A 56,443-nucleotide genomic window follows, 5' to 3' on the forward strand; every position below is an offset into this window, starting at 1 on the left:
GTCTCCCCGCTCCTCCCGGAGCGCGGTTCCGTGGTCCTTGACGACCTGGGAGTCCTCGATCTCGCCGCGCCAGCCCTCGACCGCGTCCGGGTCGAGCACGGTCCGGGTCATCACGTGCCGGACGAAGTGCTTCAGCTCCAGCCGGACCCGCCGGCCCTGCGCCCGCCACAGGTTGCCGGTGTGCTCGAAGAAGCCCTGCGGGTGGTACTCCAGCACGACCAGGATCCGGGTCAGCTCCGGGGCGACCTCGTGGAAGCTGACGGTGCCGTCGACCGAGCCCTTCTCGCCCTTCGACCGCCAGTGGACGAGCCGGTCCGGGATCTGCCGGACGATCGTCGACTCCCAGCTCCGGTGCGACCAGAGCACCTGCGCCTTCCAGGTCATCTTCTCGTCGGCGTCGCAGTCGGCCTGCTCGACCTTCTTCATGAAGCTCGGGAAGTCGCCGAACGTCGTCCACTGGTTGTAGGCGACCCGGACCGGCACGCCGACCTCGACGGTCTCGACGATGTTGGTGACCTTGAGCTTCTGGCCGCCGTCCCGGCCACCCTTGCGACCGAACGCCGCCATCAGCTTCTCCTTACCGCCGGCCAGGCCGGCATGGAACATCGCCCTCACCGGGGAGGCACCCTCGGCGAGCCGTTGCGCGCCGGTGGCGGCGGCGACCAGGCCAGGATCGCCGCCCTGCTTCGCGTACTCGCTCAGCCGCCCGGTGGCGTCGGTGACCCGTTCGGTGACCACCTGCACGGCCCGCTCACCGAGCGCGGAGGCGAGGTTGCGCAGCTCGCCGCCGATCTGGTCGCGGGCCCGGTCGGCCAGGCTGCCCGTCGCCACGGCTCACCGCCCCCGATCGGCTCGGGCCGGCACCGGCGCGCCGGGCTGGTCGTCCAGTTCCTGCTCCTCGTCCGGCGCGGAACGCTCGGCGCCCGGCCCGGAACGGTCCTCGTCCGACGCGGAACGCCCGGCGTCCGGCCGGCCCGTACCCGCCTTGCGGCGCAACGCACCGGCGCCCTCACGCAGTCGTCCGCCGATGGCGTCGATGCCGTTGCCGGCGGCGGCGGTCGCGGCCGCGCGGCCCGCGGCCACCAGCGGCGGTGCCAGCCCGCCGAGGTTGCGCAGCTGCGGGTTCGCGGCCATCAGGTCCGCGCCGAGCTGCTTCAGGCCGCCCGGGCGCCGACTGGCCCGCCCGGCGGCGACCGCCGCGGCGAGCGTCAGCGCGGTACGCATCTTCTTCCGGCGACCCAGCAGGTAGCCGAGACCGACGGCGAACGCCACCCGTGTTCCGCTCTTCATCCGCTCTCCTCCGCGCTCCCCGGGAAAGTCAGGGCCCGGAGACGCGGGCAGTACCCGTCACCCCCTCGGCAAAACACTTCCGTGCAAGCACGAAACCACCCACCGAGGCGACTCTGAGCAGGAGAAACGTGATCGGGGAAGGAAGCGGGGTCAGCGGATCGGCAGGGCCGAATCCAGGGACATCCGGGCGTGCAGCACTCCATCTTCCTCACGCAGTTCCGCGCCGCACTTACGCAGCACCGAGATCGCCCCCGCGTTGTCCGGCGTGGTGTTCGCGACCACCGTGTGCATCCCGGCCCCGGCGGCGACGTGCAGCAACTGCCGCAGCGCCGCGGCGCCCAGGCCCCGGCCCCGCGCGGACCGGCCGAGCCACATGCCGGTCTCCACTGTTCCCGGCTCGTCCCGGCGGGTCATCCGCACCATGCCGACGACCTCACCGCCGGAGACGATCGCGTACATGGCGGTGCCGGTCGGGCCGTTCAGCCCGCCGAGGCTGGCGCGGTGAAACTCGCGGAACGCGTCGCGGCGGGCCAGCGACCAGCCCGCGGGGGCGTCCACCGGAGGCATGACGTCCTCCGGTTCCGCCTCGGCCGCCGCTACGGAGAGCAACGGTTCCAGGTTCCGTTCGTCCACCGGCTCCAGCCGTACAGCACCCGTCACGTCGCGCAGTCTGCCGCGCGTGGTCCGGGTCGTCCACCCCTTTGGGGAGGGATTGCCGCTATGGCCGACCGCCTCGTCCGGTCGTACCCCCGGGGTGTTCCCGCCTCACGCTGCGTTGTCATCCGACCGGTCGTTCCGACGTGAGCGTGCTCACGCCGAAGGGCCGAACTCGCAGAGCACAGCCGAGGCGTCGTCGGTGCGCTTGTGCCGCCGCAGCCGGTCCGGGTGGTCCCGCTCGGCAGCGCGGACCCGGTCGATCAGCCCTTCCGGACCCTCCACGGTCAGCACCTCCAGCAACCCGGCCCAGTCGAACAGGCCGAACTGGTCGACAGCGCAGGAGGCGCCGTCACTGAGCAGCGCGGCCCGCCGCAGCGCACCCGGACCGCGCAGCGGAAGCGTCCCGGTGAGCGCGTGGTACGCCGCGTCCGGGTCGCTCGCCGCCGCCCAGTAGCCGTGGGTGCGGTTCATCCGGGTCCGCTGCACGGTCGTCGCGTGCCGGAACCGGGTCACCGGGTCGGTCTCGCCGTCCGGCAGTGCGGCGACGCTGCGGCGCAGGTCCGCCACCGCGTCGGCCAGCCGGTCGTCGGTGACCACCTCGATCCCCTGGTCGGTGTCGAGCACCAGTGGGCTGTCGCAGAGCACCAGGTAGTCGACCCGGTCGCCGCTGTGCCGGAGCAGGCAGACGGTGGAGGACGGGGTGCCGGGATGGTCGAGGTCACACGTTCCGCCGTGATCGGCCCGCACCGCGAGGATCGCCGCCGCGAGGCTGCTCATCAGCGTGGCGGCGGGGCGGGCCGCGATCGCCAGGCCGATCCGGGCGGCCAGGTGCCGGACGTACCAGGCGGGACCGTGCACGCAGCCGGTGTCGAAACCCTCGGGCACCGTCGCGCCGTCGAGGACGCCGACGAGCGGGCCGAACCGGAAGACCGCGTCCTCGTTCTCCGGTCGGCCGGGCGCCGGGTCGGAGGCGGAACGCACCCGCATCACCGGCGCCTCCGCGACCGGGCGGGCCGGCCTGCTGCCGATCGCGTACCGGCGGTCTGGTGCCCCCATCGTCGGCCTCCGTTCGTCGTCGCGGGCCGCCTACCCGGACCGCGGCCGGTCATCCGCCGGCCGACCCGATCGAGGTAACCGTGCGTCATCTTCTCCGGACTTTCGGTAGCGTCGGACGCGACCGGGTCGGTCCCGGCGACAGGGGGTTCGAGATGTTGGAGCGGTTGCACGAGGGCGGCATCCGGGCGGAGCACGCCTACCTCGCCGGGTTCGTCAGCATCGGCCTCTCGGTGACCAGCTGGTTCCTCTCCAAGCACATGGAGCGCGCCGGGGTGGCGCGGGCGGACCGCTGGGGCATCTTCATCGGCGAGTGGGCCCCGACGTTCTTCGCCATCGGCAACGGGTTGCGCACGTACGAGAAGTGACGCCGGTCAGCGGCGCCGGTTACGGGCACGCGACGAGCGCAGCCGACGCAGCCGGCCGATCAGCACGGGCTCGGCGGCGAGCGCGGCCGGCTGGTCGAGCAGGGCGTTGAGCAGCTGGTAGTAGCGGGTCGCGGAGAGCCCGAACGTGTCCCGGATGGCTTGTTCCTTGGCGCCGGCGTGCTTCCACCACTGCGCCTCGAACGCGAGGATCCGCTGCTCCCGCTCGGTCAGGCCGGCCGGCGTCGTTCCTACAGCGGCCGCATCTGCCGCGTCTGGACCGGCCTGCTCGACCGGCGCGGCGGACTCGACGGGCGGCGAGGCGGGCCCGGCCGTGGCGGGCTCGGCGGGCCGGGCGGACTCCGACGGCGCGGTGGACTCGACGGGCGGAGCGGTGCGCGGTGGCGGAACCGTCCCGCCCGCGTGGCGCGTACCCGCTGCCGGGCCGGACCGGTCGACGGCGGCCCGCTGCGAGGCGTCGGCGGACATGGCGCTCCTCTCCGACGGCGGGTGACCGGCACGCGGAGCGCGCCGGCCGGGGGAGCCCCAGCGTAACCAGGGCCGCCCCCGGCCGCATCGGACGCGGGGTCCGCGCCGCCGGCACCGGCCGGCGGCGCGGACCAGGTCAGGCGATGTCCCGCCGGCGCATCGTCCAGAACGCGGCCGCCAACGCGCCCACCAGCGCCACGCCGAACACCACAGCCGACTGCTGCCAGGTGACCACGTACGTCGCAGGCTCGCAGGCGCCCTGGGAGAACTGGCAGGTGTCGTAGTCGAACAGTTCCGCCTGCTTCAGAAACCACGACTGGGCGTACGTGGACAGCACGTACCGGTCACCGAACTGGACGCCGAGCACGGCGACCGCGATCCGGATGCCGATCTCGCTCACCGCGAAGATGCCCACCGCCGCGCCGAGCGCCATCGCCGTGTGCCGGCCGAGCGAGGCCAGCGCGAACCCGACCGCCGCCACGAGCAGCGTCATCCCCAGCGCCCGCAGACCGTCCAGCCCGATCGACTGCCACACTCCGGCGGTCATCTTCGCGGTGCTGCCGCGCAGGCTGGCGATCAGCCAGAACGCCGCCGTCCAGAGCGCACCGAGCACCACGGTCAGGCCGAACACGGTGGTGAGCAGGGCGGCCAGCTTCGTGCCCAGCACGGTCAGTCGTTTCGGCCGCCAGAGCAACAGGTTCATCATTCCGCCGGTGTTCCACTCGGCGCCCACGAAGGAGGCGCCGACGATGAAGCCAAACAGCGCCACGGAGGCGGCGAACACGGCGATGAACAGGGGGAACTCGGCCCGGAAGTCGAACTGGTACGGCAGGTACCACTTCGCCTCGAACATGTCGGGCTGCGGCTGGTAGTCCTTGCCGCAGTTCGGGCCGTACCGTTCCTCGGTCTTCTCGCCGCGCGCCTGGGCCGCCTCGCACTCCGCGATGGTGCGCTTCCATTCCGTCATCGCGGACTGGTAGTCGTTGTTCGCCTTGGCCTCGGCCTCGGCCACCACGACGGGCGAGAGCTTCTCGCTGGAGAAGCTGAACGCGGTCGCGACGGTGGCCAGGCCGAGCACCAGCAGCACGAGCATCAGCCGGGTCACCCGGCGCTTGCCGAGCCGGCGCAGCTCGGTGACGAACAGGCTCATGCGCCCCAACCTCCTGCGGTGCCGGTCTGGTCGACCTTGGCGGACTGATCGACCTGACGGTGCTGGCCGGGGACCGGCGCGGTGGCGGTCAGTTCGAGGAAGACGCTCTCCAGGTCGACAGCGACCGGGGTGAGCTCGCTGACGTACAGGCCCTGCTCGGCGAGGAGCCGGCTGACGGTGGCCGGCTTGTCCACGCCGGACAGCATCAGGTGGTCCGGCTCGGCGGCCACGTGGACCCCGGCGCGGGTGAGCGCGTCGGCGGCCTGGGGCAGGTCGCTGACCGCCTCCAGGCGTACCCGCACGGAGCCCTGGGAGTGGGCCGCGAGCACCTGCTCGACCGGCCCGAAGGCGACCCGGCGGCCGAGCGAGATGATGGTGACCGAGTCGCAGATGAGCTGGATCTCGCCCAGGATGTGGCTGGAGAGCACCACAGTCATCCCGGCCTCGGACAGCTCACGCATCAGCCCGCGCATCTCCCGGATGCCGCCCGGGTCGAGGCCGTTCGCGGGCTCGTCGAGGATCAGCAGCTTGGGGTTCTTGAGCAGCGCGGAGGCGACCGCGAGGCGCTGCTTCATGCCGAGCGAGTAGGTCTTCACCCGCTCGCCGGCCCGGTCGCGCAGCCCGACCAGCTCCAGCACCTCGTCCACGCGCTGCTTGGGCAGCTCACCGGCCTGCGCGAGCAGGCCCAGCGTGTCGCGGGCGGAGAAGTGCGGGAAGAACTGCGGACTCTCCACGATGGCGCCGACCTGCCCGGCGACCGCCGGCAGCGCGTGCGGCAGTTCCTGGCCGAGAATGGCCATCCGGCCGCCGTTGGGCCGGATCAGGCCCAGCAGCGTACGCAGCGTGGTGGTCTTGCCCGAGCCGTTCGGGCCGAGGAAGCCGTGCACCTGGCCGGCCTCGACTCGCATGTCGAAGCCGTCGAGCGCGTGGCGGACCCCGCGTTTCCGGCTCCGGTACGTCTTGCGGAGACCTTCGATCTCCAGGACAGCCGACACAGCTGACCTCCCCCGATAAGTAGGCGTCAGCGACACCATACGCGGTATGCAACGGAAGGCAATACCCGGTATGCAGTGTCGGCGTGTTAAAAAGGGGCCCCTCCTCTACCGCAGGCGTTAAGAAGGGGCCCTTCCTTGCACGTCAGGCGCAGACGACGTGGACGCCCGCCTCACGGAACGCCGCCACCACGTCCGGCGACGCGCCGGAGTCGGTCACCAGCGTCTCGACCCGGTCCACCGGGCAGATCCGGGCGAACGCGTGCCCGCCGAGCTTCGACGAGTCAGCTATCACGACGACCCGCTTGGCCCGGGCCACCATGAGGCTGTTCATGGCCGCCTCGCCCTCGTGGTGCGCGGCGGCGCCGAGCTGCGGGTCGATCGCGTCCACGCCGAGCAGCGCCACGTCCAGCGTGACCTCGCGCAGCAGCGCCCCGCCGAGCGGGCCGACCAGCTCGAACGACTTCGGCCGGACCACGCCGCCGGCCACCACCACCTTCATCCGCGAGCGCACCAGCAGCTCGTTGGCGATGTTCAGCGCGTTCGTCACCACTGTGAGCTGGGCACCCTCGGCGCTGGTGTTGAGGTCGGGGCGGACGGCGAGCGCCCGCGCCACCTCGGTGCTCGTGGTGCCGCCGTTGAGACCGACGACGGTGCCCGGCGACACGAGCGCGGCGGCGGCGGTGCCGATCCGCTGCTTCTCGGCCGAGTGCTTCGCGGTCTTGTAGCGCAGCGGCAGGTCGTAGGAGACGCCGTTGGCGACCGCGCCACCCCGGGTACGGGTGATCATCTGCTGCTGGGCGAGCTGGTCGAAGTCGCGCCGGATGGTGGCCTGGGAGACGTCGAGCCGCCCGGCCGCCTCCTCGACGCTGACCCGGCCGCTGTCGGTCAGCATCTCCAGCAGCGCGTTCCAGCGCGCGTAGCGGTCCACCGCGGGGCCCTCCCCAGACTGTGCGTGAACGGTGATCGGTTGCGTGCACACTAGTGCGCGAAACTGGGTCCACGCAAAACCTGCGCTGCGCGAACGGGGAGACGGTTGCCACGGCCACCAGGTTTCACGCAGAATGACGCGCGAAAGGCGGCCGTATCGCGCCGTATTGCGCAAGGTCTCCCCTGGGGAGGAGTTGTCATGGCGTACGTGCACGCGGAGATCGCGAGCCAGCCCGACTGCTGGCGGGAGGCGGCGCGACTCGCCCCGACCGTCGCCGAGCACCTGCCGCGCCCCGGCGAGCGGGTCGCCGTGGTCGGTTGCGGCACGTCGTGGTTCATGGCGATGGCGTACGCCGGGCTGCGCGAGGCCGCCGGCCAGGGCGAGACCGACGCCTTCCAGGCCAGCGAGTTCCCGGCCGGCCGGAACTACGACCGGCTGATCGCGATCACCCGCTCCGGCACCACCACCGAGGTGCTCGACCTGCTCACCGCGCTGCGCGGGCGGATCCCCACCACGGTCCTGGTCGGCGACCCCGACTCGGCCGCCGTCGCGCTCGCCGACGCCACGGTCGCGCTGCCCTTCGCCGACGAGCGGTCGGTGGTGCAGACCCGCTTCGCCACCACCGCGCTGGCGCTGCTGCGCGCCCACCTCGGCGAGGACCTCGGACGGCTGGCTGCCGACGCCGAGGTGGCCGTACGCGCCCCGCTGCCGATCGACCCGGCCGGCATCGAGCAGGTCACCTTCCTCGGTCGCGGCTGGACCGTCGGGCTGGCCCAGGAGGCCGCGCTGAAGTGCCGCGAGGCGGCCACGTTCTGGGCCGAGGCGTACCCGGCCATGGACTACCGGCACGGCCCGATCTCGGTCGCCGCGCCCGGCCGGCTGGTCTGGGCGCTCGGCGAGATCCCGGACGGCCTGCCCGAGGACGTGGCCGCGACCGGCGCCGCTTTCGTGCACAGCCGCACGCACGGCTGGCGCACGGTGCTGACGAGCTGGTCGGCCGGCCGCAACCCGGTCGACCCGATGGCCGACCTGATCCTGGCCCAGCGCTTCGCGGTCGCGCTCGCCACCAGCCGCGGCCTCGACCCGGACGCGCCGCGCCACCTGACCCGGTCCGTGGTCCTGGCATGAGCGAACGCACCGAGCGCAGCGAGGGCCGTGAGCGCATGCGAAGCCGGCACGGCATGAGCGAACGCACCGAGCGCAGCGAGGGCCGTGAGCGCATGCGAAGCCGGCACGGCATGAGCGAACGCACCGAGCGCAGCGAGGGCCGTGAGCGCATGCGAAGCCGGCAGACGGCGTGAGCGCAGGCGACGAGGTCGTCGTCGCGCTGGACGTGGGCGGCACCGGGATGAAGTGCGCCCTGGTCCGGCCGGACGGCACGACTGTGCACACCGAACGGCACGCCACCGAAGCGCAGCGGGGCCCGGAGGCGGTGGTCGGCACCATCCTCGACGTGGCCGAAGGACTCGCCGGCAAGGCCCGCGCCGACGGCCGTACCCCGGTGGCCTGCGGCATCGCCGTACCCGGAGTGGTCGACGAGGCGCGCGGCGTGGCGGTCTGGTCGGCGAACGTGGGCTTCCGGGACGTACCCCTGCGGGAGCTGGCGGGCACGCGGCTGGGACTGCCGGCGGCGCTCGGCCACGACGTGCGGGCGGGCGGTCTGGCCGAGGCCCGGCTCGGCGCCGGGCGGGACGGCGGGCATGTGCTGTTCGTCGCGATCGGCACCGGCATCGCCGCCGCCCACGTGGTCGACGGGTCGGCCGCCACCGGCGCGCACGGCGCCGCCGGGGAGATCGGCCACATCCTGGTACGCCCCGGCGGCCCGCGCTGCGGATGCGGGCGGACCGGCTGCCTGGAGGCGGTGTCGTCGGCCTCGGCGATCGGACGCCGGTACGCCGAGCTGTCAGGTGCGCCCACCACCGCCGCCCAGGTGGCCGACCGGGCGGCCGCCGGTGAGCCGCTCGCCGTGGAGGTGTGGCAGGAGGCGGTAGAGGCCCTCGCCGACGGACTCGCCACCGGGCAGGCGCTCTACGATGTCTCGACAGTGGTGCTCGGCGGCGGGCTGGCCCAGGCCGGTCCCCGGCTGTTCGACCCGCTGCGGACGGCGTTGCGCGAGCGGCTGACGTTCCACCGCGAGCCGCGCCTGGTCGCGGCCGACCTCGGTGACGAGGCCGGCTGCCTGGGCGCCGCCCTGCTGGCCCTGGACACCCTGGCGAAGGAGAGTCGATGACCCGGCGCGTGACCGGCAAGGTGGTGACCCCGACCGGCGTCATCCGGCAGGGTTGCGTGGAGATCGCCGACGGGCGGATCACCGCTGTCGCCGAGTATCCGTCGGTGCGCGACGGCCACTGGATCGTGCCGGGCTTCGTGGACATGCACACCCACGGCGGCGGCGGGCACACGTTCACCACCGGCGACGCGGAGTCGGCCCGGCAGGCCGCCGCGTTCCACAGCGGGCACGGCACCACCACGCTGCTGGCGAGCCTGGTCAGTTCCCCGTTCGAGCTGATGCGCGACGCGACCGCCGCCTACCGTCCGCTGGTGGAGTCCGGCGTGCTCGCCGGCGTCCACTTCGAAGGCCCGTACCTGTCCGCCGACCGCTGCGGCGCGCAGAACCCGGAGTTCCTGCGCGACCCGTCCACCGCGGAGCTGACCGAGCTGATCGAGCTGGGCGGCGGCGCCGTACGCATGGTCACCATCGCTCCCGAGCGGGACGGCGCCACCAAGGCGATCGAGCTGCTGGTGTCGCACGGCGTGGTCGTGGCGGTCGGGCACACCGACGCCACCTGGGAGCAGACCCGGGCGGCGGTGGCCGCGGGCGCGACGGTCGGCACCCACCTGTTCAACGGGATGCGCCCGGTGCACCACCGCGAGCCCGGCCCGGTGGTGGCGCTGCTGGAGGCCCCGAACGTGGTGTGCGAGCTGGTCGCCGACGGGGTGCACCTGCACGACGGCATGCTCGGCTTCGCCACGTCGGTGGCCGGCCCGGAGCGGGCCGCGCTGATCACCGACGCGATGGCCGCCGCCGGGATGCCGGACGGCGAGTACGAGCTGGGCGGCCAGGCGGTCACCGTGTCCGGTGGGGTGGCCCGGCTCAGCCGTGACGGCGCGATCGCCGGCAGCACGCTCACGATGGACGCGGCGCTGCGGCACGCGGTCGGCGCGGGTGTGGCCCTGCCGGACGCCTGCCGGATGGTCGCCACCACCCCGGCCCGCGCGATCGGCCTGGGCGACCGGGTGGGCGCGCTGGTCGCCGGGCTGCGCGCCGACCTGGTGATGTTGGACGACGACCTGAACGTGGTGCGGGTGATGCGCGGCGGTGACTGGGTGGAGTGATCCGCCCCCGCCGTCAGGCGCTCGGCACCTCGACGCCGAGCACCGCCTGCTCGTCCGGCCGGTGCACGAGCACGTCGGCCAGGTACGACTGCACCGCCCGGCGCATCCCGACGTCCCGCCCGGCCTGCTCGGAGAGCAGCCACTTGTGCTCGATGATCTGGGCGAACAGCTCCTGCGGCTCCAGCTTGTTCCGCAGGTGCGCAGGCACGGCCCGGACCACCGGCTCGAAGACCTCGGTCAGCCAGCGGTGCGCCGCTTGCTGCTCGTCGGTCAGGTCGCTCTCCAGCCGGTAGGCGTCGAGGTCGTTGAGGAGCCTGCGGGCCTGGTTCTCCTCGGCATCCAGGCCGGTCAGGCGCAGCAGCCGCCGGGTGTGGTAGCCGGCGTCCACCACCTTCGGCCGAACCAGGTAGCGACCGTTGTCGACTGTCGACATGGCCACCTCGGCCACGTCGAAGCCCAGCTCGTTGAGGCGGCGGATGCGCCCCTCGATGTCGTGCCGGGCGGCGCGCTCGACCTGCTGCTCGTAGGTGATCTCGTGCCAGAGCCGCTCGTAGCGCTGCACGACCTCCTCGCAGACCACCTCCGGGTCGATCGACTCGTGCAGCAGGCCGGCGGCCTGGAGGTCGAGCGCCTCGCCGAAGATGTTGACCCGGGCGATCTCCAGGTCCTCGCCGCGCTGGCCGTTCGACAGCGACGGGTGCAGCGCGCCGGTCTCCGCGTCGACCAGGTACGCGGCGAACGCGCCCGCGTCCCGCCGGAACAGCGTGTTCGACAGCGAGCAGTCGCCCCAGAAGAAGCCGGTCAGGTGCATCCGCACGATCAGCGCGGCCAGCGCGTCGAGCAGCCGGTTCATGGTCTCCGGGCGCAGCGTGTTGGAGAACAGCGCCCGGTAGGGCAGCGAGAACTGGAGGTGCCGGGTGATCAGCACCGGGTCCAGCGGTTCGCCGTCGTCGGTCTGCCGGTCGGCCACGATCGCGATGGCCTCGACCGACGGGAAGTCGATCCGCTCCAGCGCCCGCAGCAGGTCGTACTCGCGCTCGGCGACCCGCTCGCCGGTCTCCTTCACCGCGTAGACGTACCCGCCGAGCCGGACGAACCGCACGATGTGCCGGGAGATGCCCTGCGGCAGCGCCACCAGGTGTTCGGCAGGCCACTGCTCCAGCGGTGTCGACCAGGGGAGGTCGAGCAGCGCCGGGTCGACGAGAGCCGAGGTGATCCGCACGGCAACCAGTGTGACCGCTGACCCCCGCGCCGCGCTTCCCTTCGTGGTTGGGCACACAGCCGCCGATGCCCGCGCCGCCCCGCCGCCGCCGGCGGCCGGTAGCGTGGTCGCGTGCGTCAGACCTCGGGGGTACGCGGTGACCTGCGGCTGCGGCCCGTCCGGCCGACCGGGTGGTGGTTCGACCTGCTGCTGCTCGCAGCAGTGGTGGCGCTGACCGTCGCGCTCGCCTCCGGTCACCTGTTCGGCCTCGACCGGGCGGTGGCCGACTGGTCCGACGAGAACCGCCCGGCCGCCGCCCGCTGGGTGGCGATGACGCTGAACCTGCTCGGCCAGGGCACGCCGCTGACGCTGCTCGCGGCCGGGCTGGGCGTGCTGCTGGCGTGGCGGCTGCGCTCGGTGCGGCCGCTGCTGCCGCCGGTGGCCGGGTTCGTGCTCACGTTCTTCACGATCGGCCCGCTGAAGGTGTGGACGGCCCGCCCGGCGCCGAGCGCCTCGGTCAAGGAGCCGTTCCTGTCGCCCGAGCAGACGCTGCCGCTGTTCCAGCACGACCTGCCGGTACGGTTCGCGCAGTCGTACCCGTCGGGGCACGTCGCCAACGCGATCGTCTGGTACGGCGTCCTGGCCCTGCTGCTGGCCCCGCTCGTGCGCACGCTCGGCCGCACAGTGCCGCCCCGACTGGCCACAGTGGTCCGGGTGGTGCCACCGGCGGTGGTCTTCTGCACCACCGTCTACCTGGGCTGGCACTGGCTGACCGACTCGGTCGCCGGGCTGCTGCTCGGCCTGCTGCTGGACCGCCTGCTGCACCGGGTGCCCTGGAACAGCCTGCCGCTGCCGGCGCGGCTCCACGGCTGGGCCCGGCCGGCGGAGCATCTCGACTAGCAGTCCGCCTCTTGTCTCGGCGTATCGACACCGGTATACATTTAGCAACCTTAACAGTTAAGTTTGTTAAATGTAGGAGGTGCGCGTGCTGGCGAGACGAATCAGCCGCTGGCTGTCGGCCGGCGCCGCCGGTCTGCTGACCGCGATGATGGCGGTGGTCGTGGCCGCCCCGGACGCCCGGTCGGCCGCCGCCGACGACGAGGCGTGCCGACCCGACGGGCTCTACCGCACGCCCGGGGTCTCGGTGCCCTACTGCACCGTCTACGACACCGCGGGCCGGGAGAAGATGGGTGCGGACCACACCCGCCGGATCATCGGCTACTTCACCAGCTGGCGGACCGGCCGCAACGGCGCCCCGGCCTACCTGGTGAACCAGATCCCCTGGCAGAAGGTCACCCACATCAACTACGCGTTCGCCCACGTCGACGGCGGCAACCGCATCTCCGTGGGCGACCCCGGCGCCCCGGACAACCCGGCGACGAACATGACCTGGCCCGGCGTGGCCGGTGCCGAGATGGACCCGGCCCTGCCGTACACCGGGCACTTCAACCTGCTCAACAAGTACAAGAAGCAGAACCCCGGAGTCCGCACGCTGATCAGCGTCGGCGGCTGGGCCGAGACCGGCGGCTTCATCGACGACAGCGGCAACCGCATCGACTCCGGCGGCTTCTACCGGATGACCACCACCGGCACCAACACGGTGAACACCGCCGGCATCAACACGTTCGCCGACTCGGTGGTGACGTTCCTGCGCACGTACGGCTTCGACGGGGTGGACATCGACTACGAGTACCCCACCTCCAACAACAAGGCCGGCAACCCGCTCGACTTCGCCCAGGCCGACGCCAAGCGGGCCGGTCTCAACGCCTCGTACCAGGTGCTGATGCGCACGCTGCGGGAGAAGCTCGACCGGGCCGCCGCCACCGACGGCAGGCACTACCTGCTCACCGTGGCCGCGCCCGCGTCCGGCTGGCTGCTGCGCGGGATGGAGTCCTACCAGGCGTTGCAGTACCTCGACTACGTCAACGCGATGTCCTACGACCTGCACGGCGCGTGGAACCACTTCGTCGGGCCGAACGCGGCGCTCTACGACAACGGCGACGACGCCGAGCTGGCCGCGGGCGGCGTGTACGGCGCCTACTCCGGCATCGGCTACCTGAACACCGACTGGGCGTACCACTACTTCCGGGGCGCGCTGCCCAGCGGCAGGGTGAACATCGGCGTGCCCTACTACACCCGGGGCTGGCAGGGCGTCACCGGCGGCACCAACGGCCTGTGGGGACGGGCGGCGCTGCCCGACCAGACCAAGTGTCCGGCCGGCACCGGCGGCTCGATCGGCTCCACCACCCCCTGCGGCAACGGCGCGGTCGGCATCGACAACCTCTGGCACGACCTCGACGCCGCCGGCAACGAGGTGCCCGGCGGCGCCAACCCGATGTGGCACGCGAAGAACCTCCAGGCCGGCATCACCGGCGACTACCTGGCCGGATACGGCCTCACCCCGGCCACCGACCCGGCCGACCGGATCAGCGGCAGCTACGCCCGTAACTACTCGGCCGCGCTGGTCGCGCCCTGGCTGTGGAACGCGGAGAAGAAGGTCTTCCTCTCCACCGAGGACGACCAGTCGCTCGCCGCCAAGGCCGACTACGTCGCGGCCAAGGGCCTCGGCGGCGTGATGATCTGGGAACTCGCCGGCGACTACGCCTACGACTCCGCCAAGGGCCAGTACGGCATGGGCGACACGCTGACCACGCTGCTCTACGACCGGCTGAAGGCCGCACCGGCGTACGGCGCCCGCAAGGCGGGCATCACCATGCCCACCCGGACGCTGGACGTGGCAGTCGGCATGGGTGGTTTCGCGCTCGGCGACAACAACTACCCGATCAACCCCGAGCTGCGGCTGACCAACAACACCGGCGCGCCGATCCCGGCCGGCGCGCACCTGGAGTTCGACTATCCCACCACCACCCCGGCCACGCTCAGCCAGCAGTCCGGCTGGGCGCTCACCACTGTCACCACCGGCCACACCGGCAGCAACGTGGGCGGCTTGAAGGGCGACCACAACCGGGTACGCCTCACCGTGCCGGCCGCAATCGCGCCCGGCTCGTACGCCGAGGTGACGCTCAACTATCAGCTCCCGATCTCCGGCCCGGCCAACTTCACGCTCGCCTTCGGCGGCCAGACGTACGCGCTGGCCGGGGACTGGGCACGTGGTGGCGAGGTGGTCACGCCGTCGCCCAGCCCGAGCGGTTCCGTCCCACCCGGCGGGGGCACCTGCACCGCGCCGGCCTGGTCGGCGTCCACCGCGTACTCCGGCGGTGCAACCGTCTCGCACGCCGGACGGACCTGGAGCGCGAAGTGGTGGACCCAGGGCGAGACGCCGGGCAGCGCCGCGGTCTGGGCCGACCAGGGTGCCTGCACGGGCTCCCCGACGCCGACCACCTCCCCGACGCCCACCGGCTCGCCGTCACCCACCGGCGGTGCATGTGCCGCGCCGGCCTGGGCCGCGGGCACCGCGTACCCCGGAGGTGCCGTGGTGTCCTACGGCGGACACCGGTGGACCTCCCGGTGGTGGACCCAGGGAGACGTGCCGGGGACCAACAGCCAGGGCGTGTGGACCGACAACGGGCCCTGCTGAACCCGATCCCGGTGCCGCCGGCGGAATCCTGCCGGCGGCACCGGCCGTTCACCCGGGGGACCCGGGCCTCCGGTGGGTGGAACGGCGGGCACGGCGCTCAGCCTGCCGTCCGGATCTCCACGATGCTGATCCGGGTACGGGTGCTGTAGGTCAGCCTGCGGCGGTGGTCGTCGTCCGCCGGCCGCACCGCCACCTGGACGCGGATCTGGGTGCCCTTCGGCAGCTCGACCCGTTCGTCCGGCGTGCTCACCACGAACACCCCGCCGGTGGTCTCCGGGTCGACCGACACCCGCTCCTGCCGCAGCAACGGGGTGTCGTTCTCCGCGTCTCCGGGCCGGGTGTACTCGGCGCGTATCCGGACCAGGTCGTCACGCCGCAACCCGCGCAGGTCGACTGTCGCCTGGATGCTCACCAGCCCGGCCTCCGGCACCGTCCAGTGGTACAGGCCGGTGGCCCAGCGGATGGCGTGGAACCGGTCGGTGGTGTCGAGCGTGTCGCCGGCGTGCGCGGTGCTGTGGAAGGTGGCGATCACGTCCCGCTTCGTCGTCGTGGACGTCTTCTCGCCGATCAGCTTCGCGAAGTCGTCGGCGGTGCCGCGGAACGCGTCCGCGTCGCAGGTGTGCTGGCGGCCGATGATCGCCGAATCGGTGAACTGCCAGATGCGCGGCGTCTCCGCCGGCTTGCCGTAGCGCGTCCAGCCCGGGCCGGAGTCCCCGCCGGCCCGCGCGTACGCGGCCTTGAAGTCCTCGGCCACCCGGTACGGGTAGTCGGCGTTCCAGCGCGGGAAGTCGCCCAGGTCGTCGTCGCCGTACTGGCCGCGCGACGCGTACATCACCGCCACCTTGCCGGTGCGTTCCTCCAGTTCCCGGCCCACGTCGACGCCGATGTGCGGGGGCACGTCGTCGGTCGGCCAGCGCTCCAGGTCGATCTGCCAGAAGAACCCGTCGTACGTGCGCCACCAGGGGGTGTGCTTGTCGGCGTAGTCGATGGCGGTGGCCGCCTGGTCCTCGATGGAGACGTCGGAGTGCACCACCACGTACATGCCCAGGAACGGGATGCCCGCGTCCTTCGCGGCGGTGAGCATCACCCCGTAGTACTGGCTGTGGAACGTGCCGTCGCGCGACTGTTCCGTGCCCTTGTAGGTCATGAAGTCGATGCCCGCGGCGCGGGCGTCCCGGATCCGGTCGGCCGTCAACCCCCGGTCGACGTCGTAGTCACTGGCGTCCCAGCCGAAAAGCGTCATGTGCGGTACCTCCCGCGTTCGCGGAGAAGACGTTCCCGAAATTGCCGGAGCCGATTCGAGGGCACCATTGCCCGATCGACGCAGAAAGAATCTGATCATCGCCATCGGATAATCGGCACGGAACATTTGCGAACCGCGCTGGCGGGGCGATTCGCTCCCGCTTTGACCTGCGTAAACGACTCTACCGAGGGGTTCGGCGATCGGCCACCGCTGAACGCGATTAATTATGCAAATCATTTTCGTCAATTTCCGGGCGGCGGGCACCTGCCGTTCACCTGAGCGCCCTAGGCTGCCGGTGTGGAACAACTGGCGCGGCGACTCGGCGTACCCGATGCGGTGGTCATCGGTCTGGGCTCGATGCTCGGCGCGGGCGTCTTCGTGGTCTTCGCACCGGCCGCGGCTGCCGCGGGCGGTCCGGGCCTGCTGGTCGCGCTGGCGGTCGCGGGCTTCATCGCCTACTGCAACGCGACCAGCTCGGCCCGGCTCGCCGCCCGCTACCCCGAGTCCGGCGGCACCTACGTCTACGGCCGGGAACGGCTGCACCCGTTCGCCGGTTTCCTCGCCGGCTGGGGATTCGTGGTCGGCAAGACGGCGAGCTGCGCGGCCATGGCGCTGACCGTCGGGGCGTACCTGTGGCCGGGGCGGGCGCGGCTCGTCGCGGTCCTCGCGGTGGTGGCGGTGACAGCGGTGAACCTGCGCGGCATCGGCAAGACCGCCACCGCCACCCGGGTCCTCGTCGCCGTGGTGCTCACGGTGCTCACCGTGGTGGCGGTGACCGGCGCGCCGCAGGTGGCGGCCGACCGGCTCACCGCGCCGGCCGGAATCGGGGCGGCCGGCGTGCTGACCGCCGCCGGCCTGCTGTTCTTCGCCTTCGCCGGGTACGCGCGGATCGCCACGCTGGGCGAGGAGGTCCGCGACCCGGAGCGCACCATCCCCCGGGCGATGCCGCTGGCGCTCGGCGCGGTGCTGGCGATCTACCTGACGCTGGCAGTGGTCGCGCTCGGCGTGCTCGGCGCCGACCGGCTGGCGTCCACCGACGCGCCGCTGGTCGAGGTGGTGACCGCCGCCGGGCACCCGGGCCTGGCCTGGCTGGTCCGGGCCGGCGCCGCAGTCGCGGTCACCGGTGTGCTGCTGTCGCTGCTGGCCGGCGTCGGCCGCACCATGCTGGCGATGGCCCGGCGGCACGATCTGCCGGGCGCGCTGGCGGCGGTCCATCCGCGCCACCGGGTGCCGCACCGCGCCGAGCTGGCGGTGGCCGCCGTGGTCGCCGCCGTGGTGACAGTGGGCGACATCCGGGGCGCGATCGGCTTCTCCAGCTGCACGGTGCTGGTCTACTACGCGATCACCAACGCGTCGGCGCTGACGCTCGGCCCGGACCCGGCCCGGCGCGTCCCGGTACGGCTGCTCGCCGCCCTCGGGCTCGTCGGCTGCCTGGTGCTGGCGGTCAACCTGCCGCTGCCGAGCGTCCTCGCCGGGTTCGGCGTGCTCGCCCTCGGCGCGCTCGGGTACGCGGTCCGCAGCCGTCGTCGACCTGCCTGACGCGGCCCGGCCGCCTTGCCGCGCCCGGCGGCCTTGACGCGCCCGGCGGCCTTGACGCGCCCGGCGGCCTTGACGCGCCCGGCGGCCTTGACCGCTGGCGCGTCCGGTCACTCCTGCGGGCGGCGTGCGGCGGGCGGGCCGGTGGGTGCCGGCGGCGGCGCGGGCGTGGTCTCCCGGAGCAGCGCGGTCAGCCCGGCCCGCCGGGCCACCACAGTCAGCCGGTCACCGGCCTGGATCACCATGCGGGGGTCGGCCGACCAGTCGGCCTTCTGGTTCGGCCGGGTGTGCGCGAGCAGGCGTACCTCGCCGGGCCGGGCCACCGCGCTCAGCGGACTCCCGTCCAGCGGCGAACCGGCCACCACCGGCACCTCGGTGACCAGCAGCGCGTGCCGGTCGACCGGGATGGTGGCGACCACAGCGCGATCCAGCAGGGCCGCCGCGAACGCCGGCGCGGCCAGATAGGACACGCTGCGCGAGATGCCGATGCCGAACGCCTGCTGGATCCGCTCGGCGAAGTCGCCGTCGAACAGCCGCAGCACCACGCGCAGATCCGGGTCGAGAGACCGGGCGATCAGCGCCGCTCGCAGGTTCGTCCCGTCGTCGGTGGACACCACCACGAGCGCCTGGCAGGTGTCCACCGAGGCGGACCGGAGCGTCTCCTCCCGGCCCGCGTCGCCCACGATCAGCGGCACCCCCAGCCGGCGCGCCAGCGGAGCGCCGCGCGCGTCCGGGTTCTTGTCGATCGCCACCACCTCGACACCGAAGTCGTGCAACTGCGCCATCACCCGGGTGCCGATGTTGCCCAGCCCGACCATCACCACGTGCCCGGAACGGTCCGGCTGGACCCGGCCCGCGTGCAACGCCAGCCGGGCGTTGACGATGCCGTCGACCACCGCGGCCGTGATCAGCGGGATCAACGCCAGCCCGGCCAGGTTGAGCACCACCTGCATCACCTGGGCCGCGACCGGCTTGTTGACGTCCGGATCCTGGCCGGTGAGCGTGGTGACCAGCGTCAGGTAGACCGCCTCGCTCCAGCTCACGTCGGCGGCCCGCGCGTTGAGCCAGCCCAGCGCCGCGATCACCCCGAGCAGCACCAGCACCGCGATACCGATCTTGCGGGTGGCGAAGTGACGGACCGCCCGCAGCAGGACGGCGACCGGCTGCCGGCGCCGCCGCGCCCGTACCAGCCGCCGCGCGGCGACCTCGGTGCCCGCCGGCCGCCCGGTCGCCTCGGCCAGCACCACGTCGGCCGCCGCCTCGTCCGCGGGCAGCACCCGGACCAGGTCCGGATCGGTGGTGACGGCAAGGCCGCAGACCACGTCCTGCTGGCGTACGTCGTCGCGGCGGGCCACGTAGAGCGTGCGCCCCGCGTGCCGGAAGTGGGTCGGCGCCACCTCACCCAGCGCGGCGGCCACGAAGGCGGGTGCGGCGATCGAGGCGTCCGAGAGCACCGCCGAGTCGGGGAAGAGCTGCCGCAGCCCGTCCGCCAGGTTGGTGTTGAACATCCGCACCACCAGGCGCAGCCGCGACTCGACCTCCTGCGCGCAGAGCGCGGCGTGCATGTTGCCCACGTCGTCCTGGTGCAGCAGGGCCAGCCCGGCCGCGCCGGCCAGCCCGGCCCGGCGGAACGCGGCCTCGTCGAGGCGCTCCGCCGTGACCACACGTACCCCCGGCACGTCCCGGCCGTCGGGGCCCTCGGACCGGCGGCGGCCCGGCACCACGAGCGTGACCCGCACCCGGCCGTCGGCGCTGTCGGTGGCGAGCAGCGACCGGACCACCCAGTAGGCGAGCGGGTCGGAGCCGCAGACCACGTAGTGGGGGCGTTCGTCACCGTTCATCCGGAGCCGCCAGCCGGTTGCGCGGCGCGCGCGGTCGCGCAGTGGCTCGGCCATGTCCGGATCGTAGTCAGCCGCTCGCGATCGGCGCAGCCCCGGCGATCATGAACGCATGGCAGGGCCGGGTACGGGTAGAGCACCGCCATGCAGACGTTCCTGCCGTATCCGGACTTCCTGGCCAGCGCGCGCACGCTGGACCAGAAGCGGCTGGGCAAGCAGCGCGTGGAGGCGATCCAGGTGCTGCGCGGGCTGACCCGGCCGGACTACGGCTGGCGCAACCACCCCGCGGTGAAGATGTGGGCCGGGTACGAGGAGGCGCTGACCCGGTACGGGCTGGACATGTGCGCGGTGTGGTCCGAGCCGGGCCGGGCCGACACCTGCGCCGGGACGCTCGCCACCGACCTCGCCGCCGCCTGCGGCATCTCGGTGATCCGGACCCAGGACGAGCTGGCCGCCGCCGGTGAGCTGCCGCCCTGGCTGGGCCGCGACGACCTGCACCGCAGCCACCGGTCGTCGCTCCTGCGCAAGGACCCCGCCCACTATGCACGGTTGTTCACCGACGTCTCCCCCGACCTGGAGTACGTCTGGCCCCCGTCGGACCGCCCGCGCCGCTGCCTGGGGTGAAAGGAAGGGCCCCTTATTAACGCCTGCGGTAGAGGAAGGGCCCCTTGTTAACACCTCGCCCCACACACCCACGCGGCGCACCCAGCACGGGGGCGACGCGGCGTTAAGAAGGGGCCCCGCACATCCGTATGCGTTAAAAGGGGCCCCTTCCTTTCACCTCGGGCAGACTGGGGGGACCGCCGACTGGAGGATGCCCCGTGGGTCTGTCGCAAGTGGTAGGTCGCCTGATCGGCGTACGCGAGCACGTGGTGGACCCGGGCGGCGGTGGCGCCGACCGCGTGCCGCGCCCGGTCCCGGCGCTGGTGGTCGGCGGCGGCATCGCCGGCATGTCGGCGGCGGTGGTGCTGGCGGAGCGCGGCGTGGCGGTGACGGTGCTGGAGGCGGCGCCGCACCTCGGCGGGCGGCTCGGCGCCTGGCCGGAGGCGCTGTCCGACGGCGTCCAGCGCAACGAGCACGGCTTCCACGCGTTCTTCCGGCAGTACTGGAACTGGCGGTCGATCCTGCGCCGCGTCGACCCGGCGCTGGGCTTCCTCAAGCCGATCCCGGGCTACCCGATCCTGTCCGAGCAGTGGCCCACGGAGGAGTTCGGCAAGCTGCCGCCCGCGCCGCCGGCGAACCTGCTGGCGCTGCTGCTGCGCAGCCCGAGCCTGCGCCTGACCGACCTGCGCACGATGGACCGGGACGCGGCGCTGCCGCTGCTCACCTACGACCCGGTACGCACCTACGAGGAGTTCGACGAGCGGACCGCCGACGATCTGCTCACCTCGCTGCGGCTGCCGGACCGGGCGCGGGCCATGCTGTTCGAGGTCTTCTCGCACTCGTTCTTCAACCACGAGGCGGAGATGTCGGCCGCCGAGATGATCGCGCAGTTCCACTTCTACCTGCTCGGCAACCCGGAGGGGCTGGCCTTCGACTGCCCGGACCGGGACTACGGCACGGCGATCTGGGAGCCGCTGACCCGGCACGTGGAGAAGCACGGCGGCCGGGTGCTGACCGGCGCGGCGGCGGCCCGGCTGGACCGTACCCCGGCGGGGTGGCGGGTGACCGGCGCGGACGGCGACGTCTGGGAGGCGCCGCACGTGGTGCTCGCGGTGGACCCGCCCGCGCTCGCCGCGCTCGTCGACGCCTCGCCCGGCCTGGCCGCGGCGGCACCCGAGCTGGTGGCGCGGATGCCCGCGTTCGGCAGACCCGGACCGCCGTACGCGGTGGCGCGCTACTGGATGGACGGGGACGTCCGGGCCGACCGCGCGGTGTTCAGCGGCGTCTCCCGGCAGCCCACGCTGGACTCGGTGACGCTCTACCACCGGCTGGAGGACGAGCCCCGCCGCTGGGCCGCGCGCACAGGCGGCTCGGTGGTGGAGCTGCACGCGTACGCCTGCGAGCCGGACGTGCCGGCCGACGAGCTGGCCGCCCGGATGCTGCGGGAGCTGACCGCGCTCTGGCCGGAGGTGGCCGACCTTCGGGTACGCGAGCTGCGGGCCCGCGTCGAGGCGCAGGCGCCCGCGTTCACGCCTGGCAGCCACGCCTGGCGCCCGGGGGTGGAGACCGACGCGCCGGGCCTCTACCTGGCCGGGGACGGCATCCGCACCGACTTCCCGAGTGCGCTGATGGAACGGTCGGCGGCCACCGGGATCATCGCCGCGAACCACATCCTCCGTGCCGAGGGCGCGGCGGCCGAGACGGTCCGGTCGATCCGGCCGCGCGGCCTGCTGGCCGGCAAGGCTGGGCCGAAACGGCCATAAGTACATAAAATCGGCTCTACGCTCGACTGATCCGGCGACACGGGAGGTCGGGCGGTGAGCACCGCGACGCGGGATCGGCGCGACGAGGAGCACGGGACACCTCGGGACGAACGGACCGCGGTGGTCACCGCGCTGCGACTCGGCTGGTCCATGGCGGACGCCTACCACCACGCGCAGACCGCCGACCTGACCGGGGACGGGCACCGGCCAGCGCCCGCGCCGCCGAAACTGTCGAACCTGACCGAGCTGGCCGGGCGGCACCGGCTCGGCATGTATCTCGACGGCGTGGACGTCGCGCTGGCCCAGATCGCGCCGCTGACCACTGCGGGCCGTACGGTGCCGTCCACCGCCGCCGCCCGGGGCGCCACCGAGGCGGGCCGGGAAACGCTGCTGCGCGCGCTCGACGACCTCAACATCGACGTGCTGCGCTGGACGATGGCGACGAACCACCGGGTGGGTGTGGCGTACCGGCTCGGGCGCTCGCTCGCCGACACCGTGCGGCGCGGCGACGCCGGCCAGCTCGCCGCACGCTTCGGCGGCCGGCATCTCCAGATCAGCAGGTGGCTGGACGAGCTGGCGAGCGTGCTGCCGCCGTACTCGGCCGCCGTGGTGCGCCGCTCGCTCGCCGCCTGGGCGACGGCTGTCGGTCGTGCCACTGTGGGCGACCCGGGCGAGGCCGGGCTCGCCGAGCTGGCCCGCGAGCTGCGCAACCAGGGCGACCTGTGGCAGGACGTACTGACCGGCGGCCTGCACCCGCGCGACCTGCTGGACGAGGAGAACTGGGCGGTGATCGCCCGCAACGTCGTCATCCGGGACCGGAAGCTGGTGGCGCAGGCCGCCCGTGGGATCTTCTGGCCGGTGCTGGCACCCCTGCTGGTGGTGCTGCTGGCGGTCGTCGGGGTCAGCGCCGCCGCGGCGGCCGGCTCCCCCACCACCCGGGCGGCGGTGGCGCTCGTCGGTCTGGGCGCGGGGCTCACCGCGATCTGGCGGTCGATCTCCACGCCCACGCTGTCGGTGGCGGCCGAGGTGAACCGCCCGCTGCTGGACAGCGAGCTGGTGGTGCAGATGACCGCCCGCATCGACCGGCCGCTCGCCGCCGCGAGGCGCGCCGGCCGGGCCGGACGGCAGCGGCGGCCCGCCGACGACGGATCGAAATACGTTGCCCACGATTCCCGGATCGATCTACCGTGAGCGCGCAAGGTCAACCACCGCTCCGGGAGCCGTCGATGTCGCTACGACCCGCCACCACGATGACGTCGTGGCTGCTCGGCGACGGCTGCCGGGAACACGGTCCCTGGCCCGGAGGGCACGACTGACGCGCCTCGCGCGTCCCCGTCGTCGCCGTACCGCCGATCGTGAAGGGAGAACCCGGTGGACGCCGTCCTCGTCGTCAACGCCGACCTCGGCCCGCTGCACCGGGTCACCGTCAAGCACGCGATCCGGATGCTCTGCCGCCGGGTCGCCGAGATCCACGAGGCCGAGCCCGACCGGGTCATCGGCGTCTTCCCGCTGCCGCGTGTGGTCCGCCTCGTCCGGTACGTGGTGACCCGCTGGCGGTTCAGCGCCGGCCCGGCCTGGTCCCGGGCCGGGATGCTGGCGCGCGACCGGCGGAAGTGCGCGTACTGCGACGGCGCGGCGAGCACGATCGACCACATCCTGCCCCGCTCGCGCGGTGGCCGGAACACCTGGGGGAACACCACCGCCGCCTGCTACGCGTGCAACCAGCGCAAGGGCGACCGGACCCCGGCCGAGGCGGGCATGCCGCTGCGGCGGGAGCCGGTGACGCCGAGCTGGGCCGCACTGGCGCGGTGACGGACGGCCGGCGGGCACAGGGGGCGGTGCCGGGGGTGAGCCCCGGCGCCGCGCCCGCCGGTCCCACCAAGTCGCCTAGCTGTCGAGACGCCGGGCCAGCCCGTCGAGCAGGAGGTCCAGCCCACCGCCGAACTCGTCCTCCGGTGCGACCGCGCCGGCCTCGCGTGCGGTCTCGGCGAGCAGGGGGAACTCGTCGCGGGGCAGCGCCGCGATGACAGCCGTTCCGGGGCCTGACAGCGCGCCGAGGTGTTCCATCTGGATCGCCCCGACCACGTGGCCGAGCAGGGCGCGGAACGCGATCACCCGTCCGACGCCGGTGAAGCCGGCCCCTGTCAGCACCGCGAGCACCGCCTCGCCCCAGCGCAGGATCGTCGGCGAGCGGTGCCGGTACGCGGGGAGCAACGGCACCACTGCCGGATGGACGCCGACCGCGCGGCGCACCCGGTCGGCCAGGTCCCGGATGCCGTCCGGCCACGGGACGTCGCCCGGCGGACGGGTGTCCACCCGTTCGAGGACCCGCTCGACGACGAGCGCCTCCAGTTCGTCCCGGTCGGCGACGTAGCGGTAGAGGCCCATCGTGCTGGTGCCGAGCTGCGCGCCGACCGCGCGCATGGTGAGGCCGGCGAGGCCGTCCCGGTCGAGCACCGCGAGCGCCGCGTCGGCGAGCCGGGCCGGGGTCAGGGAACGGGGACGGGGCATGGCCTTGACAGCGTACAAGATACGCCTACGGTTGTAGGAGTACGTCGTACGCCTACAACGGGAGCGCGCATGGACGTCGTCACCCCCCGCCACCTGACCAGCGTGACCGGCACCGGGATCGACCTGCCGGATCCGGACCGCCTGATCCACCTCCAGTTCCGGCGCTTCGCCGGCTGCCCGGTCTGCAACCTCCACCTGCGCTCGATCGTCCGCCGGCACGCCGAGATCGAGGCCGCGGGCGTACGCGAGGTGGTCCTCTTCCACTCCCCTGCCGCCGAGCTGCGCGAGCACGTCGCCGACCTGCCGTTCGCCGTGGTGGCCGATCCGGACCGGCGGCTCTACCGGGAGTTCGGCGTGGAGTCGGCGCGGCGGTCGCTGCTCGACCCGCGCGCCTGGCTGCCGATCCTGCGAGCAGTGGTGACCGGCACCTGGCACGTGCTGCGCGGCCGGGAGCGGTTGCCGTCCACCTCCCCGCACGGCGGGCGGCTCGGGCTGCCGGCCGACTTCCTGATCGCACCCGACGGGCGGGTGCTCGCCGAGAAACACGGCGAACACGCCTCCGACCAGTGGTCGGTGGACGAGCTGTTGGCCCACGTCAGCGCGGACCGCGCGTCGCGGTGACGGCGGACCGTGCCGCCGGCCGTTCGCGGCTGACGCCTGCCGGCCGGTCAGACGGCGGGCGGCGTCCAGCCGAAGCGCGGCGGGCGCCGCTCGTTGATCGCGGCCACGCCCTCGCGGGCCTCGCCGCTGTCCCGCACCTGGGCGTGCCACCAGGCGAGCCGGGCGGCGTCGGCGCGCCCGTCGACGATCTCCTTCGCGGCGGTCACTGTGAGCCGGGACCGCTCGGCGACCGTGGCGGTCAGCGCCGCCACCCGCCCGGCCAGCTCACCGGCCGGCAGCACCTCGTCCACCAGGCCGATCCGCAGCGCCCGCTGGGCGTCGACCAGCTCGCTGGTGAACAGCAGGTGCTTGGCCGCCGACGGGCCGACCAGCGCGGCCAGCCGCCGCGTGGTCGGTGCCGGGTAGACCAGGCCGAGCCGGGCCGGGGGTACGCCGAACCGCGCGTCCGCCGCGGCCAGGCGCAGGTCGCAGGCGACGGCGAGCTGACAGCCGCCACCCACGCAGGCGCCCTCGATCGCGGCGACTGTGGGGCGGCCGAACGCGGCGAGCCGTTCCTCGGCGGCCACCGCGATGCTGCCGTCACCGGCTGCCAGCAGCTCGTCCAGGTCGCCCAGGTCGGCGCCGGCGCAGAACGTGCCGCCCGCGCCGGTGAGGACCAGCACCCGTACCGCCGGGTCCGCCTCCAGGCCGTCTAGCAGCACCGGGAGCTGCCGCCACATGGCCGGGGTCATGGCGTTGCGCCGGGCCGGGTTGTGGATGACGACAGTGGCCACCGGGCCGTCCAGGGTGACTGTCAGTTCCGCGTCGGACATGGGTCCGACCGTAACGGCCGGGGCCCGCCGACCACCCGCGTGGGGTGGCCGCCGGGCCCCGGGATCGGCGGTCAGGTCAGGAGACGTTGATCGCGGTGTCGTCGATCACGAACGAGGTCTGCAGCGAGACGTCCTCGGTGCCGGTGAACTTCAGCGTGACGGTCTGCCCGGCGTACGCCGCCAGGGAGAACGACTTCTGGCTGTAGCCGCTGGCCTTGTTCAGGTTCGAGTAGGTCGCCAGCGTGGCCAGCACCGAGCCGGACGAGTTGAGCACCTGCACGTTCAGCTTGTCGTACTGGACGCTGGTGGTGCTCTCGGCCGAGTCGATGTGCAGCCAGAACGAGAGGTTGTACGCGGAGCAGCCGCTCGGCAGGCTCACCGACTGCGACAGCGTGTCGGTGCGGGTGCTGCCGTAGCCGTTCAGCCACGCGTTCCACGTACCGGTGCGGGTCGGCTGGCCCTGCGAGCCGTACTGGCCGATCACGCCGGAGGTGGTGGCCCAGACCGTGTTGCCGGACTCGAAGCCGGGGTTGCCGAGCTTCTGGCCGGCGCCGGTGCAGCCGCCGCCCGTGCCGGTCACCGTCAGCGAGTACGTGGCGGTCTTGGTGCCCGACGCCGCGCTGCCGGTGACGGTCACCGAGGTCGTACTCGTGAAGTCGGGCGGCATCGCCGGGCTGTCCGACACCGTCCGGGTCGAGCCGGACGGCCACTGGACGAGGACCGACCGCGGCGGCGCCTCCCGCGAGGGACAGCTCGCCGCGGAGAAGCTCACCCGGCTGCGGCAGCTCGCGGCCGACCCCCGGCTCGCCGCCGAGGCCGCCGTCACCGTGCCGCCGACGATGTGCGCCGACGCGTTCACCTACCGGCTCACCATCGGGCCGAACCAGGTCGGCTACGTGGACTGCCCCCCGGAGACCACGCCACCGGCCGTCACCGCGCAGGTGGTGGACCTGCTCAACGGCGCCACCGGCTGACCGGCCCGTCAAACCCGTTCCGGCTGTGACATCGGCCTATGGCCGGGGCGGGCCGGCCGCGCCAGCATGGAAGGCATGACTCGCGCACTCATCGCCCTGACCAGTCACTCCGAGCTGGGCCGCACCGGCCGCTCGACCGGCTACTACGTCGGCGAGGCCGCCGAGCCGTGGGAGGTGTTCCGGGCCGCCGGGTACGACGTCGACCTGGTCTCCGTGGCCGGCGGGGAGCCGCCCGTCGACGGGCGGGACGAGAACGACAGCACCCAGAACGACTTCCTCGCCACCGCCGGCGTCACCGACACCCCGAAGGCCGCCGACGTCGACCCGGCCGGGTACGACGTGATCCTTTTCGCCGGTGGTCACGGCACCATGTGGGACTTCCCCGACGACCCCGACCTGGCCCGGATCGCCCGCTCGGTCTACGAGCGCGGCGGCGTGGTGGCCGCCGTCTGCCACGGCCCGTCGGCGCTGGTGAACCTCACCCTCACCGACGGCTCCCGGCTCGTCGCCGGCAAGCGGGTGGCCGGGTTCACCAACAGCGAGGAGGCGGCCGTCGGTCTCACCGACGAGGTGCCGTTCCTGCTCGCCGACAAGCTCGGCGAGGCGGGCGCGCAGCACGTGCCGGCGCCTGATTTCACCGAGCACGTGGTGGTCGACGGGCGGCTGGTGACCGGCCAGAACCCGCAGTCCGCCCGCGCCGTGGCCGACGCCGTGGTGAAGCTGATCGCCTGAGTCAGATCCGGTAGTCGTCGGGCAGGCCGGTGGCACGCAGCTCGGGCGGCAGGTGGGCGACGTCGTTGAACGCGACGAGCGCCGGCGGGCCGCCCGAGCTGTAGCGGATCACGGTCAACCCGCAGTTCTGCTGGTTCAGCCCGATCCACCGGCGCGCCGGCGCGTCCACCGCGTGCAGTACCAGCCACGCGACCAGGAAGTTGTGGGTGACGACCAGCTCGCGTACGTCGCCCTCCGCGGGGGCGGTGGCGAACCGGGCCACCGCCTCCGCGGTCACGCGCGGCCCGTCGCGCCGCTCCCGCTCGGTGAAGCCGGCCAGGAACGCCGCGTACCGCTCGGGCAGGCCGGCCGGGTCGGTGTCGTGCGGCATGTGGTCGCCGGCGCGGTCGTCCTCGCGTACCGGAACACCCGGCAGCGACGCCGCGACCAGCGCGGCGGTCTCCGCGGCCCGCCGGGCCGGCCCATGGTGTACGGCGGTGAGCCCGGCCCCGCGCAGCCGCTCGCCCAGCAGCGTCGCCTGTCGGCGGCCGCGCTCGGACAGTCCGGTGTCCGCCTCCTCCTCCGGCCGATCCTGCTCGCCGTGACGGACCAGGTAGAGCAGGCGGGTGGGCATCGGCACCTCCACGGTCGGGGACCGCGAGACTAGCCCGCCGAGCGCCGCCCGGGTGGCCCGCCGGTCACGGGTGCTGGTGCATCTGCCCGATCCGGATGCGGTTGCCGAACGGGTCACGGATGCCGAAGTCGATGCCGTACGGCCGGTCGGTCGGCTCGTCGGTCACCTCCACGCCCTTCGCGACCAGGTCCGCGTACGTCTTGTGCGCGTCGTCGGTGGTGAAGAACAGGAAACCGCCGGCGGCGCCCTTGGTGAGCAGTTCCCGGACCTGCTCGGCCGTCTTCGGGTCCAGAGCCGGCGGACCCGGCTTCTCCAGCAGGATCTCCCGGCCCGGGTCACCCGGCACGTTCACGGTGAGCCAGCGCATGAAACCGAGGTCCTGGTCGGTGCTGACCTCCAGGCCGAGCTTGCCGACGTAGAAGTCGAGCGCCTCGTCCTGGTCGAGCACGTAGATCTGGGAGCGGGAAGTCGAAGTCATCGTCATGCCGACGACGCTAGAGCAGCGCCCCGACCTGCTGCTTATCCGAAACTGCGCAGTCCCGCCGTCGAGCCACCTCGCCCGAGTTGCGTCTTTTGTCCGCGCGGGGACACCGCCCGGACATCCGCTGTTAACGTCCCCGTGACATACGCCGGGGGTTACACGATGCAGCTGATGGTGGCCTGGGCCGCGACCGGGGCGTTGCCACAACCGCGCCTCGATGCCGCCGTGGCCCGGTTCGACAAGGCCGTGGCCGACCTCGTACCCGAAAGCTGGCACCGCCGGCGCTTCGGCGGCACCGACTGGGGCGTGCTGGTGCTGCACCCGGCCGATCCGGGCGGATACCGGTGGCCGCCCGTCGCCACCGACGGCCCCGTCACCGCCGTCTCCGTGGGCATCCCGGTAGGGGCCGACGGCGACGACCCGGTGACGCTCGCCAACCGCCTGCTCACCGGCGAGGACGTGCACCGGGACGTCGTACCGCCGTTCGCGCTGCTCGCACTCGACCGCGACCGTCTCGCCCTGCAACAGGACTGGCTGGGCATGGCCCGGGTGTTCACCGGCGCGGCCGACGGGATCACCGCCTGGTGCACCCGGCCCGGTCTGCTCGCCGACTTCCTGCACGGCGAGGCCCGCCCCGACCCGGCCGGCTGGACGTCGTACCTGCTCACCGGCCATTTCGGCGGCGACCTCTCACCGCTCGCCGGCATCCGGCTGCTCCAGCCGGGCGAGCGGGTCACCGGCCGCCGCCGCGCCGACGGCGGCTGGCAGCTCACCACCGAGATCCGGTACGCCGCCGACGACGTGGTCCGCAGCGGCCTCGCCGACCGGGACCGGCCGACCGACGAGCGGCTGGACCTGGCCGCTGACGCGTTGACCCGATCCGTCGCCGGCCTGCACCGGCTGCACGACGGCGAGGTCACGCTCGGTCTCTCCGGCGGCAAGGACTCCCGGCTCATCGCCGCGACGCTCGTCGCCGCCGACCGTACGCCGGACCTGGTCACCAACGACGACACCCCCGCCGAGGGCGACGTGGCCCGCGAGCTGGTGCGGCTCCTGCGGGACCGGCGCGGCCTGGAGCTGCCGCACCGCCTCACACCCGCAGCGCCGCCGGAAACCGTCCTCGGCACCGGCCTCCGGGACCGGGCGCGACGGCTCGCCGCGCTGCACGACCACCAGTTCCCCTCGACCTACCTGACGCGCCCGGCGGCGCGGACCCGGCTGCCTGACGAGGTACGCCCGCCGAGCCTCACCGGAGCGGCAGGCGAACTGGTGGTCGGCTTCTGGTATCCCCGCCCCGACGCCGACCCGGCGCCCACGCCCGAGCAGGCGGCCATGAGCAAGCTGCTGGCGGCCGTGCCGCGCGGGACCACGACGCCCGAGGCGCTGGCCGCCGAACGGGACCGCGTCACCGCGCTGACGGCCCACGCCCGAGAGCTGGGCCTACGCGACGAGCACCTGATCGACTACGTCTACCTGGTCGAGCGGATGCGCCGCTGGTGCACAGCCGCGTACACCACGGGCATGGTCACCCCGTTCCTGGCGCCCGGCTTCGTCGCGGCCAGCTTCGCGTTCACCGCGGCCGAGAAGCGGGCGCGACTTCCGCACACCGCGCTGATCGCCCGGCTCGTACCGGAGTGGGCGGACGTGCCGTTCGTCAGCTCCGCCACCGGACCGTCCCGTGCCACCCGGATCTGGGAGGGCGACGGCGTCGCCGCCGTGGCCGACCTGCTGGACACCGTCCACGGGCCGCTCACCGAGCTGATCCGGCGTCCGGCCGTGGAGCGGGAGCTGCGTACCGCCGCCCGGGGCGGCCGGCCCGATCCGCGGGTGCTGGCCCAGTTCACCGCGCTGGCGGTCGCCTCCGAACGGCTGGAACCCGACTTCACCGGGCCGTCGACCGGCGCCACCTACGAGCGGGTCACCGCGCCGCCGCTCCCGCGTACGCCACCGGAGAGCCGGCTGGCCGGACTGCGCTGGCTACGGCGGACCCGGCTCGGTGACCGGCTCTGGGTCATGGTGCGGCGGAGGGTGCGGGGCCGCTGACCGCTGCGGCTTCCCCGGCGGCGGCCGGCTTGCGGGTGGCGACCGGCTGGCTGGCGGTGGCCGGCTGGCCGGCGGTGGCGCTCGGGCGCATCCAGGCCTTGGTGAAGCAGCTCGGGACGTCGGCCGGCGCGGCCTTGCGGCGCCGGTAGGCCGACGGCGACTCACCGACGATGCCGTGGAACGTCCGGCTGAACGTGCCCAGGCTGCCGAAGCCGACCAGGTGGCAGATCTCGGTGACCGGTTCGCCGGTGCACGCCAGCAGGTACATGGCGCGTTCCACCCGTCGGCGTTGCAGGTAGCGGTGCGGCGTCTCGCCGAAGGTGGCCCGGAAGGTGCGGATGAAGTGCGCCTCCGAGACGTGCGCGATCCGGGCCAGGGCGGGGATGTCGAGCGGCTGCGCGTACGCCCGGTCCATCGCGTCGCGGGCGCGCAGCATCGCCCGGTTGGACTCCTCGACCGCGCGACTCATCGCTGGTCAGCCTACTGCGCGTGCCGCGCCCCGCACCGTCTACGGCTGGTCCAGGAGGCTCTTGGCCATGATGTGCTCGCGGCGCACGCCGTCGGGCATCAGGCCGCCGACTTCGCCCGTGTCCCGGAAGCCGTTGCGCAGATACAGGGCCCACGCGGTGGGGTTGCCCTCCGCCACGGCGAGCCGCAGCGTCCGCGCGCCTGCCTGCCGGGCCCACTGCTCGACCTCCTGGACGAGGTGGTCGCCCACGCCCCGGCCGCGTCCGACGGGTGCCACGTACATCGAGATCAGCTCGACCACCCCGTCCTGCTCGGTCGGCATCCCGCTGGCCATCCCGACCGGTTGCCCGTCGAGCATCACCACGACGTTGTACGAGCCGGGGACGGCCAGCCGCCCGCGCCAGCGTTCCTCGCGGTCGCCGTCGCCCTGCCAATCAGCCAGTCGGGCGCCGAAGGCGTACCCGGCCTCGGCGAGCGCGGCGAGCCGCAGTTCCCGCCACACCTTCCAGTCGTCCTCGCCGAGGACGCGCGTTTCGAGCATGCGGAGAGGGTGGCGCAGGCCTGCCGAGCAGGCAACCGGTATCCGGCAACCGTGACGATCGGGTGTTGTCGAATCCCGCCCGAGTCGGGTCTAGCCTGAAGTCGGCAGGCTCAGCCAGGTCGAAGAGGGCACGGACAGTGCCCAGCGGGGAGAAGACATCGTGGAACGTGTGACGGGCATCGGCGGCGTCTTCTTCCGCGCCCACGACCCGGACCGGATCAACCGCTGGTACGCCACCCATCTCGGGGTCGAGCTGGCACCGGAGTCCTACGACGTGTCCTCCTGGTGGCAGAAGCCCGGTCCTACCGTCCTGGCGGCCATGTCGGCGGACTCCGAGCACTTCGGCGGCCCCGAGCACTCCTGGTCGCTCAACTTCCGGGTCGTCGACCTGGACGCGATGGTCGACCAACTGCGCGATGCGGATATCGACGTCGAGGTGGACCCCGAGGAGTACCCGAACGGCAGGTTCGCGAGCCTCAGAGACCCAGAGGGCAACATGATCCAGCTCTGGGAGCCCGCGGGGGCCGACGCCCGTGGGCCCGCCTGACCCCTCGCGGGTGTACCGTCAGGTCGCTGCTGACGGAGCCGGGCGTCCCGCGGCGACATCGGCCCCGGAACGCCTTGTGGAACTGGAGCCCCCGGCCGGGATCGAACCGGCGACATCTCGCTTACAAGGCGAGTGCTCTGGCCAGCTGAGCTACAGGGGCGCGTGCGTCGGGCTCAGCATAGCGACTGAGCCCCGGAATTCCCGCCTCGCAGGGCTCCCGAGCACGGAAAACGTCGGCATCCCGACCGGTACGACCGATGGATCATCGCTCGGCCGCGCTCACAGGTGGGGAGATTGATGCCTCACAGTGCCTTCCTGACCGTTATGCGTATGCCATCCGTCCCACCCGACGTGCCACGTCTTGGCACGATCGCGAAAGCCGTTTACCGTGCAGTGACACGGACGACACTCCGGTCGGCCTCGGCTGCCTGAGCGACGACCCCGTTGGCCGGTGCCTTGGGCGCCGGTCGCTCCTTCACTCGGATCGTCCGGCACGTTCCTGCCGGTGAAAGGAAGCGCTCCATCATGGCTACGGTCACCTACGCGAAGGCGTCCCGGATCTATCCGGGCACCGAGCGCCCCGCCGTCAACCAGCTCGACCTCCAGATCGGCGACGGGGAGTTCCTCGTCCTGGTCGGCCCGTCCGGCTGCGGCAAGTCCACCAGCCTCCGGATGCTCGCCGGCCTGGAGGACGTCGACGACGGCGCGATCTACATCGACGACCGGGACGTCACCCACCTCCCGCCGAAGGCCCGCGACATCGCGATGGTCTTCCAGAACTACGCCCTGTACCCGCACATGACGGTGTACGAGAACATGGCGTTCGCGCTCAAGCTGCGCAAGACCTCGAAGTCGGAGATCGACCGGCGGGTCAAGGAGGCGGCCGGGCTGCTCCAGCTGGAGGAGTTCCTCAGCCGCAAGCCGAAGGCGCTCTCCGGCGGTCAGCGCCAGCGTGTCGCCATGGGTCGCGCGATCGTCCGCGAGCCGCAGGTCTTCCTCATGGACGAGCCGCTGTCGAACCTCGACGCCAAGCTGCGCGTGCAGACCCGTACCCAGATCGCCTCGCTGCAGGCGAAGCTGGGCGTCACCACCGTCTACGTCACCCACGACCAGGTCGAGGCCATGACCATGGGTCACCGGGTGGCGGTCATGCTCGACGGCGTGCTCCAGCAGGTGGACACCCCGCGGGCGCTCTACGACACCCCTTCCAACGTCTTCGTCGCCGGCTTCATGGGCTCCCCGGCCATGAACATCAAGACGGTGAAGCTGACCGAGCAGGGCGGCGCGTTCGCCGAGATGATCGTGCCGCTGACCCGCGAGCAGGTCCAGGCGGCCGGCTCCGAGGGCGGCGACGGCAAGGTCACCGTCGGCTTCCGGCCGGAGGACTGCGACCTGGTCAGCCCGTCCGAGGGCGGCATGCCGGTCGTGGTCGAGCTGGTCGAGGACCTCGGCTCGGACGCCAACGTCTACGGCCACGCCGCGCTGGAGGGCCACAACGAGCGGTTCGTGGTCCGTACCGACCGCCGCAGCATGCCGAACATGGGCGACACCGTGTTCGTCAAGCCGCGTACCGGCCGCAGCCACGTCTTCCACGCCGCCACCGGCCAGCGGATCTGACGTACGCGAGAAAGGGGCGGCCCGCCACGGCGGACCGCCCCTTTTCGTTGCTCTCGATCAGGCCTCGACGGACCGGCGGCGGGCGACCTCGGCGAGCGTGACCGCGGCGGCGACGCTGGCGTTGAGCGACTCCACGTCGGAGACCATCGGGATGCTGACGGTCAGGTCGCAGGTCTCGCCGACCAGGCGGGACAGCCCGCGCCCCTCCGAGCCGACCACCACGACGAGCGGACCGACGGCGGCCTCCAGGTCGTACAGGTCGGTCTGTCCGTCGGCGTCGAGGCCGACCACGACGAAGCCGGCTTCCTTGCACGCCTTGAGCGACCGGGTCAGGTTGGTGACCTGGGCGACGGGCACACGCGCGGCTGCGCCGGCGCTGGTCCGCCAGGCGGTCGCGGTGATCCCGGCGGCACGCCGTTCGGGTACGAAGACACCCTGCGCGCCGAACGCGGCGGCCGACCGGATGACCGCCCCGAGGTTTCGCGGGTCGGTGACGCCGTCCAGCGCGACCAGCAGCGGTGCGGCCTGCTCCAGCGCGGCGGCTACCAGGTCGTCGAACGGCTCGTAGGCGAACGGCGGCACCTGGAGGCCGACGCCCTGGTGCAGCACCCCGCCGGTCATCCGGTCCAGCTCGGCGCGGCTGACCTCGAGGATCGCGATGCCCCGGTCGGCGGCGGTCCGGACGATCTCCTTGACCCGGTCGTCGACGTCGATGCCCTGCGCGGTGTAGAGCGCTGTCGCGGGCACCTGGGTGCGCAGCGACTCCAGCACCGGGTTGCGCCCGACCAGCAGTTCGGGGCTGTCCTTCGCCGGGTTGGCCTTGCGGCCCGGCGCGACCCGGGGACCGCCCCGGCCGCCGGGCTTGCCCTTGCCGCCCTTGAGCGGCACACCGGCCCGGCTGCCCTTGCCCCAGGTGGTGTCCTTGGTGCCGGGCTGGCCGATCTTGGGCGCGCGGCCCTCCTCGGCGGCGGCACGGCGCTCCTTGTCCTGCTTCCAGGCGGTGCGCTGGGGCAGCTTCTCGGTGCCCGAGTACGCCTTGTGCCAGGGCCGCTCGTCGGCGGGCAGCGTGCGACCCCGCCCGGCGAGCGAGTCCTTGTTCTTGCCACCGGTGCCCTTGGGGGCGCCCGCCTTCGGCGTCAGTCGCCGGCCACGGCGCTGCGAGTTGCCGGCCATCAGTCCTGCTCTCCAATAGTCCAACGCGGGCCCTGGGGGGTGTCCTCGACGACCACGCCGGCCTGCTTGAGCTGGTCGCGTACGGCGTCGGCGGCAGCCCAGTCCTTGCGGCTGCGGGCCTGCGCGCGCTGCTCCAGGGCCAGCGCGATCAGGGAGTCCACCACGCCGCGCAGGTCGTCCGTGCGGCCGCCGCCGGTCCAGGCCGGGTCCAGGGGGTCGACGCCGAGGATATCCAGCATCGCCCGGGTGGCGGCCAGCGTCGTGCGGACGGTCACATCGTCCCCGGCGGTGAGCGCGGTGTTGCCGTCGCGGACCACCTCGTGCAGCGCCGCCAGCGCCGCCGACGTGTTGAGGTCGTCGTCCATCGCGGCCACGAACCCGGCCGGCAGGTCGCCGGGCCGGCCCGGGCCGACCCGCTCGGCCGCCCGCTGCACGAAGCCCTCGATCCGCCGGTACGCGACGGCGGCCTCGCGCAGCGCGTCCTCGGAGTAGTCGATGCGGGACCGGTAGTGCGCGGCGACGTAGTAGTAGCGCAACTCCACCGGGCGGACGCCGAGCGCGGCCACGTAGTCGAGGTCGAGCGTGTTGCCGAGCGACTTGCCCATCTTGGTGCCGCCGATGCCGAGCAGGCCGTGGTGCACCCAGTAGCGGGCGAACGGCAGGTCCGCGGCCTGCGACTGGGCGATCTCGTTCTCGTGGTGCGGGAACGTCAGGTCGAGCCCGCCGCCGTGGATGTCGAACTCGGGACCGAGGTAGCGCCAGCACATGGCCGAGCACTCGATGTGCCAGCCCGGCCGGCCGCGGCCCCACGGCGACGGCCAGTAGGCGTCGGCCGGTTCGCCCGGCTTGGCGCCCTTCCAGAGCGCGAAGTCACGCGGGTCGCGCTTGCCCCGGTCGGGGGCGTCGCCGGCGGGCTGCATGTCCGCCGGGGACTGGCCGGACAGCGAGCCGTACGCGGGCCAGGAGGCCACGTCGAAGTAGACGTCGCCGGAGCCGTCGGTGGCCGGGTAGGCGTGACCGGTCTCGATCAGCCGGGCGATCAGCTCGTGCATCTCCGGGACGTGCCCGGTCGCCCGCGGCTCGTACGTCGGCGGGAGCACGTTCAGCGCCCGGTAGGAGGTGGTGAGGATCTGCTCGTTCGCGTACGCGATCGACCAGAACGGCCGGTCCTGCTCCATCGCCTTGGCCAGGACCTTGTCGTCGATGTCGGTCAGGTTGCGGATGAACGTGACCTCGAAGCCCTTGCTGAGCAGCCATCGGCGCAGCACGTCGTAGTTGACGCCGGAGCGAAGGTGACCGATGTGCGGCGGGGCCTGGAGCGTGAGACCACACAGGTAGACCCCCACCTTGCCGGCTTCCCGCGGGACGAAGTCCCGCACCGATCGGGTGGCGGTGTCATACAGGCGTAGCGTCACCTCACAAGGGTAGCCGTCCGCACATTTCCGGGTTGGCCGGAGCCGGGTCGTACGCTGCGTGCTGTGGACACGGCGGCGCGCACGGGAGAGACGGCACAGACCCTGGACCGGGGCCTGCGGCTGCTGCACCTGGTCGCGGACGCGCCGGGCGGGCTCACAGTCACCGAGGCGGCGCACCGGCTGGGCATCGGCCGGGCGGCCGTCTACCGGCTGGTCGGCGCGCTGACCGGCCACGGGATGCTCCGGCGTGACGGCAAGGGCCGCCTGCGCATCGGCGTGGGCGTGCTGCACCTGGCCCGCCGCGCCCAGCCGCTGCTGGCCGAGGGCGCGCTGCCCGCGCTGCGCCGGCTCGCCGAGGGCACCGGGGCGACCGCCCACCTCACGGTGGTCGAGGGCGGCGAGGGGGTGGCGCTCGCGGTGGTCGAGCCGAGCTGGACGTCGTTCCACGTGGCGTACCGGACCGGCACCCGGCACCCGCTGGAACGGGGCGCCGCCGGCCGGGCGGTACTGGCCGGGCGGGCCGGCGATCCGGGGCCGGTGAGTACCAGCGGCGAGCTTCAATCAGGCGCATACGGGGTGGCGGCGCCGGTGCTCGGTGTGCCTGGGCTGGAGGGGAGCGTCGGGGTGGTGTCGCTGACCCCGCTCGACGTGGCGGACGTCGGCGCCCAGGTCACCGCCGCCACCGAGGCGGTCGCCGCCGCGCTCTCCTGACCCCGCATGCCCTCACGCCCTCACGCCCTCACGCCCTCGCGCCCTCGCGCCCTCGCGCCAGCTCGGGGAAGTGGCTGCATCAACGCGGCCCGGACACCGCCACCTCCCCGAGGTGGAGTCGATCAAGCCAGCTCAAGGCACCGGCGGCCATACGGCCCAGCCCACCCCGGAACCCTCACTCCACACACCCTCACGCCAGCTCGGCGACGTGGCTGCATCAACGCGGCCCGGATGCCGCCACCTCCCCGAAGTGGAGTGGATCATGCGCTGATCGAGGGCCATAGCACACGGACAGGGGCGGTCGGGGGTTGTCCACAGGGCGCGGCGGGTGGCACGGCTGCGGCTGTCCACAGGGGTACCGATCTCGACCCGTGCCCCGCCACGCTCGTCACATGCCACCTCATCCTCATCGACCATCGGAGTTGGCCTGGCAGGTCTTCCGGGGCTCGGAAGCGATCCGGCGCGGGCTGCTGTCCCGGCACCATCTGCGGGGCGCGTCCTGGATCCGGCTCCGGCAGGACGTCTACGCCGACGCGCGACTCGACCGCGACCACGCGCTGGCCTGCCGCGCGGCGCTACTACGCATGCCACCCGGTGCGGCGATCGCCGGCCCTTCGGCGGCCTACCTGCACGGGGTCGAGCACGCCGCCGACTTCACCGACGACGTGCACGTCCTGCTGCCGGCCACGGTCCGGGCCGACTCCCAGCCGGGTGTCCGGGTGCACCACGCCCCGATGTCGAGCACCCGCAGCGGCCTCCTGGTCCCCGCCGCCGCCGCAGCCGCGCGAACGAGCCCACCCGCCGGCACCAACCCACCCGCCGACACGAACCCATACGCAGGCACGAACCCATACGCAGGCACGAGGTCGCCCACCGACACGAAGCCACCCGCAAGCACGAGGTCGCCCGCAAGCACGAGCCCACCCGCAAGCACAAGGTCGCCCGCCGGCACGAAGTCGCGCGCCGGCACGAGGTCGCCCGTCGCGGCGTCGTCCGCGGCGGACCGCCCACCGGGCACACCGGGCCGGACCAGATCGCCGAATCCGGCCGACTCCCGCAGGGCGCCCGGACCGCACGGCCCGGCCACCCCGCCGGCTTCAACCGCCGCATTGAACCCGTTCGCGGGGTCGTACCCCGGCGCGGAAATGATCCTGGCCGGGCCGCCGCCCCGCACCGAGCCGGCCGCCTGTGCCTGGGAGACAGCGGTCTGGGCCGATCCCGTCAAGGCGGTCGGCATCATCGACGGGCTGCTGCGTACCGGTTCGGTGAACCGGTCGGCGCTGGCGAGCGAGGCGGCCCGGAACGCCTGCCGCCCCGGTGGGCGGCGAGCCGCGTGGGTGTTCGGCCTGACCGACGGGCTGGCCCAGTCCCCGCCCGAGTCCCACCTGCGGGTCCGCCTCGTCCTCGCCGGCCTGCCCCGCCCGGTGGCCCAGTATCCGGTGCGGGTGCCGACCGGCCTGATCCTGCACCCCGATCTGGCCTGGCCGGAGTTCCGGGTCGCCGTCGAGTACGACGGTCAGTGGCACTCCGACGCGGACCGGATGCACCTCGACCGGCGGCGGCTCAACCAGCTCGTCTCGGCCGGCTGGCTCGTGTTGCACGTGACCGGCCGCCGTCTGCGTAAGGAGTTCCCCGCCCTGGTGCGGGAGATCCGGGCGGCACTGGTGGCCCGGGGGTGGCGGCCGTGACACCGGCCGGAACGCCGAGGTGGCGGCGTCCGGGAAACTCCGGACACCGCCACCTCGGGGAAACTGTCGTTACGGTCGAACGTTGGGCTTGACCGGGGTCTTCACTGCGGCGTAGGCGTCGACGATGCCGTAGCCGTAGAAGCCGTTGAAGTTCAGCGAGCCCGCGCAGTACGCGTCGAACTCGGCGTCCCGGCCCTCGTTGGTGTAGCTCTGCAGCCGCGGCTCCGGGCAGGCGTGCTCGGCCGCCGTCCGGTAGAGGTGCTGCTCGACCAGGTTCGGCGCCATGCCGTAGCCGTTGCGGCCCTGCTTCTTGCCGTGCTTGCTCACGATCAGCGCCGCCACGCCCGAGACGTGCGGGGACGCCATCGAGGTGCCCTGGAGGTAGGTGTAGTAGCCACACTCACCCTTGGCGGTGCACTGCTTGAACACCGAGTTCTCGAAGCCGGCGACGATGTCGCCGTTCTCGTCGACCGACCCCTCCTCCTGGAGCACCTTCTTCGGGTACGTGGAGAGGATCATGTTGGCGTCGGTGCGGTACGTGTCGGTGCCGAAGCCGTCCCGGAACCAGCCACCCGGCGCCGCCACCGAGATCTGCTCGGTGCCGTAGTTCGAGTAGTCCGACTTCTTGCCGGACGGGCCGACCGCCGACACGCCGATCACGTGCGGGCCCTCGACCGGCAGGTCCCAGCAGGTCGCGTTGTCGATCGGGCGCGGGTACGGGTCGGCGCCGTAGTCCGGGCTGCTCACGTCGGTGCGCGGCGCGCCCAGGTCCTCGTGGTTGTTGCCGAGCGAACCGACGAGCGTGACGCCCTTGTGGTGGGCGAAGTTCAGCGCCCGCTTCATCGCCTCGATGACGGTCCGCTGCTCGGCCTGCGCCTCCGGCGAGTCCGCCGGGTTGGCGGTGCAGTTGTAGAGCCACGGGTCGACGTAGAAGGACATGTTCACCACGTCCAGCCCGGAGCGGCCCGCGTGCACCAGGGAGTTCACCACCGGGTTGAGGAAGAAGTAGCCGCTGTCCTGGCCACCCTTCAGCTCGACCAGGGAGACGTTCGGGGCCACGCCGGAGAGGCCGAAGCCGTTCGCGGCGGCGCCGATGGTGCCGGCCACGTGCGTGCCGTGCCCGCCGTCGTCGGTGCCGACCGGGTCGAGGCAGCTCGCCACCTCGCACGGGCCGTCGACCTCGGGGATGTCCGGGGCGAAGTTTCGCGACAGCGCCCAGTTGAAGTTGGGCGCGAGGTCGGGCTGGCTGGCGTCGACGCCGGTGTCCAGGATGCCGACGGTGACCCGGCGGTCGCCCGGCTCGATCTTGCGGGCCTTGTCGGCCCGGATCATGTCCAGGCCCCAGAGCTTGTCGTCGAGCGGGTCCATCTTCTTGCCGTTGTTCCTGGCGGCCTTGCCCTTGGTCGCCGCGGCGGCCAGCAGGTGCTCCTGCTCGACCCGGTCCAGCTTCGGCTTGCGGCCGATCGCCTTCTCCTCGGCGGCGCCGACCAGCGCGCCGGCCGCGGTGGCCCGGCTGGCGAAGTCCGCCCGGTCGCTGGTGACCTGGAACAGGCCGACGTCGTCGGTGCGGGCGACGACCTTGCCACCGGCGGCGGCGATCGCGGCGATCGCGGCGTCGGTGGAGACGCCGCTCTCGGCCAGCACGGTGAAGGTCCGGGTGTCCGACGGCGCGGCGTTCGCCGGGATGCTCAGACCGGTCACCGTGAGTGCCAGCGAGGCCGCAGCCGCGACCGCGCCGACGGTGAAGCGCTTGCTCACCACATCAGATCCTCTCGTTGAGGGACGTGGTGTCATCCCACATCACGGGAGCGGGTTCCGCCAGATCGACGTCCGTTATCGGCGGCAACTAGGCATTCGCGTTCGCCACGGTGGTGAGCACCGTGGACAGTCCGGCGAGCGTGGACACTTCGGCGTCCGGTTCGAGGCCCCGCGGGCGGGGCAGTCCGGCCCGGTTGAGCCAGACGGCACGCAGTCCGGCCCGCTGGGCGGCGGCCACGTCGTGCTCCGGCGAGTCGCCCACGTGGACGATGCGCGCGGCGGGCAGCCCGGACGCCGCCACCACCGCCGTGAAGAACTCCGGCGCCGGTTTCTTGGGCACGCCGCCCTCGTGCGCGTACACCTCGAAGGCGAACTGCCCGGCGAGGCCGCAGCGTTCGGCGCGGCTGTTGCCGTTCGTGGCGAAGCCCAGCACGTGGTGCGGGCGCAGCGCCGCCAGCGCGGGCAGCACGTCCGGGAAGGGGCGGCTCAGCGCGTACCGGCGGGCGAAGAACAACGCCGCGAACTCGTCCAGGTCCGCCTCCAGCCCGGCCCGGGCCAGCGAACGGGCCAGGGCGGCCCGCCGGATCTCCTGCACCGGGGCGGCGCTGAGCGCGCCGAAGACCGCACCCCAGTCCCCCTCCAGGTCCGCGAGCGCCACGGCGGCCGCCGCCGGGGTCCGCCGCCGCATCTCGTCGAGTACGGCGACGAGCGCGCCGGTGACCGCCGGGCGCAGGTCGACGAGTGTCTCGTCGGCGTCGAAGACGACGGCGCCGCGCGGCCCGCTCATCGCTCGCCGGTCAGCACCGGCTCGGCCCGCGCAGTCGCCGAGGTCGACGGTGTGCCCCGCAGTTCGTCCGCCCGGACCAGGGCGACGCCGCCCAGGATGAGCGCCCCGCCGGCCAACTGGATCAGGTTGGGCAGTTCGTCGAGCACCAGCCAGGCGATCAGCACCGCGAACATCACCTCGGTCAGCCCCACGAAGGAGGACAGCCGTGCCCCGAGCAGCCGGGTGCCGGCGACACCGGCGAGGTACGCGACCACGGCGGCGATCAGCGACAGCCCGGCGATCGGCACCAGCCAGCTCACCCGGTGCCCGCCGAAGGTGACGTCGGCGGTGCCGGCCGCGAGCGGCAGCGCTCCGATGCCGCCGAGCAGCAGCAGCGCCACCGCGCCGACGGCCATGCCACCGCTGGCCATCACCACCGAGGGCAGGCCCGCGTCGATCCGCCCGGCGATGACGAAGTATCCGGCCAGCCCGACGCCCGCGCCGAGGCCCCAGAGCACGCCCACCGGGTCGAGTCGTCCGGCGCCGGTGAGGTCGAGGACGAGCCCCAGCCCGCACAGGGCGGTGACCGAACCGGCCACCGTGAGCAGCCGGGGGCGCTGACCGTGGACCAGCCACATCCATCCGACCACGAGCACGATGCCGAGGTATTCCAGCAGGAGCGCCACGCCGACCGGGAGGTAGCGGACCGCGTTGAAGAAGCAGGCCTGCGCCGTGGCCACGCCGAGCAGCCCGAACAGCACCACGCTTCCCGCGTTACGGCGCAGCACTGTCCACCTGCCGCGCAGCGCCAGCACGGCGGGGACGGCGAGCACCAGCGCGGCGATGCCGACCCGGGCGATCACCACGGCGACCGCCGACCACTCGCCGGTGATCAGCGGGCGGGCGAAGGTGCCCGAGGTGGCGAACGTGATCGCGGAGAGCAGTGCCAGGCCGAGCCCGACGCTTGACCGTTCACGCATCGGCATCTCCTGGTCATGAGTCAAGGGAGGTTATGCTGATGACGCTAGGCGTAGCCTCCGACAGGAGTCAAGTTGCTTTTCGCCCATGACACCGAATGCGCGCTGGTCAGCGTCGCCGCACTGGTGAACACCGCCGGCGACGACCGGGAAGGGCTGCCCGACGTGGCCGCCCTGGACGCCTTCTTCACCGCCCACGGGTGGAGCGGCCGGCACGAGCACACCGACGCCGAACTGCGCCAGGTCCGCGCGCTGCGGCCCCGGCTGCGCCGCATCTGGTACGCCGACACCGACGAGGTGGTGACGATCGTCAACACGCTGCTGCGCGAGTCGCACGCGCTGCCGCAGCTCGTCCGGCACGACGACGAGCCGTACCACCTGCACGCCGTGCCGCGGGACGCGCCGCTGGCGACCCGGATGGCGGTCGAGGCCGCGATGGCGATGGCCGACCTGGTCCGGATGGGCGAGCTGAGCCGGCTGCGGCACTGCGACCACCCCGACTGCGACAACGTGCTCGTCGACCTGTCCCGGAACCGGTCCCGCCGGTTCTGCGACGCCGGGTGCGGCAACCGGGCCGCGGTGAGCGCCTACCGGGCCCGCAGGGCCGCCGCGTCCCACTCCTGACGCGTCGCGGGCCAGGCGTCGCGGCGCAGCTCGTACTCCACCTCGCCGTGCTCCGTACCCGGGATCGGGTCGTCGAAGGCCAGGTGGAAGGTGCGGACGTAGCGCAACCCGGCGCGGGCCATGACCGCGCGGGAGCGGTCGTTGACGGCCATCGTCTGGGCCCACACCCGGCGGACGCCGACCGTGTCGAACGCGTGCCGCACCAGCGCCCGCGCGCCCTCGGTGGCCAGCCCGTGTCCCCACGTCGCGCGGCGCAGCCGGTAGCCCAGCTCCGCCTCGCCGCCGTCGTCGGACGGGTCGAGCGAGTGCCAGCCGAGGAACTCTCCGGTGAACCGGTCGAGCGTCGCCCAGCGGCCGAGCCCGGGATGCCGGGCGTACTGCGCGAGCACCCGGGGCAGCACCTCGTCCCGGTACGTCCCGGCCTGGGTCGGCGCGCCACCCGTCAGGAAGCGCATGACCTCCGGATCGGCGTCCAGCGCCACCAGCCGATCCACGTCGTCCATCGTGAACCGGCGCAGCGTCAGCCGCGCGGTCTCCAGCAACACGCCGCCGTCGTCACGCACGGTCGGATCATGCCGCGCCCACTGTGACGGGTCGAGGCAATTACCGGCGGCGGCTCAGGGGTGGGTCATCCGGAGCAGGTCCAGGGCCTCGTCCAGCTGGGTCTCGGTGAGCGTGCCCGAGTCGACGTGCCCCCGGGCGATCACCACCTCGCGGATGGACACCTGCTTGGCCAGCGCCTCCTTGGCGATCGAGGCGGCCTCGTCGTACCCGAGGTGGCGGTTGAGCGGGGTGACGATCGACGGTGAGCCCTCCGCGTACGCCAGGCAGACCTCGGCGTCAGCGACCAGGCCGGCCACCAGCCGCTCGGCGAACAGGCGGCTGGACGCGGCGATCAGCTTGATCGACTCCAGCAGGTTGCGGCCCATCACCGGGAGCATCACGTTCAGCTCGAAGTCGCCCTGCGACCCGGCGAAGGCCACCGCGGCGTCGTTGCCGATCACCTGGGCGCAGACCTGCCGCATCGCCTCGGCCACCACCGGGTTCACCTTGCCCGGCATGATCGACGACCCCGGCTGGAGGTCGGGGATGCGCAGCTCACGCAGCCCGGCGCGAGGGCCGGAGCCCATCCAGCGCACGTCGTTGGCGATCTTGTAGAGGCCGACCGCGATGGTACGGAGCTGGCCGGACGTCTCCACCAGCGCGTCCCGGGCGCCCTGCGCCTCGAAGTGGTTGCGCGCCTCGGTCAGCGGCAGCCCGGTCGACTCCCGCAGCTTGCCGATCACCCGGTCGGCGAAGCCCAGCGGCGTGTTGATGCCGGTGCCCACAGCGGTGCCACCCAGCGGCAGCTCGGCCAGCCGGGGCAGCGCCGACTCCAGCCGCTCGACGCCGTAGCGCACCTGCGCGGCATACCCGCCGAACTCCTGCCCGAGCGTGACCGGCGTGGCGTCCATCAGGTGGGTACGCCCCGCCTTGACCACCGTCTCGAACTCGGCCGCCTTCTCCTCCAGCGCGCCCGCGAGCTGCTTCAGCGACGGGATCAGATCCTCCACCACGAACTGGGTGGCGGCCAGGTGGATCGAGGTGGGGAAGACGTCGTTGCTGGACTGCGACGCGTTGACGTGGTCGTTCGGGTGCACGTCACGGCCCAGCTCGCGGCTCGCCAGGGTGGCGATCACCTCGTTGGTGTTCATGTTGGACGACGTGCCGGAACCGGTCTGGAACACGTCCACCGGGAACTGGTCGTCGTAGCCGCCCTCGGCGACGTGCGCGGCGGCGGTGGCGATCGCCTGCGCCACGTCCGCGTCGATCACCCCCAGCTCACCGTTCACCAGGGCCGCCGCCCCCTTGATCTGCGCCAGGGCCTTGATCTGGGCCGGTTCCAGCCCGCGCCCCGAGATCGGGAAGTTCTGCACCGCGCGCTGGGTCTGCGCCCGCCACAGCGCCTCGGCGGGCACCTCCACCTCGCCCATCGAGTCGCGTTCGGTCCGGTAGCCGGTCGCCTCTGGAGTCGTCACGCGTTCCATCCTGCCGCGCCACCGGTCGGTGTGCAGGGAAAGTGGCGCGGCCCTCAGCCCAGCTCGGCGAGCAGCCTCTCGGTCTCCCGCCGGTCCGGCGACTCGACCTGGCGGAACAGCGCCAGCGCCCGCCCGGCGTACCGGCGGGCCTGGTCGGGGTCGGTGTGACGCAGGCAGCGGGCCATGCCGTCGAGCGCGCAGGCCTGCTCGTAACGGGCGCTGAGCCGGGTGGCGTCGGTGAGCACCCGGCGGTGCAGGTCCAGCGCGCTGGCGACGTCCCCCTGGTCCAGCATCGCCCGGGCCAGCAGGTTCCGGGACGCACACTGCCCGCCCAGATCCCCGGCGTCGTTCATCGCCATCAAGGCCTCCCGATGCAGCGCGGCGGCCTGCTCCGGCCGGCCCTCCTCGCGCTCCATCATGCCCAGCTCGTTGAGCAGCTCGCCCTCGCCGTAGCGGTTGCCGATCTTGCGCTTCAACGTCAGACCGGTACGCAGGAGCCGCCGGGCCGGTCCACGCTCGCCGCGCCGGTGCCGGACCATGCCCAGGTGGCCGACGGCGTTGCCGAGCTGACGCGGGTCGCCGACCTGCCGGGCGAGCGCCAGATGGTGGCGGCACTTCCGCAGGGCCTCGTCGTACCGCCCGGACCACATCAGGCAGAGCGAGAGGTTGTTCAGCATGTTGGTCAGCGCGAACGGATCGTCCAGCCGGCGGGCGAGCGCGGCCGACGCGTCGTACATCTCGATGGCCTGCCTGTGGTGCCCGTCCACCGCGTAGGCCGTGCCGAGGTTGTCGAGCGCCTTCCGCAGCTCGACCGGCCGGTCGAGCCGCCGGTAGATGCCGACCACCACCTCCATCCGCCGGATCACCTCGGCGAAGCGCGCCCGGCGGTAGTCGGCCGACGCGAGATAGTTGTGCATCGTCGCCACGGCCTCGTCGTCGCCCAGACGCTCGGCGGCCCGCAGGCCGATCTGGTGCGTCTCGATCAGGTCGTCGAGGTGGCCGCCGTAGAAGTTGACGGTCCAGCCCACCCGGGCCAGCTGCCAGCTCTGCCGGAGGAAACCCTCGGCCTCCGCCAACCGGACCAACGCGGTCAGCGTCGACCGGTTCTCCTCCAGCCACGGCCGGCCGAGAACGACGGTGGCCGCCACCAGGTCGGGCCGTACCGGCTCCGATCGGGCGAAAATGCCGTGCGGAGCGGTCTGCTCCAGAGTCAGCGCGATGGCGGCGGCGACGTGCAGGTGATGATCGAGCAGCCGGGCGATCGCCGCCCGTCGCTCGTCGCCGGTCTCGCGCTCCGCCCCGAGCGTGTGGGCGTACTCCCGGATGAGGTCGTGCAACCGGTACCGGCCGGGCTCCACCTCCTCGACGAGGTGCGCGTCGACCAGTTCGTCGAGTGCGTCCTGCGCCTCCGACAGCGACAGCTCCGCGAGCACGGCCGCCACCCGGTTGTCGATGCGGCTGCCCGGGTGGAGTCCGAGCAGCCGGAACACCCGCTGCACCACCGGCGGCACCTGCTCGTACGACAGCGCGAAGGCACGCGCGACCGAGCGCTCCCCGACGGTCAGCTCCGCCAGGGGATCGGCCGCCCCGGCCAGGCGTTCGGCCAGGTCGGCCATCCGCCACCGCGGCCGGTGCGCGAGCCGCGCCCCGGCCAGCCGCAGCGCGAGCGGAAGGTGTCCGCAACGGCGCGCCACCTCCGCCGCCGCCTCCGGCTCGGCGTCGACCCGTTCCGCGCCGGCCACCCGGGCCAGCAGCTCGACCGCCTCGTCGGCATCGAGTACCGGCAGGGAGGTGGGCCGCCCCGCGTCCACGCCGACCAGCCTGCGGCGGCTGGTGATCAGCACGGTGCAGTCCCGCCCGTTGGGCAGCAGCGGGACGACCTGCGCGGCGTCCGCGGCGTTGTCGAGCACCACCACGGCCCGCCGGTCGGCCAGTTCGGAACGCCACATCGCCAGCCGGCCCGCCAGGTCGGCCGGAACCCGCTCGGCCGGCACACCGAGCTGCTGGAGCAGGATGGCCGCCGCAGCGGCAGTGCTCAGCGGGCTGCGGTCGCTGTGCCCGTGCAGGTCGACGAAGAGCTGCGCGTCGGGGAACCGGTCGACGAGCGCGCTCGCCACCTGAACGGCCAGTGTGGTCTTGCCGCTGCCGGCCATACCGTCCAGGAGCTGGACCCGGCTTCCCTCCTCGGCGACCTCCTTGACCAGCCGGGCCACGGTCTGCTGGCGCCCGGTGAAGTCGCTGATCGCCCGGGGCAGCGCCCGGACCGGCGCGGTGACCCGGCTCTCCGGCACGCCCAGCACCAGGTCGCCGCCGAGCACCCGCTGGTGCAACTCCTGCAACGCCGCGCCGGGCTCGATGCCCAGCTCCTCGGCGTAGATCCGGCGGCCCTCCCGGTAGACGGCGAGCGCGTCCGCCTGCCGGCCGACCGCCGAGAGAGCCAGCATCAGCTGCCCTCGCAGCCGTTCCCGCAGCGGGTTGTGCTCGACCGCCTCGGTCAGCTCGTCGACCAGTTCGGTCCCCCGGCGCAGCCGCAACTCGACGTCGACGCAGTCCTCCAGCACGGCGAGCCGCTGCTCGTCGAGCGCCTGGGCCCGCAGTCGCACCAGCCGGGCCGGGATACCGGCGAGCGCCGGACCGCGCCACAGCGCCAGCGCCGCCCGATAGTGACGGCGGGCCTCGGCAAACCGGCCGGCGGCGGCCTCGGCGCGGGCCGTCTCCACGGCCCGGGCGAACATGTCGGCGTCGAGGTCGTCCGGCTCGATCCGGATGCCGTAGCCCGCCGGGTCGGTGACGATGGTCCCGGCCGGCAGCCCGAGCGCCGCGAACCGCTGCCGCAGTCGCGACACACAGATCTGGAGCTGGGTCCGCGCGGTCGCCGGGGGACGCTCCTCCCAGACGGCGTCGACCAGATCCTCCACCGGCACCACCCGGCCGGGGCGCAGCAACAGCATGGCGAGCACGGTGCGATCCCGGCCCGCGGTGACGGTGGCTTCGCCGCCGCCGACCCGCAAGGGCCCCAAGATCCCGAATCGCATCCGCGCCCCCGCCTGCCGCCATGCAACTTCCAGCAGCGTAGCCCGGCGGTCACCGAGCGGCGCGGCGAGGCGATAGCGATCCGATAGCGACGGCGCACAGACTCGTCACCGGTTGTCGGTGACGACATCCGACGGGGGCGGTGCGCCTGTCCGGCCACCCTGCCGGGCAGGCGCACCGATGTCGATGCATGACGAACACGCCGAGGGGCGCCCGGACCATCCCGGGCGCCCCTCGTGTACGTCTGCCGTCAGCGCCGGCCGACGGTGAGGACCGGCTTGGTGACCTCGGCGAAGAAGTCGTTGCCCTTGTCGTCGACGACGATGAAGGCGGGGAAGTCCTCCACCTCGATCTTCCAGACCGCTTCCATGCCCAGCTCGGCGTACTCGAGCACCTCGACGTGCTTGATGCAGTCCTGCGCCAGGCGGGCGGCCGGGCCGCCGATCGAGCCGAGGTAGAAGCCGCCGTGGGCCTGGCAGGAGCGGGTGACCTGGGCGGACCGGTTGCCCTTCGCGAGCATCACCATCGAGCCGCCGGCCGCCTGGAACTTCTCCACGTACGCGTCCATCCGGCCCGCCGTGGTGGGACCGAACGAGCCGGAGGCGTAGCCCTCGGGGGTCTTCGCCGGGCCGGCGTAGTAGACCGCGTGGTCGCGGAGGTATTGCGGCATCGGCTCGCCCGCGTCCAGCCGCTCGGCGATCTTCGCGTGCGCGATGTCCCGGGCCACGACGAGCGGGCCGGTCAGCGACAGCCGGGTCTTCACCGGGTACTTCGACAGCTCGGCCCGGATCTCGTCCATCGGCCGGTTCAGGTCGACGCGGACGACCTCCTCGGTCTCCAGCGTCTCGTCGGTGACGTCGGGCAGGTAACGCGCCGGGTCGGTTTCGAGGCGCTCCAGCCAGACGCCCGACGGGGTGATCTTCGCCACCGCCTGCCGGTCGGCCGAGCAGGAGACCGCGATCGCCACCGGGCAGGAGGCGCCGTGCCGGGGCAGCCGGACCACGCGTACGTCGTGGCAGAAGTAGCGCCCGCCGAACTGAGCGCCGATGCCGAAGTTGCGGGTCAGCTCCAGCACCTCGGCCTCCAACTCCAGGTCACGGAAGCCGTGCGCGCTCATCGAGCCCTCGGTGGGCAGCGCGTCGAGGTACTTCGCGGAGGCGTACTTCGCGGTCTTCAGCGCGTACTCGGCGGAGGTGCCGCCGATGACGATCGCCAGGTGGTAGGGCGGGCAGGCCGCGGTGCCGATGAGCCGCAGCTTCTCCTCCAGGAACTGCATCATCCGCGTGGGGTTCAGCAGCGCCTTGGTCTCCTGGTAGAGGTAGGACTTGTTGGCCGAGCCGCCACCCTTGGCCATGAAGAGGAACTTGTACGCGTCGGCGTGGCCGTCCGGGTCCTCGGCGTACAGCTCCACCTGGGCGGGCAGGTTGCTGCCGGTGTTCCGCTCGTCCCACATGGTCAGCGGGGCGAGCTGCGAGTAGCGCAGGTTCAGCCGGGTGTACGCCTGATAGACGCCGCGCGAGATCGCCTCCGCGTCGGTGCCGTCGGTGAGCACGTGCCGGCCGCGCTTGCCCATCACGATCGCGGTGCCGGTGTCCTGGCACATCGGCAACACGCCGCCGGCCGCGATGTTGGCGTTGCGCAGCAGGTCGAGCGCGACGAAGCGGTCGTTCGGCGAGGCCGCCGGATCGTCGATGATCGCGCGGAGCTGAGCCAGGTGGGCCGGGCGCAGGAAGTGGGCGATGTCGTGCATCGCCTCGGCCGTCAGCGCGGTCAGCGCGCCCGGATCCACTGTGAGGAACCGGCGGCCCCCGGGGCCGTTGACGACGTCCACGCCCTCGTCGGTGACCAGGCGGTATTCGGTCTGGTCGGGACCGGTCGGCAGCAGGGGTGCGTACGAGAAGGCGGCGGCACTGCTCATGACCGAAAAGCCTAGGGCAGAGCTGTCGATCGGTGGCACCCGCAGGTCGGTCCTGGGACGACGCTCTCACCCGCTGTCACTTGCCGTCGGCGCAGAGTTCCCGTTTCGGTCCGCAACTTCCCTGGTCGCCGGGTGGGCGCCAGCTGCCTCCGGGGTTCGGCGCCACCGGCGCGCCGTCCTGGCCCGGCCCCGGCGCCTCGGACGTGCCGGCGCCCCAGCGGACGTACCCGATCTCCCGCCCCTCGCCGATGATCATGCCGTTCGGGCCGACCGCCAGCGCGTTCGCCGAGGTACGGAGCTCGACCAGCACCCGGCCCTCCCGCGGCTCGACCGCGATCAGCCGCGACGGCTTCTCCTCGCTGATCACCGCCGCGTACGGGGTGAGCGCCGCACCGCTCTTGCCGCCCGCCGGCCGGGTCCAGCGGGTCCGGTCGGCCGACAGTTCCCGCCCGAGCAGCGAGCCCTTGTCGGCGCTGCGCACCACGGCGTACCGGTCGTCCACGGCGAGCAGCTTCTCGCCGTCCGCGCCGACCTGGAGCAGCCGGCCGTCGTACCCGTCGAGCACCGCCTCACGCCCGTCCGGGGCGACCCCGATGATCACGTTGCGCCCGCCCTGCGGATCCTCCCGCTGCACGCAGCCGGCGTAGTCGGCGGTGCGCAGGTTGATCCCGGTACGCCGCCACACCTGCTGACCGGTGGCCGGGTCCACGGCGGTCACGGCGTAGTAGCAGCTCCCGTCGCGGGAGGTGGCCGCGATCCGCAGCAGCCGGCCGCCGACCACCGCGAGCCGCTCCTCGCGGCCGGGCTGGACGTTCTGGAGCACCCGGCCGGTGGCGGTGTCCACCACGTGCACCCGCCCGTCGACCGGGAAGCCGAGCAGCGGCGGGACGGACTCCGGCCCGGCCACCCCGCCGTCGATCCGGGTGGCGCCGAGCCGCCGGGTGCCCAGTAGTTCCGGGTTGTCGGCGAGCACGCCGCTGTGCACGCCGGGCAGGAACGCGCTCCACAGCGGAGCGGTGCCGCGCGGCTCCCAGGCGCGCAGCGTGCAGTCGGTGGCCTGCACGCAGTACGCGTCCAGCAGCAGGTTCCGGTAGGTCCAGACGGCGATCGCGCGGTCGTCGCGGCGGCGGGTCACGCCGCTGACCGGGTCGAGCACCTCGTACCCTTTGTCGAGCAGCCGGCCCACGGCGACGACCGACTCCCGGCCGCTGCCCGCGACCGCCGACCAGTCGGCCTTGCGCTCCCACAACTGGCCGCCGTCGGCGAGGTTGCGCGCCTCGATGCGGGTGCGCTGCTCGACGATCACTGTGTCGCCGGCGATGGTGACGCTGCGCGGCGTGCCGCCGACGCGCTGCTGCCAGACCACGTCCGGCTCGGAGATCGGCTTGCTGCGGTCGACCCAGTCCCACAGCGCCGGGAACGGGTTCCAGACGCCTGTCGCGGCGAGTACGACCACGGTGACGAGCCCGAGCAGCAACCAGCCGCGTACCCCTAGGCCCTTCACACCGCACACGGTAGCGACGATCGCCGGTCCCCCGGGCCGCGTGCGGTGCGTGTCGCGGCGCTTCTTGGGCGGTCCGGGGTGTTAATAAGGGGCCCTTCCACCTCCGAAGGCGTTAACAGGGGGCCCTTCCTTACCCGCGGGCGGCGGAGCGGACCAGCGGCAACGTCCGGTACGGGATCTGCTCGGCCAGCGCGATGATGGTGGATGCGCGCCGGATGCCCTCCGAGGCGACGATCTGGTCGATGACCCGCTGGAGGTCGGTGTTCGACCGGGCGACGATCCGGCAGAGCAGGTCGCTGGAGCCGGTGATGGTGTGCGCCTCCAGCACCTCGGGGATCGCGGCCAGGTGCGCGGTGACCTGGTCGTGGCCGTGCCGCTGGCTGATCTCCAGGGTGACGAAGCTGGTCACCCCGAAGCCGATCGCGGCGGGGGTGATGTCCGGCCCGAACCCGGTCACCACGCCCCGGCCGACGAGCTTGTCGAGCCGGGCCTGGACCGTGCCGCGGGCCACGCCGAGGCGGCGGGAGCACTCCAGCACGCCGATCCGGGGCTCCTCCGCGAGCAGTTCGATCAAGCGAGCGTCCAGCTCGTCGAGCTGTACATCCTGACCAGTGTTCATGGTGTCCGACCGTACCGAATGCACAACCTGACCAGGAATAACGTCAACTGTTGCCCAACTCACTGCGGTCCGTAGATCCTCGCCGGAAGAGCACATCCACGGCGGCCCACGAGGCCGGCCGGTACGCGAGGGAGGCCACCATGACCCAGGCGATCGACCGACCCCAGTCGACCGAGGAGGTCGACGTCGACGCTCTCGTCGGCGCAGTCGACCACGACATCACCCGCGACCCGTTCCCGGTCAAGGGCATGGACCACGTCCACTTCCTGGTGGGCAACGCCAAGCAGGCCGCGCACTACTACTCCACCGCGTTCGGCATGACGTGCGTGGCGTACCGGGGGCCGGAGCAGGGCTACCGCGACCACGCGCAGTACGTGCTGACCAGCGGTTCGGCCCGCTTCGTGCTGACCGGCGCGGTCCGCCCGGACGCCGACGGCGCCGAGCACGTGGCGAAGCACAGCGACGGCGTCTCCGACATCGCGCTGGAGGTGCCGGACGTGGACGCCGCGTACGCGCACGCCGTGGCGCAGGGCGCGACCGGCCTGGTCGAGCCGCACGACGTCAGCGACGAGCACGGCACCGTCCGGATGGCGTCCATCGCCGCGTACGGCGACACCCGGCACAGCCTGGTCGACAGGTCCCGCTACACCGGCCCGTTCCTGCCCGGCTTCGTCGCTCGCGGCCCGATCGTGGACCGGCAGCCGATGATCGACGCCGGCCTCCAGCCGAAGCGGTTCTTCCAGGCGGTCGACCACGTGGTCGGCAACGTGGAGCTGGGCCGGATGGACGAGTGGGTCGAGTTCTACAAGCGCGTCATGGGCTTCTCGAACATGGCGGAGTTCATCGGCGACGACATCGCCACCGACTACTCGGCGCTGATGAGCAAGGTCGTCGCCAACGGCACCCGCAAGGTGAAGTTCCCGCTCAACGAGCCGGCCGTGGCCCGCAAGAAGTCGCAGATCGACGAGTACCTGGAGTTCTACCAGGGCCCCGGCGCCCAGCACATCGCCGTGGCCACCAACGACATCCTGGCCAGCGTGGACGCCATGCGCGCCGCGGGTGTCGAGTTCCTGGACACCCCGGACTCGTACTACGAGGACCCGGAGCTGCGCGCCCGCATCGGCAACGTCCGGGTGCCGATCGAGGAGCTTCAGTCCCGCAAGATCCTGGTCGACCGGGACGAGGACGGCTACCTGCTCCAGATCTTCACCAAGCCGGTGCAGGACCGCCCCACCGTCTTCTTCGAGCTGATCGAGCGGCACGGCTCGCTCGGCTTCGGCAAGGGCAACTTCAAGGCCCTGTTCGAGGCGATCGAGCGCGAGCAGGAGAAGCGCGGGAACCTGTAACACTGTCCGCGTGACCCAGCCTCCTCCGAACCCGATGCCGCCGCCCGCCGGACATCCAGCCGCGGGCGGCGGCTTCGCGCCGCCCGGCGGACCGGCGGTGCCCGCGCAGCACGTTCCCCCGGGGTACGCCGGCCCGCCCGGCTACCCGCCGCCCGGTTACCCCCCACCCGGGTACGCCCCGGCGCCCGTCCCGCCCCCGGTGGCGCCGAACGGGCAGCCGCTGGCGGGCTTCGGCGACCGGTTGCTCGCCTACCTGATCGACACCGCCGTCGCCATGGCGGTGACGATGGCGCTGTTCGTGCCGGTGTTCTTCCTCGTCTTCTTCCGGATGATCGACGAGATCGAGCAGGCCGGGCCGAACGGTCCCGACGCGGTCGAGGTCTGGACGAGCGTGTTCCTGCCGCTGCTCGCCGCCGAGCTCGGGGTCCTGCTGCTGATGCTCGCCTTCTACTGGGTCTACCACGTCGAGTACGCCCGCCGGACCGGGCAGACGCTCGGCAAGAAGGTGATGAAGCTGCGGATCGTGCCGGTGCAGCCGGACGCCGCGCTGACCCGGGGCATGCTCGGCAAGCGCTGGGCCGTCGAGTTCGCCGGCGGGATGTTCGTGCCGTTCCTCAGCTACCTCGACGGTTTCTGGCAACTGTGGGACAAGCCCTGGCAGCAGTGCCTCCACGACAAGTTCGCCGGTACGGTCGTCGTTAAGGTTGGCCCGTGAGCGCGAGGAGTGAGCCGGGTCTGCGAGCCCCGCAGTCGGGAACTAGGACGGCATCGTGAGTTTGGAACCCGGCTGGTACGTCGACCCCGCCGACACGGAGACCCGCAGGTGGTGGGACGGCGAGGGCTGGATCGGCGCGCCGATCCCGGTCGACGTCACCCCGCCCGACGGCCCGCCGCCCCCCGAACCGGAGCCCGCGCCGGCCACCCCGACGCCGGCCGCCGAACAGCAGGCCGCCGGTCCCGGCGGCCGCCCCGACGCGGCTTCGACGTCCGGCGCGCCCGGCCGGCCGGGCCCGTGGCCGGGACAGCCGGGTCAACCGGGTCAGCCCGGCCAGGCCGGCCCGTGGCCGGGACAGCCGGGTCAACCGAACCCGTGGCCAGGTCAGCCGGTTCAGCCGGGTCAGCCCGGGCAGCCGGGACAGGCCGGGCCGGGCATGCAGGGACCGCCACCGGGCTGGCCGTACCCGCACTGGCCGGGCGCACAGCCGATCCCCCGCCCACACGGACTGCCGCTGGCGTCGTACGGCGCCCGGCTGGTCGCGCGCCTGATCGACTTCGGCGTGGTGTTCCTGCTCAACGCCGTTGTCAACGGCTGGTTCGTCTGGCGCTACGTCGAGGCCGTCTCCCCGTACCTGCGTGAATCGGTGCGCCGGGCGCTCAACGGCGACACGTCCACCGAAGGGCTGCCTCAGATCGACGACCAGGCCGGCGGCCTCCAGATCGCCATTCTCGTGATCGCCACCGCGCTCTGGTACGCGTACGAGGTGCCGTCGATGGCGGCGCGCGGTCAGACCTTCGGCAAACGGCTGATGGGCATCCGCGCGCTGCCGGTCGAGGCGGACCAGCCGCTCGGCTTCGGCCGGGCGACCCGGCGCTGGAGCACGCTCGGCCTGCCGACGCTGCTCTGGTACTGCTGCGGGCTGGGCCTGCTGCTCCAGCTCATCGACGCGGTATCGCCCCTGTTCGACCACCCGCTGCGCCAGGCCCTGCACGACAAGCGGGCGCAGACGGTGGTGGTCCAGCTCCCCCGCAAGCGTGACACCAGTACCGCCCCGCCCGAGAGCGCCGACACCCCGGGAGACACCCCATGACCGAGACCGGACGCCACCAGCCCGCGCTGCGGCTCACCCGCGCCGACCTGGACGCGCTGCCGAACTACGTGCCCGGCCGCAGCCCGGCCGACCTGGCCCGCGAGCTGGGCCTGGCCGAGGCGATCAAGCTGGCCAGCAACGAGGTGCCGTACGGCCCGCTGCCGGGCGTGGTGGAGGCGGTCGCCGAGGCGGTAGCCGGTTCGCACCGCTACCCGGACATGGGCGTGGTGGCGCTGCGCCAGACGCTCGCCGAGCGGTACGGCGTGGACGCCGACCGGATCGCCACCGGCTGCGGTTCGGTGGCGCTGGCCGAGCACCTGGTGCGTGCCACCTGCCTGCCCGGTGACGAGCTGCTCTACTCGTGGCGCTCCTTCGAGGCGTACCCGATCATCGCGGCGACCAGCGGCGCGACGAGCGTGCGGGTGCCGAACGACGCCGGCCACGGCCACGACCTCGACGCGATGGCGGCGGCGGTGACCGACCGGACCCGGATGGTCCTGGTCTGCAACCCGAACAACCCCACCGGTACGGCGGTGCGCCGGGCCGAGCTGGACCGCTTCCTCGACGCGGTGCCGGACGACGTGCTCGTGGTGATCGACGAGGCGTACCGGGAGTTCGTCACCGACCCGGAGGTGCCGGACGGCCTGACCTACCTGGACCGGCCGAACGTGGCGGTGCTGCGCACGCTGTCCAAGGCGTGGGGCCTGGCCGGCCTGCGGATCGGCTGGCTGGTCGCGGCGCCGGAGGTGGCCGCCGCCGTCCGAAAGGTGGTCACGCCGTTCTCCACCAGCATGGCCGCCCAGGCGGGCGCGCTGGCCGCGCTGGCGCAGGCCGACGAGGTGGAGCGGCGGTGCGCGCTGGTCGTGGCCGAGCGGGACCGGGTCACCGAGGCGCTGCGCAAGTTCGTGCCGGACGTGCCGGACAGCCAGGCCAACTTCGTCTGGCTGCCGCTGGGCGAGCGGGCGGTGGAGTTCGGCCGGGCGTGCGAGGCGCGCGGCGTGATCGTCCGGCCGTTCCCGGGCGACGGGGTACGGGTCACCATCGGCACCCCGGCCGAGAACGACGCGTTCCTGGCCGCCGCCGAGGCCGCGCTGGCCTGACCGGGCACGCCCGGCACCGGTCCGTCAACCCCCTACGGAC

Annotated in this window: 54 protein-coding genes and 1 tRNA gene (1 of these 55 cut by a window edge); 25 read left to right on the forward strand and 30 right to left on the reverse strand. The window is 73.0% G+C overall.

Annotated elements, in window-relative coordinates:
• The 4 genes from MICAU_RS28775 to MICAU_RS28790 all read right to left on the reverse strand — a co-directional run.
• Positions 1–831: the 5' portion of an SRPBCC family protein gene (locus MICAU_RS28775; protein WP_013288871.1), read on the reverse strand. 201 nt of this gene lie to the left of the window's left edge; 831 of the gene's 1,032 nt are visible here — the first part of the coding sequence; its start codon is at positions 829–831; its stop codon lies off the left edge, out of view.
• Between the two features lie 3 nt (positions 832–834).
• Positions 835–1,290, reverse strand: coding sequence for a hypothetical protein (locus MICAU_RS28780; protein ID WP_013288872.1), 456 nt, complete (start codon positions 1,288–1,290; stop codon positions 835–837).
• 150 nt (positions 1,291–1,440) lie between these two features.
• The gene (locus MICAU_RS28785) at positions 1,441–1,950 is read right to left on the reverse strand and encodes a GNAT family N-acetyltransferase (RefSeq protein WP_013288873.1); all 510 of its coding nucleotides are present in this window, start codon (positions 1,948–1,950) and stop codon (positions 1,441–1,443) included.
• Positions 1,951–2,100: 150 nt separating this feature from the next.
• Positions 2,101–3,003: a hypothetical protein gene (locus tag MICAU_RS28790; protein WP_013288874.1), complete on the reverse strand. Its 903-nt coding sequence runs from the start codon at positions 3,001–3,003 to the stop codon at positions 2,101–2,103.
• 152 nt (positions 3,004–3,155) lie between these two features.
• On the opposite strand from MICAU_RS28790, the gene MICAU_RS28795 reads away from it, so the two are divergent.
• Complete coding sequence (locus MICAU_RS28795; protein WP_013288875.1) at positions 3,156–3,368, forward strand: hypothetical protein; 213 nt, start codon at positions 3,156–3,158, stop codon at positions 3,366–3,368.
• Between the two features lie 6 nt (positions 3,369–3,374).
• Here the strand turns inward: MICAU_RS28795 and MICAU_RS28800 are convergent, their stop codons facing one another.
• The 4 genes from MICAU_RS28800 to MICAU_RS28815 all read right to left on the reverse strand — a co-directional run bounded on the left by MICAU_RS28800 (position 3,375) and on the right by MICAU_RS28815 (position 6,927).
• Positions 3,375–3,854: a DUF3263 domain-containing protein gene (locus tag MICAU_RS28800; RefSeq protein ID WP_013288876.1), complete on the reverse strand. Its 480-nt coding sequence runs from the start codon at positions 3,852–3,854 to the stop codon at positions 3,375–3,377.
• 136 nt (positions 3,855–3,990) lie between these two features.
• Positions 3,991–5,004, reverse strand: a complete 1,014-nt coding sequence (locus tag MICAU_RS28805; RefSeq protein ID WP_013288877.1) for an ABC transporter permease subunit — start codon at positions 5,002–5,004, stop codon at positions 3,991–3,993.
• Positions 5,001–5,999 (reverse strand): ATP-binding cassette domain-containing protein, encoded by a 999-nt coding sequence (locus MICAU_RS28810; RefSeq protein WP_013288878.1) that lies wholly within the window; start codon positions 5,997–5,999, stop codon positions 5,001–5,003. The genes MICAU_RS28805 and MICAU_RS28810 overlap by 4 nt, the downstream gene beginning before the upstream one ends.
• A 142-nt stretch (positions 6,000–6,141) precedes the next feature.
• On the reverse strand, positions 6,142–6,927 hold the full coding sequence (locus tag MICAU_RS28815) for a DeoR/GlpR family DNA-binding transcription regulator (RefSeq protein ID WP_013288879.1): 786 nt from the start codon (positions 6,925–6,927) through the stop codon (positions 6,142–6,144).
• A gap of 198 nt (positions 6,928–7,125) precedes the next feature.
• On the opposite strand from MICAU_RS28815, the gene MICAU_RS28820 reads away from it, so the two are divergent.
• The 4 genes from MICAU_RS28820 to nagA are packed head-to-tail and all read left to right on the forward strand — an operon-like array spanning position 7,126 to position 10,263.
• Positions 7,126–8,055, forward strand: coding sequence for an SIS domain-containing protein (locus tag MICAU_RS28820; protein ID WP_013288880.1), 930 nt, complete (start codon positions 7,126–7,128; stop codon positions 8,053–8,055).
• Positions 8,052–8,228: a hypothetical protein gene (locus tag MICAU_RS32800; protein WP_013288881.1), complete on the forward strand. Its 177-nt coding sequence runs from the start codon at positions 8,052–8,054 to the stop codon at positions 8,226–8,228. Before MICAU_RS28820 ends, MICAU_RS32800 begins: the two co-directional genes overlap by 4 nt.
• Positions 8,225–9,157 (forward strand): ROK family protein, encoded by a 933-nt coding sequence (locus tag MICAU_RS28825; protein WP_013288882.1) that lies wholly within the window; start codon positions 8,225–8,227, stop codon positions 9,155–9,157. Before MICAU_RS32800 ends, MICAU_RS28825 begins: the two co-directional genes overlap by 4 nt.
• Positions 9,154–10,263 carry an N-acetylglucosamine-6-phosphate deacetylase gene (nagA, locus tag MICAU_RS28830; RefSeq protein WP_013288883.1) on the forward strand — a complete coding sequence of 370 codons (1,110 nt, stop codon included), beginning with the start codon at positions 9,154–9,156 and terminating at the stop codon, positions 10,261–10,263. Before MICAU_RS28825 ends, nagA begins: the two co-directional genes overlap by 4 nt.
• Positions 10,264–10,276: 13 nt before the next feature.
• On the opposite strand, the gene MICAU_RS28835 is transcribed toward nagA, so the two are convergent.
• Positions 10,277–11,485, reverse strand: coding sequence for a DUF4032 domain-containing protein (locus tag MICAU_RS28835; protein WP_013288884.1), 1,209 nt, complete (start codon positions 11,483–11,485; stop codon positions 10,277–10,279).
• Between the two features lie 111 nt (positions 11,486–11,596).
• On the opposite strand from MICAU_RS28835, the gene MICAU_RS28840 reads away from it, so the two are divergent.
• On the forward strand, positions 11,597–12,364 hold the full coding sequence (locus MICAU_RS28840) for a phosphatase PAP2 family protein (RefSeq protein ID WP_013288885.1): 768 nt from the start codon (positions 11,597–11,599) through the stop codon (positions 12,362–12,364).
• An 85-nt stretch (positions 12,365–12,449) separates the two neighbouring features.
• A complete protein-coding gene (locus tag MICAU_RS28845) occupies positions 12,450–15,002 on the forward strand; it encodes a glycosyl hydrolase family 18 protein (protein WP_013288886.1) in 2,553 nt (850 codons plus the stop codon).
• Between the two features lie 97 nt (positions 15,003–15,099).
• On the opposite strand, the gene MICAU_RS28850 is transcribed toward MICAU_RS28845, so the two are convergent.
• Complete coding sequence (locus tag MICAU_RS28850; protein ID WP_013288887.1) at positions 15,100–16,245, reverse strand: glycoside hydrolase family 25 domain-containing protein; 1,146 nt, start codon at positions 16,243–16,245, stop codon at positions 15,100–15,102.
• A gap of 297 nt (positions 16,246–16,542) precedes the next feature.
• Between MICAU_RS28850 and MICAU_RS28855 the strand changes: the two genes are divergently transcribed.
• Positions 16,543–17,784: an APC family permease gene (locus MICAU_RS28855; RefSeq protein ID WP_041799129.1), complete on the forward strand. Its 1,242-nt coding sequence runs from the start codon at positions 16,543–16,545 to the stop codon at positions 17,782–17,784.
• A 107-nt stretch (positions 17,785–17,891) separates the two neighbouring features.
• Here MICAU_RS28855 and MICAU_RS28860 read toward each other — a convergent pair whose 3' ends face one another.
• Complete coding sequence (locus MICAU_RS28860) at positions 17,892–19,676, reverse strand: potassium channel family protein (RefSeq protein WP_174361746.1); 1,785 nt, start codon at positions 19,674–19,676, stop codon at positions 17,892–17,894.
• Between the two features lie 87 nt (positions 19,677–19,763).
• Between MICAU_RS28860 and MICAU_RS28865 the strand changes: the two genes are divergently transcribed.
• From MICAU_RS28865 to MICAU_RS28880, 4 genes are all read left to right on the forward strand, one after another.
• A complete protein-coding gene (locus MICAU_RS28865) occupies positions 19,764–20,243 on the forward strand; it encodes an MSMEG_6728 family protein (protein WP_013288890.1) in 480 nt (159 codons plus the stop codon).
• Between the two features lie 197 nt (positions 20,244–20,440).
• The gene (locus MICAU_RS28870) at positions 20,441–21,985 is read left to right on the forward strand and encodes an FAD-dependent oxidoreductase (protein WP_013288891.1); all 1,545 of its coding nucleotides are present in this window, start codon (positions 20,441–20,443) and stop codon (positions 21,983–21,985) included.
• Positions 21,986–22,039: 54 nt separating this feature from the next.
• Complete coding sequence (locus MICAU_RS28875; RefSeq protein WP_013288892.1) at positions 22,040–23,176, forward strand: hypothetical protein; 1,137 nt, start codon at positions 22,040–22,042, stop codon at positions 23,174–23,176.
• 180 nt (positions 23,177–23,356) lie between these two features.
• The gene (locus MICAU_RS28880; RefSeq protein ID WP_013288893.1) at positions 23,357–23,797 is read left to right on the forward strand and encodes an HNH endonuclease; all 441 of its coding nucleotides are present in this window, start codon (positions 23,357–23,359) and stop codon (positions 23,795–23,797) included.
• Between the two features lie 75 nt (positions 23,798–23,872).
• On the opposite strand, the gene MICAU_RS28885 is transcribed toward MICAU_RS28880, so the two are convergent.
• Positions 23,873–24,496: a TetR/AcrR family transcriptional regulator gene (locus MICAU_RS28885; protein WP_174361747.1), complete on the reverse strand. Its 624-nt coding sequence runs from the start codon at positions 24,494–24,496 to the stop codon at positions 23,873–23,875.
• A 69-nt stretch (positions 24,497–24,565) separates the two neighbouring features.
• Between MICAU_RS28885 and MICAU_RS28890 the strand changes: the two genes are divergently transcribed.
• Entirely contained in the window at positions 24,566–25,117 is a 552-nt protein-coding gene (locus tag MICAU_RS28890; protein WP_013288895.1) for a peroxiredoxin-like family protein, read from the forward strand.
• 47 nt (positions 25,118–25,164) lie between these two features.
• Here MICAU_RS28890 and MICAU_RS28895 read toward each other — a convergent pair whose 3' ends face one another.
• Entirely contained in the window at positions 25,165–25,929 is a 765-nt protein-coding gene (locus tag MICAU_RS28895; protein ID WP_013288896.1) for an enoyl-CoA hydratase/isomerase family protein, read from the reverse strand.
• A gap of 76 nt (positions 25,930–26,005) precedes the next feature.
• The gene (locus MICAU_RS28900) at positions 26,006–26,509 is read right to left on the reverse strand and encodes a hypothetical protein (protein ID WP_342341497.1); all 504 of its coding nucleotides are present in this window, start codon (positions 26,507–26,509) and stop codon (positions 26,006–26,008) included.
• Here MICAU_RS28900 and MICAU_RS33310 point away from each other — a divergent pair.
• Positions 26,499–26,903 carry a protealysin inhibitor emfourin gene (locus MICAU_RS33310; RefSeq protein ID WP_244879794.1) on the forward strand — a complete coding sequence of 135 codons (405 nt, stop codon included), beginning with the start codon at positions 26,499–26,501 and terminating at the stop codon, positions 26,901–26,903. The two genes, MICAU_RS28900 and MICAU_RS33310, sit on opposite strands and share 11 nt — an antisense overlap.
• A 75-nt stretch (positions 26,904–26,978) precedes the next feature.
• Positions 26,979–27,635: a type 1 glutamine amidotransferase domain-containing protein gene (locus MICAU_RS28910; RefSeq protein WP_244879692.1), complete on the forward strand. Its 657-nt coding sequence runs from the start codon at positions 26,979–26,981 to the stop codon at positions 27,633–27,635.
• Between the two features lies 1 nt (position 27,636).
• Here MICAU_RS28910 and MICAU_RS28915 read toward each other — a convergent pair whose 3' ends face one another.
• Both MICAU_RS28915 and MICAU_RS28920 read right to left on the reverse strand, forming a co-directional pair.
• Positions 27,637–28,248, reverse strand: coding sequence for a histidine phosphatase family protein (locus tag MICAU_RS28915; RefSeq protein WP_013288899.1), 612 nt, complete (start codon positions 28,246–28,248; stop codon positions 27,637–27,639).
• A gap of 64 nt (positions 28,249–28,312) precedes the next feature.
• Positions 28,313–28,732, reverse strand: coding sequence for a VOC family protein (locus MICAU_RS28920; RefSeq protein ID WP_013288900.1), 420 nt, complete (start codon positions 28,730–28,732; stop codon positions 28,313–28,315).
• Between the two features lie 159 nt (positions 28,733–28,891).
• On the opposite strand from MICAU_RS28920, the gene MICAU_RS28925 reads away from it, so the two are divergent.
• Positions 28,892–30,772 carry a hypothetical protein gene (locus MICAU_RS28925; RefSeq protein WP_013288901.1) on the forward strand — a complete coding sequence of 627 codons (1,881 nt, stop codon included), beginning with the start codon at positions 28,892–28,894 and terminating at the stop codon, positions 30,770–30,772.
• Here the strand turns inward: MICAU_RS28925 and MICAU_RS28930 are convergent.
• Together MICAU_RS28930 and MICAU_RS28935 are read right to left on the reverse strand one after the other, a co-directional pair.
• Positions 30,741–31,241, reverse strand: coding sequence for a helix-turn-helix domain-containing protein (locus MICAU_RS28930; protein WP_013288902.1), 501 nt, complete (start codon positions 31,239–31,241; stop codon positions 30,741–30,743). The genes MICAU_RS28925 and MICAU_RS28930 overlap by 32 nt on opposite strands.
• Positions 31,242–31,280: 39 nt before the next feature.
• A complete protein-coding gene (locus MICAU_RS28935) occupies positions 31,281–31,781 on the reverse strand; it encodes a GNAT family N-acetyltransferase (protein WP_013288903.1) in 501 nt (166 codons plus the stop codon).
• Positions 31,782–31,941: 160 nt separating this feature from the next.
• Here MICAU_RS28935 and MICAU_RS28940 point away from each other — a divergent pair, with 160 nt between their 5' ends.
• Positions 31,942–32,328, forward strand: coding sequence for a VOC family protein (locus MICAU_RS28940; RefSeq protein WP_013288904.1), 387 nt, complete (start codon positions 31,942–31,944; stop codon positions 32,326–32,328).
• Positions 32,329–32,411: 83 nt separating this feature from the next.
• Here MICAU_RS28940 and MICAU_RS28945 read toward each other — a convergent pair.
• Positions 32,412–32,488, reverse strand: a tRNA-Thr gene (locus tag MICAU_RS28945).
• A 365-nt stretch (positions 32,489–32,853) separates the two neighbouring features.
• Between MICAU_RS28945 and MICAU_RS28950 the strand changes: the two genes are divergently transcribed.
• Complete coding sequence (locus tag MICAU_RS28950; RefSeq protein ID WP_013288905.1) at positions 32,854–33,945, forward strand: ABC transporter ATP-binding protein; 1,092 nt, start codon at positions 32,854–32,856, stop codon at positions 33,943–33,945.
• 57 nt (positions 33,946–34,002) lie between these two features.
• On the opposite strand, the gene rlmB is transcribed toward MICAU_RS28950, so the two are convergent.
• Positions 34,003–35,118, reverse strand: coding sequence for a 23S rRNA (guanosine(2251)-2'-O)-methyltransferase RlmB (gene rlmB / locus MICAU_RS28955; RefSeq protein WP_013288906.1), 1,116 nt, complete (start codon positions 35,116–35,118; stop codon positions 34,003–34,005).
• Entirely contained in the window at positions 35,118–36,533 is a 1,416-nt protein-coding gene (cysS, locus tag MICAU_RS28960) for a cysteine--tRNA ligase (RefSeq protein WP_013288907.1), read from the reverse strand. The genes rlmB and cysS overlap by 1 nt, the downstream gene beginning before the upstream one ends.
• 63 nt (positions 36,534–36,596) lie before the next feature.
• On the opposite strand from cysS, the gene MICAU_RS28965 reads away from it, so the two are divergent.
• Both MICAU_RS28965 and MICAU_RS33315 read left to right on the forward strand, forming a co-directional pair.
• Positions 36,597–37,244, forward strand: a complete 648-nt coding sequence (locus MICAU_RS28965) for an IclR family transcriptional regulator (RefSeq protein ID WP_013288908.1) — start codon at positions 36,597–36,599, stop codon at positions 37,242–37,244.
• Between the two features lie 1,109 nt (positions 37,245–38,353).
• Positions 38,354–38,932, forward strand: a complete 579-nt coding sequence (locus MICAU_RS33315; protein WP_232236697.1) for an endonuclease domain-containing protein — start codon at positions 38,354–38,356, stop codon at positions 38,930–38,932.
• Positions 38,933–39,001: 69 nt separating this feature from the next.
• On the opposite strand, the gene MICAU_RS28975 is transcribed toward MICAU_RS33315, so the two are convergent.
• The 3 genes from MICAU_RS28975 to MICAU_RS28985 form a co-directional block, all read right to left on the reverse strand.
• Positions 39,002–40,690: a S8 family serine peptidase gene (locus tag MICAU_RS28975; RefSeq protein WP_030272055.1), complete on the reverse strand. Its 1,689-nt coding sequence runs from the start codon at positions 40,688–40,690 to the stop codon at positions 39,002–39,004.
• Positions 40,691–40,778: 88 nt separating this feature from the next.
• Entirely contained in the window at positions 40,779–41,477 is a 699-nt protein-coding gene (locus MICAU_RS28980) for an HAD family hydrolase (protein ID WP_013288912.1), read from the reverse strand.
• A complete protein-coding gene (locus MICAU_RS28985) occupies positions 41,474–42,436 on the reverse strand; it encodes an EamA family transporter (RefSeq protein ID WP_013288913.1) in 963 nt (320 codons plus the stop codon). The genes MICAU_RS28980 and MICAU_RS28985 overlap by 4 nt, the downstream gene beginning before the upstream one ends.
• A gap of 72 nt (positions 42,437–42,508) precedes the next feature.
• Between MICAU_RS28985 and MICAU_RS28990 the strand changes: the two genes are divergently transcribed.
• Complete coding sequence (locus tag MICAU_RS28990; RefSeq protein ID WP_013288914.1) at positions 42,509–43,057, forward strand: CGNR zinc finger domain-containing protein; 549 nt, start codon at positions 42,509–42,511, stop codon at positions 43,055–43,057.
• Here the strand turns inward: MICAU_RS28990 and MICAU_RS28995 are convergent.
• The 6 genes from MICAU_RS28995 to MICAU_RS29020 all read right to left on the reverse strand — a co-directional run bounded on the left by MICAU_RS28995 (position 43,021) and on the right by MICAU_RS29020 (position 52,149).
• Positions 43,021–43,620 carry a GNAT family N-acetyltransferase gene (locus MICAU_RS28995; protein WP_013288915.1) on the reverse strand — a complete coding sequence of 200 codons (600 nt, stop codon included), beginning with the start codon at positions 43,618–43,620 and terminating at the stop codon, positions 43,021–43,023. The two genes, MICAU_RS28990 and MICAU_RS28995, sit on opposite strands and share 37 nt — an antisense overlap.
• 54 nt (positions 43,621–43,674) lie before the next feature.
• On the reverse strand, positions 43,675–45,075 hold the full coding sequence (locus MICAU_RS29000; RefSeq protein WP_036310969.1) for a class II fumarate hydratase: 1,401 nt from the start codon (positions 45,073–45,075) through the stop codon (positions 43,675–43,677).
• Between the two features lie 53 nt (positions 45,076–45,128).
• Positions 45,129–48,110, reverse strand: a complete 2,982-nt coding sequence (locus MICAU_RS29005; protein WP_013288917.1) for an AfsR/SARP family transcriptional regulator — start codon at positions 48,108–48,110, stop codon at positions 45,129–45,131.
• A 248-nt stretch (positions 48,111–48,358) separates the two neighbouring features.
• Entirely contained in the window at positions 48,359–50,026 is a 1,668-nt protein-coding gene (locus tag MICAU_RS29010) for a fumarate hydratase (RefSeq protein ID WP_013288918.1), read from the reverse strand.
• 76 nt (positions 50,027–50,102) lie between these two features.
• Entirely contained in the window at positions 50,103–51,539 is a 1,437-nt protein-coding gene (locus MICAU_RS29015) for an outer membrane protein assembly factor BamB family protein (protein ID WP_013288919.1), read from the reverse strand.
• A gap of 121 nt (positions 51,540–51,660) precedes the next feature.
• The gene (locus MICAU_RS29020; RefSeq protein ID WP_013288920.1) at positions 51,661–52,149 is read right to left on the reverse strand and encodes an Lrp/AsnC family transcriptional regulator; all 489 of its coding nucleotides are present in this window, start codon (positions 52,147–52,149) and stop codon (positions 51,661–51,663) included.
• A gap of 140 nt (positions 52,150–52,289) precedes the next feature.
• Here MICAU_RS29020 and hppD point away from each other — a divergent pair, with 140 nt between their 5' ends.
• Genes hppD through hisC form a run of 4 tightly spaced genes read left to right on the forward strand, consistent with a single transcriptional unit; the run spans position 52,290 to position 56,403 of the window.
• Positions 52,290–53,495, forward strand: coding sequence for a 4-hydroxyphenylpyruvate dioxygenase (gene hppD, locus MICAU_RS29025; RefSeq protein WP_013288921.1), 1,206 nt, complete (start codon positions 52,290–52,292; stop codon positions 53,493–53,495).
• Between the two features lie 10 nt (positions 53,496–53,505).
• Positions 53,506–54,210 (forward strand): RDD family protein, encoded by a 705-nt coding sequence (locus MICAU_RS29030; RefSeq protein WP_225319507.1) that lies wholly within the window; start codon positions 53,506–53,508, stop codon positions 54,208–54,210.
• A 55-nt stretch (positions 54,211–54,265) separates the two neighbouring features.
• A complete protein-coding gene (locus MICAU_RS29035) occupies positions 54,266–55,303 on the forward strand; it encodes an RDD family protein (RefSeq protein ID WP_013288923.1) in 1,038 nt (345 codons plus the stop codon).
• Positions 55,300–56,403: a histidinol-phosphate transaminase gene (gene hisC, locus MICAU_RS29040; RefSeq protein ID WP_013288924.1), complete on the forward strand. Its 1,104-nt coding sequence runs from the start codon at positions 55,300–55,302 to the stop codon at positions 56,401–56,403. Before MICAU_RS29035 ends, hisC begins: the two co-directional genes overlap by 4 nt.
• Positions 56,404–56,443 lie beyond the last annotated feature (40 nt).

Origin of the sequence: Micromonospora aurantiaca ATCC 27029 (genome assembly GCF_000145235.1) — a bacterium.
In the GTDB taxonomy this organism is placed as follows: domain Bacteria; phylum Actinomycetota; class Actinomycetes; order Mycobacteriales; family Micromonosporaceae; genus Micromonospora; species Micromonospora aurantiaca.

Bases quoted from the DNA above. Each gene is read 5' to 3' on its own strand.
- MICAU_RS28780 (WP_013288872.1), bottom strand. From the start codon at position 1,290: ATGAAGAGCGGAACACGGGTGGCGTTCGCCGTCGGTCTCGGCTACCTG.
- MICAU_RS28790 (WP_013288874.1), bottom strand. From the start codon at position 3,003: ATGGGGGCACCAGACCGCCGGTACGCGATCGGCAGCAGGCCGGCCCGC.
- MICAU_RS28795 (WP_013288875.1), top strand. From the start codon at position 3,156: ATGTTGGAGCGGTTGCACGAGGGCGGCATCCGGGCGGAGCACGCCTAC.
- MICAU_RS28800 (WP_013288876.1), bottom strand. From the start codon at position 3,854: ATGTCCGCCGACGCCTCGCAGCGGGCCGCCGTCGACCGGTCCGGCCCG.
- MICAU_RS28805 (WP_013288877.1), bottom strand. From the start codon at position 5,004: ATGAGCCTGTTCGTCACCGAGCTGCGCCGGCTCGGCAAGCGCCGGGTG.
- MICAU_RS28820 (WP_013288880.1), top strand. From the start codon at position 7,126: ATGGCGTACGTGCACGCGGAGATCGCGAGCCAGCCCGACTGCTGGCGG.
- MICAU_RS32800 (WP_013288881.1), top strand. From the start codon at position 8,052: ATGAGCGAACGCACCGAGCGCAGCGAGGGCCGTGAGCGCATGCGAAGC.
- nagA (WP_013288883.1), top strand. From the start codon at position 9,154: ATGACCCGGCGCGTGACCGGCAAGGTGGTGACCCCGACCGGCGTCATC.
- MICAU_RS28850 (WP_013288887.1), bottom strand. From the start codon at position 16,245: ATGACGCTTTTCGGCTGGGACGCCAGTGACTACGACGTCGACCGGGGG.
- MICAU_RS28860 (WP_174361746.1), bottom strand. From the start codon at position 19,676: ATGGCCGAGCCACTGCGCGACCGCGCGCGCCGCGCAACCGGCTGGCGG.
- MICAU_RS28865 (WP_013288890.1), top strand. From the start codon at position 19,764: ATGCAGACGTTCCTGCCGTATCCGGACTTCCTGGCCAGCGCGCGCACG.
- MICAU_RS28885 (WP_174361747.1), bottom strand. From the start codon at position 24,496: ATGCCCCGTCCCCGTTCCCTGACCCCGGCCCGGCTCGCCGACGCGGCG.
- MICAU_RS28890 (WP_013288895.1), top strand. From the start codon at position 24,566: ATGGACGTCGTCACCCCCCGCCACCTGACCAGCGTGACCGGCACCGGG.
- MICAU_RS28895 (WP_013288896.1), bottom strand. From the start codon at position 25,929: ATGTCCGACGCGGAACTGACAGTCACCCTGGACGGCCCGGTGGCCACT.
- MICAU_RS28910 (WP_244879692.1), top strand. From the start codon at position 26,979: ATGACTCGCGCACTCATCGCCCTGACCAGTCACTCCGAGCTGGGCCGC.
- MICAU_RS28915 (WP_013288899.1), bottom strand. From the start codon at position 28,248: ATGCCCACCCGCCTGCTCTACCTGGTCCGTCACGGCGAGCAGGATCGG.
- MICAU_RS28920 (WP_013288900.1), bottom strand. From the start codon at position 28,732: ATGACGATGACTTCGACTTCCCGCTCCCAGATCTACGTGCTCGACCAG.
- MICAU_RS28925 (WP_013288901.1), top strand. From the start codon at position 28,892: ATGCAGCTGATGGTGGCCTGGGCCGCGACCGGGGCGTTGCCACAACCG.
- MICAU_RS28930 (WP_013288902.1), bottom strand. From the start codon at position 31,241: ATGAGTCGCGCGGTCGAGGAGTCCAACCGGGCGATGCTGCGCGCCCGC.
- MICAU_RS28935 (WP_013288903.1), bottom strand. From the start codon at position 31,781: ATGCTCGAAACGCGCGTCCTCGGCGAGGACGACTGGAAGGTGTGGCGG.
- MICAU_RS28950 (WP_013288905.1), top strand. From the start codon at position 32,854: ATGGCTACGGTCACCTACGCGAAGGCGTCCCGGATCTATCCGGGCACC.
- rlmB (WP_013288906.1), bottom strand. From the start codon at position 35,118: ATGGCCGGCAACTCGCAGCGCCGTGGCCGGCGACTGACGCCGAAGGCG.
- MICAU_RS28980 (WP_013288912.1), bottom strand. From the start codon at position 41,477: ATGAGCGGGCCGCGCGGCGCCGTCGTCTTCGACGCCGACGAGACACTC.
- MICAU_RS28985 (WP_013288913.1), bottom strand. From the start codon at position 42,436: ATGCGTGAACGGTCAAGCGTCGGGCTCGGCCTGGCACTGCTCTCCGCG.
- MICAU_RS29005 (WP_013288917.1), bottom strand. From the start codon at position 48,110: ATGCGATTCGGGATCTTGGGGCCCTTGCGGGTCGGCGGCGGCGAAGCC.
- MICAU_RS29010 (WP_013288918.1), bottom strand. From the start codon at position 50,026: ATGAGCAGTGCCGCCGCCTTCTCGTACGCACCCCTGCTGCCGACCGGT.
- MICAU_RS29020 (WP_013288920.1), bottom strand. From the start codon at position 52,149: ATGAACACTGGTCAGGATGTACAGCTCGACGAGCTGGACGCTCGCTTG.
- hppD (WP_013288921.1), top strand. From the start codon at position 52,290: ATGACCCAGGCGATCGACCGACCCCAGTCGACCGAGGAGGTCGACGTC.
- hisC (WP_013288924.1), top strand. From the start codon at position 55,300: ATGACCGAGACCGGACGCCACCAGCCCGCGCTGCGGCTCACCCGCGCC.